General features: G+C 59.4%; 59 protein-coding genes (1 of these 59 running past the window's edge). 36 read left to right on the top strand and 23 right to left on the bottom strand.

Going from position 1 to position 54,829, the window contains the following annotated elements:
• Positions 1–37: 37 nt before the first annotated feature.
• Together ACA041_RS00545 and ACA041_RS00540 are read right to left on the bottom strand one after the other, a co-directional pair.
• On the bottom strand, positions 38–1,258 hold the full coding sequence (locus tag ACA041_RS00545; RefSeq protein ID WP_497439423.1) for a CaiB/BaiF CoA transferase family protein: 1,221 nt from the start codon (positions 1,256–1,258) through the stop codon (positions 38–40).
• A 13-nt stretch (positions 1,259–1,271) separates the two neighbouring features.
• Positions 1,272–2,453 carry an acyl-CoA dehydrogenase gene (locus ACA041_RS00540; protein WP_010465741.1) on the bottom strand — a complete coding sequence of 394 codons (1,182 nt, stop codon included), beginning with the start codon at positions 2,451–2,453 and terminating at the stop codon, positions 1,272–1,274.
• Positions 2,454–2,610: 157 nt separating this feature from the next.
• Between ACA041_RS00540 and ACA041_RS00535 the strand changes: the two genes are divergently transcribed.
• The 10 genes from ACA041_RS00535 (at position 2,611) to ACA041_RS00490 (ending at position 12,421) form a co-directional block, all read left to right on the top strand.
• Positions 2,611–3,510: a LysR family transcriptional regulator gene (locus ACA041_RS00535; protein ID WP_497439422.1), complete on the top strand. Its 900-nt coding sequence runs from the start codon at positions 2,611–2,613 to the stop codon at positions 3,508–3,510.
• 435 nt (positions 3,511–3,945) lie between these two features.
• The gene (locus ACA041_RS00530; protein ID WP_046044834.1) at positions 3,946–5,067 is read left to right on the top strand and encodes a Re/Si-specific NAD(P)(+) transhydrogenase subunit alpha; all 1,122 of its coding nucleotides are present in this window, start codon (positions 3,946–3,948) and stop codon (positions 5,065–5,067) included.
• A gap of 15 nt (positions 5,068–5,082) precedes the next feature.
• The gene (locus ACA041_RS00525; protein WP_017335806.1) at positions 5,083–5,406 is read left to right on the top strand and encodes an NAD(P) transhydrogenase subunit alpha part 2; all 324 of its coding nucleotides are present in this window, start codon (positions 5,083–5,085) and stop codon (positions 5,404–5,406) included.
• Positions 5,406–6,842: an NAD(P)(+) transhydrogenase (Re/Si-specific) subunit beta gene (locus tag ACA041_RS00520; protein WP_497439421.1), complete on the top strand. Its 1,437-nt coding sequence runs from the start codon at positions 5,406–5,408 to the stop codon at positions 6,840–6,842. Before ACA041_RS00525 ends, ACA041_RS00520 begins: the two co-directional genes overlap by 1 nt.
• Before the next feature lie 180 nt (positions 6,843–7,022).
• Positions 7,023–8,516, top strand: a complete 1,494-nt coding sequence (gene scpC / locus ACA041_RS00515) for a succinyl-CoA:acetate CoA-transferase ScpC (RefSeq protein ID WP_497439420.1) — start codon at positions 7,023–7,025, stop codon at positions 8,514–8,516.
• A gap of 320 nt (positions 8,517–8,836) precedes the next feature.
• Positions 8,837–9,052 carry a DUF1127 domain-containing protein gene (locus ACA041_RS00510; protein ID WP_064675290.1) on the top strand — a complete coding sequence of 72 codons (216 nt, stop codon included), beginning with the start codon at positions 8,837–8,839 and terminating at the stop codon, positions 9,050–9,052.
• 321 nt (positions 9,053–9,373) lie between these two features.
• Positions 9,374–9,691 (top strand): DUF2388 domain-containing protein, encoded by a 318-nt coding sequence (locus tag ACA041_RS00505; protein WP_497439419.1) that lies wholly within the window; start codon positions 9,374–9,376, stop codon positions 9,689–9,691.
• 108 nt (positions 9,692–9,799) lie between these two features.
• A complete protein-coding gene (locus tag ACA041_RS00500; protein WP_497439418.1) occupies positions 9,800–10,117 on the top strand; it encodes a DUF2388 domain-containing protein in 318 nt (105 codons plus the stop codon).
• A gap of 25 nt (positions 10,118–10,142) precedes the next feature.
• Complete coding sequence (locus ACA041_RS00495) at positions 10,143–10,463, top strand: DUF2388 domain-containing protein (RefSeq protein WP_497439417.1); 321 nt, start codon at positions 10,143–10,145, stop codon at positions 10,461–10,463.
• Positions 10,463–12,421, top strand: a complete 1,959-nt coding sequence (locus ACA041_RS00490) for a DUF7844 domain-containing protein (protein WP_497439416.1) — start codon at positions 10,463–10,465, stop codon at positions 12,419–12,421. Before ACA041_RS00495 ends, ACA041_RS00490 begins: the two co-directional genes overlap by 1 nt.
• 98 nt (positions 12,422–12,519) lie before the next feature.
• On the opposite strand, the gene trpA is transcribed toward ACA041_RS00490, so the two are convergent.
• The gene (gene trpA, locus ACA041_RS00485; protein WP_497439415.1) at positions 12,520–13,332 is read right to left on the bottom strand and encodes a tryptophan synthase subunit alpha; all 813 of its coding nucleotides are present in this window, start codon (positions 13,330–13,332) and stop codon (positions 12,520–12,522) included.
• Positions 13,332–14,567, bottom strand: coding sequence for a tryptophan synthase subunit beta (gene trpB / locus ACA041_RS00480; RefSeq protein ID WP_497439414.1), 1,236 nt, complete (start codon positions 14,565–14,567; stop codon positions 13,332–13,334). The genes trpA and trpB overlap by 1 nt, the downstream gene beginning before the upstream one ends.
• A 112-nt stretch (positions 14,568–14,679) precedes the next feature.
• Between trpB and ACA041_RS00475 the strand changes: the two genes are divergently transcribed.
• The gene (locus ACA041_RS00475) at positions 14,680–15,597 is read left to right on the top strand and encodes a LysR family transcriptional regulator (RefSeq protein ID WP_497439413.1); all 918 of its coding nucleotides are present in this window, start codon (positions 14,680–14,682) and stop codon (positions 15,595–15,597) included.
• Here the strand turns inward: ACA041_RS00475 and ACA041_RS00470 are convergent.
• Positions 15,570–15,896, bottom strand: coding sequence for an ElaB/YgaM/YqjD family protein (locus ACA041_RS00470; protein ID WP_497439412.1), 327 nt, complete (start codon positions 15,894–15,896; stop codon positions 15,570–15,572). The genes ACA041_RS00475 and ACA041_RS00470 overlap by 28 nt on opposite strands.
• A 154-nt stretch (positions 15,897–16,050) precedes the next feature.
• Between ACA041_RS00470 and ACA041_RS00465 the strand changes: the two genes are divergently transcribed.
• Together ACA041_RS00465 and ACA041_RS00460 are read left to right on the top strand one after the other, a co-directional pair.
• Positions 16,051–16,266, top strand: a complete 216-nt coding sequence (locus ACA041_RS00465; protein WP_064675281.1) for a dodecin — start codon at positions 16,051–16,053, stop codon at positions 16,264–16,266.
• Between the two features lie 123 nt (positions 16,267–16,389).
• The gene (locus ACA041_RS00460; RefSeq protein WP_497439411.1) at positions 16,390–16,611 is read left to right on the top strand and encodes a DUF1161 domain-containing protein; all 222 of its coding nucleotides are present in this window, start codon (positions 16,390–16,392) and stop codon (positions 16,609–16,611) included.
• A 69-nt stretch (positions 16,612–16,680) separates the two neighbouring features.
• On the opposite strand, the gene ACA041_RS00455 is transcribed toward ACA041_RS00460, so the two are convergent.
• On the bottom strand, positions 16,681–17,682 hold the full coding sequence (locus tag ACA041_RS00455) for an LLM class flavin-dependent oxidoreductase (RefSeq protein ID WP_497439410.1): 1,002 nt from the start codon (positions 17,680–17,682) through the stop codon (positions 16,681–16,683).
• A gap of 241 nt (positions 17,683–17,923) precedes the next feature.
• Here ACA041_RS00455 and ACA041_RS00450 point away from each other — a divergent pair, with 241 nt between their 5' ends.
• Entirely contained in the window at positions 17,924–18,355 is a 432-nt protein-coding gene (locus ACA041_RS00450; RefSeq protein WP_497439409.1) for an OsmC family protein, read from the top strand.
• Positions 18,356–18,543: 188 nt separating this feature from the next.
• Positions 18,544–18,777, top strand: coding sequence for a DUF1161 domain-containing protein (locus ACA041_RS00445; RefSeq protein ID WP_497439408.1), 234 nt, complete (start codon positions 18,544–18,546; stop codon positions 18,775–18,777).
• A 6-nt stretch (positions 18,778–18,783) separates the two neighbouring features.
• On the opposite strand, the gene ACA041_RS00440 is transcribed toward ACA041_RS00445, so the two are convergent.
• Both ACA041_RS00440 and ACA041_RS00435 read right to left on the bottom strand, forming a co-directional pair.
• Positions 18,784–19,209 carry a PA0061/PA0062 family lipoprotein gene (locus ACA041_RS00440; protein ID WP_497439407.1) on the bottom strand — a complete coding sequence of 142 codons (426 nt, stop codon included), beginning with the start codon at positions 19,207–19,209 and terminating at the stop codon, positions 18,784–18,786.
• 41 nt (positions 19,210–19,250) lie between these two features.
• Positions 19,251–19,673 (bottom strand): PA0061/PA0062 family lipoprotein, encoded by a 423-nt coding sequence (locus ACA041_RS00435; protein WP_497439406.1) that lies wholly within the window; start codon positions 19,671–19,673, stop codon positions 19,251–19,253.
• Between the two features lie 59 nt (positions 19,674–19,732).
• Here ACA041_RS00435 and ACA041_RS00430 point away from each other — a divergent pair, with 59 nt between their 5' ends.
• A complete protein-coding gene (locus ACA041_RS00430) occupies positions 19,733–20,809 on the top strand; it encodes an aminopeptidase (RefSeq protein ID WP_497439405.1) in 1,077 nt (358 codons plus the stop codon).
• Between the two features lie 106 nt (positions 20,810–20,915).
• Here the strand turns inward: ACA041_RS00430 and ACA041_RS00425 are convergent, their stop codons facing one another.
• Both ACA041_RS00425 and ACA041_RS00420 read right to left on the bottom strand, forming a co-directional pair.
• Entirely contained in the window at positions 20,916–21,566 is a 651-nt protein-coding gene (locus tag ACA041_RS00425) for an HAD family hydrolase (RefSeq protein WP_497439404.1), read from the bottom strand.
• A gap of 44 nt (positions 21,567–21,610) precedes the next feature.
• Positions 21,611–22,156 (bottom strand): gamma carbonic anhydrase family protein, encoded by a 546-nt coding sequence (locus ACA041_RS00420; RefSeq protein WP_497439403.1) that lies wholly within the window; start codon positions 22,154–22,156, stop codon positions 21,611–21,613.
• A gap of 89 nt (positions 22,157–22,245) precedes the next feature.
• Between ACA041_RS00420 and prlC the strand changes: the two genes are divergently transcribed.
• Positions 22,246–24,294 (top strand): oligopeptidase A, encoded by a 2,049-nt coding sequence (prlC, locus tag ACA041_RS00415; RefSeq protein WP_497439402.1) that lies wholly within the window; start codon positions 22,246–22,248, stop codon positions 24,292–24,294.
• On the top strand, positions 24,291–24,578 hold the full coding sequence (locus ACA041_RS00410; protein WP_497439401.1) for a YheV family putative zinc ribbon protein: 288 nt from the start codon (positions 24,291–24,293) through the stop codon (positions 24,576–24,578). The genes prlC and ACA041_RS00410 overlap by 4 nt, the downstream gene beginning before the upstream one ends.
• Before the next feature lie 175 nt (positions 24,579–24,753).
• Here the strand turns inward: ACA041_RS00410 and ACA041_RS00405 are convergent, their stop codons facing one another.
• Positions 24,754–25,056 (bottom strand): hypothetical protein, encoded by a 303-nt coding sequence (locus ACA041_RS00405; RefSeq protein ID WP_497439400.1) that lies wholly within the window; start codon positions 25,054–25,056, stop codon positions 24,754–24,756.
• Positions 25,057–25,288: 232 nt separating this feature from the next.
• Between ACA041_RS00405 and ACA041_RS00400 the strand changes: the two genes are divergently transcribed.
• The 3 genes from ACA041_RS00400 to ACA041_RS00390 all read left to right on the top strand — a co-directional run bounded on the left by ACA041_RS00400 (position 25,289) and on the right by ACA041_RS00390 (position 28,938).
• Positions 25,289–26,347: a PA0069 family radical SAM protein gene (locus ACA041_RS00400; RefSeq protein WP_497439399.1), complete on the top strand. Its 1,059-nt coding sequence runs from the start codon at positions 25,289–25,291 to the stop codon at positions 26,345–26,347.
• A 242-nt stretch (positions 26,348–26,589) separates the two neighbouring features.
• Complete coding sequence (locus tag ACA041_RS00395) at positions 26,590–27,321, top strand: carbonic anhydrase (RefSeq protein ID WP_497439398.1); 732 nt, start codon at positions 26,590–26,592, stop codon at positions 27,319–27,321.
• Between the two features lie 90 nt (positions 27,322–27,411).
• A complete protein-coding gene (locus ACA041_RS00390) occupies positions 27,412–28,938 on the top strand; it encodes a SulP family inorganic anion transporter (RefSeq protein ID WP_497439397.1) in 1,527 nt (508 codons plus the stop codon).
• 121 nt (positions 28,939–29,059) lie between these two features.
• On the opposite strand, the gene ACA041_RS00385 is transcribed toward ACA041_RS00390, so the two are convergent.
• A complete protein-coding gene (locus ACA041_RS00385) occupies positions 29,060–29,710 on the bottom strand; it encodes a hypothetical protein (RefSeq protein WP_497439396.1) in 651 nt (216 codons plus the stop codon).
• Positions 29,711–30,082: 372 nt separating this feature from the next.
• Between ACA041_RS00385 and coxB the strand changes: the two genes are divergently transcribed.
• The 4 genes from coxB to ACA041_RS00365 all read left to right on the top strand — a co-directional run bounded on the left by coxB (position 30,083) and on the right by ACA041_RS00365 (position 34,476).
• A complete protein-coding gene (gene coxB, locus ACA041_RS00380; protein WP_497439395.1) occupies positions 30,083–31,210 on the top strand; it encodes a cytochrome c oxidase subunit II in 1,128 nt (375 codons plus the stop codon).
• An 82-nt stretch (positions 31,211–31,292) separates the two neighbouring features.
• A complete protein-coding gene (gene ctaD, locus ACA041_RS00375; protein ID WP_497439394.1) occupies positions 31,293–32,882 on the top strand; it encodes a cytochrome c oxidase subunit I in 1,590 nt (529 codons plus the stop codon).
• A gap of 129 nt (positions 32,883–33,011) precedes the next feature.
• On the top strand, positions 33,012–33,563 hold the full coding sequence (locus ACA041_RS00370) for a cytochrome c oxidase assembly protein (RefSeq protein WP_497439393.1): 552 nt from the start codon (positions 33,012–33,014) through the stop codon (positions 33,561–33,563).
• Positions 33,564–33,588: 25 nt separating this feature from the next.
• The gene (locus tag ACA041_RS00365) at positions 33,589–34,476 is read left to right on the top strand and encodes a cytochrome c oxidase subunit 3 (RefSeq protein WP_497439392.1); all 888 of its coding nucleotides are present in this window, start codon (positions 33,589–33,591) and stop codon (positions 34,474–34,476) included.
• 17 nt (positions 34,477–34,493) lie between these two features.
• On the opposite strand, the gene ACA041_RS00360 is transcribed toward ACA041_RS00365, so the two are convergent.
• Positions 34,494–34,697: a twin transmembrane helix small protein gene (locus ACA041_RS00360; RefSeq protein WP_008152470.1), complete on the bottom strand. Its 204-nt coding sequence runs from the start codon at positions 34,695–34,697 to the stop codon at positions 34,494–34,496.
• A gap of 70 nt (positions 34,698–34,767) precedes the next feature.
• Between ACA041_RS00360 and ACA041_RS00355 the strand changes: the two genes are divergently transcribed.
• From ACA041_RS00355 to ACA041_RS00335, 5 genes are read left to right on the top strand one after another with little or no spacing between them, the layout of a single operon-like run.
• On the top strand, positions 34,768–35,508 hold the full coding sequence (locus tag ACA041_RS00355; protein ID WP_497439391.1) for an SURF1 family protein: 741 nt from the start codon (positions 34,768–34,770) through the stop codon (positions 35,506–35,508).
• Positions 35,474–36,067, top strand: coding sequence for a PA_0111/PP_0108 family redox-active disulfide protein (locus ACA041_RS00350; protein WP_497439390.1), 594 nt, complete (start codon positions 35,474–35,476; stop codon positions 36,065–36,067). The genes ACA041_RS00355 and ACA041_RS00350 overlap by 35 nt, the downstream gene beginning before the upstream one ends.
• Positions 36,068–36,077: 10 nt before the next feature.
• A complete protein-coding gene (locus ACA041_RS00345) occupies positions 36,078–37,157 on the top strand; it encodes a COX15/CtaA family protein (RefSeq protein ID WP_497439389.1) in 1,080 nt (359 codons plus the stop codon).
• A complete protein-coding gene (gene cyoE / locus ACA041_RS00340; RefSeq protein WP_497439388.1) occupies positions 37,145–38,044 on the top strand; it encodes a heme o synthase in 900 nt (299 codons plus the stop codon). The genes ACA041_RS00345 and cyoE overlap by 13 nt, the downstream gene beginning before the upstream one ends.
• The gene (locus ACA041_RS00335) at positions 38,041–38,676 is read left to right on the top strand and encodes an SCO family protein (protein ID WP_497439387.1); all 636 of its coding nucleotides are present in this window, start codon (positions 38,041–38,043) and stop codon (positions 38,674–38,676) included. Before cyoE ends, ACA041_RS00335 begins: the two co-directional genes overlap by 4 nt.
• 198 nt (positions 38,677–38,874) lie before the next feature.
• Here the strand turns inward: ACA041_RS00335 and ACA041_RS00330 are convergent, their stop codons facing one another.
• The 3 genes from ACA041_RS00330 to ACA041_RS00320 all read right to left on the bottom strand — a co-directional run bounded on the left by ACA041_RS00330 (position 38,875) and on the right by ACA041_RS00320 (position 41,401).
• Positions 38,875–39,648, bottom strand: a complete 774-nt coding sequence (locus ACA041_RS00330; protein ID WP_497439386.1) for a MetQ/NlpA family ABC transporter substrate-binding protein — start codon at positions 39,646–39,648, stop codon at positions 38,875–38,877.
• Between the two features lie 71 nt (positions 39,649–39,719).
• Positions 39,720–40,394 carry a methionine ABC transporter permease gene (locus ACA041_RS00325; protein ID WP_497439385.1) on the bottom strand — a complete coding sequence of 225 codons (675 nt, stop codon included), beginning with the start codon at positions 40,392–40,394 and terminating at the stop codon, positions 39,720–39,722.
• Complete coding sequence (locus ACA041_RS00320; RefSeq protein ID WP_497439384.1) at positions 40,394–41,401, bottom strand: methionine ABC transporter ATP-binding protein; 1,008 nt, start codon at positions 41,399–41,401, stop codon at positions 40,394–40,396. The genes ACA041_RS00325 and ACA041_RS00320 overlap by 1 nt, the downstream gene beginning before the upstream one ends.
• A 266-nt stretch (positions 41,402–41,667) precedes the next feature.
• On the opposite strand from ACA041_RS00320, the gene katE reads away from it, so the two are divergent.
• Positions 41,668–43,806 carry a catalase HPII gene (gene katE, locus ACA041_RS00315; protein WP_497439383.1) on the top strand — a complete coding sequence of 713 codons (2,139 nt, stop codon included), beginning with the start codon at positions 41,668–41,670 and terminating at the stop codon, positions 43,804–43,806.
• Between the two features lie 130 nt (positions 43,807–43,936).
• On the opposite strand, the gene ACA041_RS00310 is transcribed toward katE, so the two are convergent.
• Genes ACA041_RS00310 through ACA041_RS00295 form a run of 4 tightly spaced genes read right to left on the bottom strand, consistent with a single transcriptional unit; the run spans position 43,937 to position 46,739 of the window.
• Entirely contained in the window at positions 43,937–44,653 is a 717-nt protein-coding gene (locus tag ACA041_RS00310; protein ID WP_497439382.1) for a PA5502 family lipoprotein, read from the bottom strand.
• A gap of 37 nt (positions 44,654–44,690) precedes the next feature.
• Positions 44,691–45,479: a zinc ABC transporter permease subunit ZnuB gene (gene znuB, locus ACA041_RS00305; protein ID WP_497439381.1), complete on the bottom strand. Its 789-nt coding sequence runs from the start codon at positions 45,477–45,479 to the stop codon at positions 44,691–44,693.
• Positions 45,472–46,257: a zinc ABC transporter ATP-binding protein ZnuC gene (znuC, locus tag ACA041_RS00300; protein WP_461956473.1), complete on the bottom strand. Its 786-nt coding sequence runs from the start codon at positions 46,255–46,257 to the stop codon at positions 45,472–45,474. Before znuC ends, znuB begins: the two co-directional genes overlap by 8 nt.
• Positions 46,257–46,739 carry a Fur family transcriptional regulator gene (locus tag ACA041_RS00295; protein ID WP_497439380.1) on the bottom strand — a complete coding sequence of 161 codons (483 nt, stop codon included), beginning with the start codon at positions 46,737–46,739 and terminating at the stop codon, positions 46,257–46,259. Before ACA041_RS00295 ends, znuC begins: the two co-directional genes overlap by 1 nt.
• Before the next feature lie 66 nt (positions 46,740–46,805).
• Between ACA041_RS00295 and ACA041_RS00290 the strand changes: the two genes are divergently transcribed.
• Positions 46,806–47,726 (top strand): zinc ABC transporter substrate-binding protein, encoded by a 921-nt coding sequence (locus tag ACA041_RS00290; RefSeq protein ID WP_497439379.1) that lies wholly within the window; start codon positions 46,806–46,808, stop codon positions 47,724–47,726.
• 108 nt (positions 47,727–47,834) lie between these two features.
• Here ACA041_RS00290 and ACA041_RS00285 read toward each other — a convergent pair whose 3' ends face one another.
• Together ACA041_RS00285 and ACA041_RS00280 are read right to left on the bottom strand one after the other, a co-directional pair.
• Positions 47,835–48,785, bottom strand: a complete 951-nt coding sequence (locus ACA041_RS00285; protein WP_497439378.1) for a homoserine kinase — start codon at positions 48,783–48,785, stop codon at positions 47,835–47,837.
• Between the two features lie 59 nt (positions 48,786–48,844).
• Positions 48,845–49,135 (bottom strand): DUF2782 domain-containing protein, encoded by a 291-nt coding sequence (locus tag ACA041_RS00280; protein WP_150765438.1) that lies wholly within the window; start codon positions 49,133–49,135, stop codon positions 48,845–48,847.
• 74 nt (positions 49,136–49,209) lie between these two features.
• Between ACA041_RS00280 and polA the strand changes: the two genes are divergently transcribed.
• Positions 49,210–51,978 (top strand): DNA polymerase I, encoded by a 2,769-nt coding sequence (gene polA, locus ACA041_RS00275; RefSeq protein WP_497439377.1) that lies wholly within the window; start codon positions 49,210–49,212, stop codon positions 51,976–51,978.
• A 399-nt stretch (positions 51,979–52,377) separates the two neighbouring features.
• Here the strand turns inward: polA and yihA are convergent, their stop codons facing one another.
• The gene (yihA, locus tag ACA041_RS00270; protein WP_497439376.1) at positions 52,378–53,019 is read right to left on the bottom strand and encodes a ribosome biogenesis GTP-binding protein YihA/YsxC; all 642 of its coding nucleotides are present in this window, start codon (positions 53,017–53,019) and stop codon (positions 52,378–52,380) included.
• A gap of 191 nt (positions 53,020–53,210) precedes the next feature.
• On the opposite strand from yihA, the gene ACA041_RS00265 reads away from it, so the two are divergent.
• The 3 genes from ACA041_RS00265 to ACA041_RS00255 all read left to right on the top strand — a co-directional run.
• On the top strand, positions 53,211–53,501 hold the full coding sequence (locus ACA041_RS00265; protein ID WP_154849577.1) for a c-type cytochrome: 291 nt from the start codon (positions 53,211–53,213) through the stop codon (positions 53,499–53,501).
• Positions 53,502–53,547: 46 nt separating this feature from the next.
• A complete protein-coding gene (locus tag ACA041_RS00260) occupies positions 53,548–54,159 on the top strand; it encodes a c-type cytochrome (RefSeq protein WP_497439375.1) in 612 nt (203 codons plus the stop codon).
• A gap of 199 nt (positions 54,160–54,358) precedes the next feature.
• Positions 54,359–54,829 carry the 5' portion of a thiol:disulfide interchange protein DsbA/DsbL gene (locus ACA041_RS00255; protein WP_497439374.1) on the top strand. 171 nt of this gene lie beyond the right edge of the window, so the window shows 471 of its 642 coding nt (coding positions 1–471); its start codon is at positions 54,359–54,361; its stop codon lies off the right edge, out of view.

Below are 54,829 nucleotides of genomic sequence, written 5' to 3'. Positions count from 1 at the left end.
CGGGGGGAAAACCGCGCCTTCTATATAGAAGGCATCTTCAGAGCACCCCAGCCTCTTTAAAAGCAGCTACCACACCAGCCTCCAGACCCAACACCCGCTGCAGTACCTCCAGCGTGTGTTCGCCCAACAAAGGAGGCGCATTGCGATACTCCACGGGCGTCTCGGACAGACGAATCGGACTCGCCACCTGCGGCACCATCCCTGCCAGCGCATGAGGCAGCTCAATCGCCAAGCCACGCGCCTTGACCTGAGGATCGGCAAACATCTGCGCCAGGTCATTGATCGGCCCGCACGGCACACCCGCCTGCTCCAGTTCCAGCACCCACTCCGCAGTAGTCTTGAATACCGTTGCCTGGCGGATAAGCGGAATCAACTCCGCACGATTCGCCACCCGCATTTTGTTTGTCGCAAAGCGTGGATCATCCGCCCACTGCGGCTGACCCGCCACTTCGGCAAACTTGCGGAACTGCCCGTCATTACCCACGGTGAGGATGAAGTCGCCATCCGCCGTAGGAAAGTCCTGATAAGGCACGATGTTCGGATGAGCATTACCCAGGCGCTTCGGAGCATTACCTGTCGTCAGGTAATTCATCGCCTGGTTAGCCAGGCAAGCCACTTGAACATCCAACAGCGCCATATCGATATGCTGACCGCCACCGTCATGATCCCGGTGCGCCAGTGCCGCAAGGATCGCCACGGTCGAGTAGAGCCCGGTCAGGATGTCGGTCAACGCCACGCCGACTTTCACCGGGCCCGCGCCTTCGTCGCCTTCGGGCCGCCCGGTCAGACTCATCAGCCCGCCGAGGCCCTGGATCATGAAGTCATAACCCGCTCGCTTGGCGTAAGGCCCCGTCTGACCAAAGCCGGTAATGGAGCAATAGATCAGGTTCGGATTGATCGCTTTGAGCGATTCATAGTCCAGGCCATAAGCCGCCAGACCTCCCACCTTGAAATTCTCGATCAGGATGTCCGACTTGGCCGCCAACTCACGCACCAGCTTTTGCCCCTCCGGGCGCGTGAAGTCGATGGTGACCGACTGCTTGTTGCGATTGGCCGACAGGTAATAGGCAGCCTCGCTGGTGTTCTCGCCATAGGCGTCTTTCAGAAAGGGAGGGCCCCAGGCGCGCGTGTCATCACCATTGCCCGGCCGCTCGACCTTGATCACTTCGGCGCCAAGGTCAGCAAGGATCTGCCCGGCCCACGGCCCGGCCAGCACCCGCGATAAATCCAGTACCCGTAGATGCGAAAGCGCGCCCATGGACGTTCTCCTATTAATAGAACGCCTGAATGCCGGTCTGCGCCCGACCGAGGATCAGCGCGTGGACGTCATGCGTACCTTCATAGGTATTCACCACTTCCAGGTTGACCAGGTGGCGAGCAACACCGAACTCATCGGAGATGCCGTTGCCGCCCAGCATGTCGCGCGCCATGCGTGCAATATCAAGGGACTTGCCGCAGGAGTTACGCTTCATCATCGAGGTGATCTCGACCGCAGCCGTGCCTTCATCTTTCATGCGGCCCAGACGCAGGCAGCCTTGCAGCGCCAAGGTGATTTCGGTCTGCATGTCGGCCAGTTTTTTCTGGATCAGCTGAGTGGCAGCCAATGGACGACCGAACTGTTGGCGATCCAGCGTGTATTGGCGAGCGGTGTGCCAGCAGAACTCGGCGGCGCCCAGCGCACCCCAGGAAATGCCGTAACGTGCCGAGTTGAGACAGGTAAAAGGACCTTTCAAGCCACGGACATCCGGGAAGATGTTCTCTTCAGGGACAAACACGTTGTCCATGACGATCTCACCGGTGATGGATGCCCGCAGGCCGACCTTGCCGTGAATCGCCGGAGCGCTCAGGCCTTTCCAGCCCTTCTCCAGCACGAAGCCACGGATGTCGCCCGCATCGTCCTTGCCCCAGACCACGAACACATCGGCAATCGGGCTGTTGGTGATCCACATCTTGCTGCCGGTGAGGCTGTAACCGCCTTCCACCTTGCGTGCACGGGTAATCATCGCACCCGGGTCGGAACCATGATTCGGCTCGGTCAGACCAAAGCAACCGATCCATTCGCCGGAAGCCAGTTTCGGAAGGTACTTCTGTTTCTGGGCTTCGGTACCGAATTCATTGATCGGCACCATCACCAGGGAGGACTGCACACTCATCATCGAACGATAGCCGGAGTCGACACGCTCGACTTCACGGGCGATCAGGCCGTAGCTGACGTAGTTCAGGCCGCTGCCACCGTACTGCTCAGGGATGGTCGCACCCAAAAGGCCCACTTCGCCCATCTCGCGGAAGATCGCCGGATCGGTCTTTTCGTGGCGGAAAGCTTCGAGCACGCGCGGCGCGAGTTTCTGCTGAGCGAATTGCTCGGCGGTATCGCGGATCATGCGTTCTTCTTCGGTGAGCTGTTGATCCAGCAGCAGGGGATCGATCCAGTTGAAGCTAGCTTTACCGCCCATGAGTGTGTCCTCTCGAATCGGGTCAAATAACGTGGATTGATCCTAGGCCGGGTTCGACGCCACGGCAAACGAGGATTTTGCATACTGTTGTGCTAATTTCTCACTCCGAAAGGTCGCAAAAGAGCTTTTACGCGATCTATTAGTGAGGTTGATGTACATGCGAAGAAAGATACCGAGCACTACGGCCCTGATCAGCTTCGAGGCGGCGGCGCGCCACGAAAGCTTTACCAAGGCCGCCCTGGAGCTTTCGCTGACTCAGGGCGCGATTTGCCGGCAGATCGCTAGCCTGGAAGAGTTCTTGAGTGTCGAACTGTTTCGTCGCTCGCGCCGCGGGGTGAAACTGACGGAAGCCGGACTGTCCTATAGCCGACGGGTAGCCACCCAACTCGATGCGGTTGAGCGGGACACCTTGTCCGTGATGGGCCAACAGGGCGCCAATGTGATCGAACTGGCCGTGGTCCCGACCTTCGGCACTCAATGGCTGCTGCCAAGGCTCAAGGACTTCCAGCAACAGCACCCGGAAGTGACGGTCAACCTCACCAATCGAACGCGCCCATTCCTGTTCGCCGACACCGACTTCGATGCCGCGATCTATTTTGGCGATGCTGACTGGTCGGGTACCGAATCCCACAGGCTGATGGGCGAAAATCCGATGCCCGTGTGCAGCCCGGGCCTCCTGGGTAAAAAGCCCAGCCTGACCCCCGGTGAAATTGCCGACCTGCCCCTGCTGCAACAGACCACCCGCCCCTATGCCTGGCGCCAATGGTTCAACTCGCAGAACCTGAATATCCCGCGAGACATGACAGGACCGCGTTACGAGCTATTCTCCATGCTTGCCCAAGCGGCCATGCACGATATGGGAATTGCGCTGATTCCGCCGTTCCTGATTCAGCGCGAGCTGGCGGAGAAGCGCCTGGTGGTCGCCAACCCTCAGGCCTTGTCGAGCATCAAGGCTTATTACCTGATGATTCCCGAGCGAAAGGTCGAATCGGCCTCTTTAAGGGCTTTTCGAGACTGGCTGGTTAATCAGGCACACAGCTACAGCCTAGAGGGATAAAGGCCAGAGACGATAAACTGACCTCGTAGTCAGAAAACTGAAAGCCCTACAGATATAAGTATTTGTCGCATATTCGCAGACTGTATCGCGAAGGGGTACAAACGTCCCATAAGTGCCTGAAAACCTGGCCTTGAGCCTCCATTGCCGAGCAATGACGTCTCATTCACCTCACAGATGTGGAAATTGCTCATTTTTCGCCAGAATCCTTGCAAGGCACGGCCTGCAAGGGATTGACCCGCTCGGTTGCGACATTCGGTCACGGGGTGACTTGTAGTTAATTTTCCGTCACCCGTCATAATCCCTTGATGGGCACAAAGTTCGCCTGCAAAATGCCGCGCCCCGCCCTTGTTTGGCGGGATCGTGCTGATCGGCCGCCCCAGCCGCACCATCCGAAGTGCCTGGGTTTACTCAATAAGATCACGCAGGAGATTTGACGTGCACATTGGTGTTCCTCTCGAAACCCAGACGGGTGAAACACGGGTTGCTGCAACCCCGGAAACCATCAAGAAGCTGATCGGCCAGGGTCATAAGGTCACTGTGCAGAGCGGCGCCGGCATTAATGCCAGCGTTGTCGACAGTGCCTATGAAGCGGCAGGCGCAATTATTGGCAGCGCCAACGATGCGTTTGGTGCCGAGCTGATTCTCAAGGTGGTCGCCCCCAGCGACAGCGAGCTGACGCTGATAAAGAGCGGCACCGTTGTGGTGGGCATGCTCAACCCGTTCAGCAATGAAACCATTGCCAAACTGGCCGAGTGCGGCATTACCGCGTTTGCGCTGGAAGCCGCGCCACGCACCTCCCGCGCGCAGAGCCTGGATGTGCTGTCGTCCCAGGCCAACATCGCCGGCTATAAAGCCGTGCTGCTGGCTGCTCACCATTATCCGCGTTTCATGCCGATGCTGATGACTGCCGCTGGCACCGTTAAAGCGGCGCGCGTGCTGATTCTGGGCGCTGGCGTCGCCGGTTTGCAGGCGATCGCCACGGCGAAACGTCTGGGTGCGGTGATCGAAGCGTCTGACGTGCGTCCTGCGGTAAAAGAGCAGATCGAATCCCTCGGTGCAAAATTCGTCGACGTGCCTTACGAGACGGATGAAGAGCGCGAATGCGCCGTCGGTGTCGGCGGTTACGCGCGACCCATGCCCGCCAGCTGGATGCAGCGTCAGGCGCTGGCCGTGCACGAGCGCGCCAAGCAGGCCGATATCGTCATTACCACCGCACTGATCCCGGGCCGCAAGGCGCCGACCCTGTTGAGCGCGGAAACCGTGGCACAGATGAAGCCAGGCTCGGTGGTCATCGACCTCGCGGCAGCCCAGGGCGGCAACTGCCCGCTGACCGTGGCCGATCAGGTCGTGGTCGAAAATGGCGTGACCATTTGCGGCCCGACCAACCTGGCCGGCGCCGTCGCGGCAGACGCTTCGGCACTGTACGCGCGCAACCTGCTGGACTTCCTGAAGCTGGTCTTCAACAAGGAAGGCCAGTTCGAGATCAACCTCGAAGACGACATCGTCGCCGCGTGCCTGATGTGCCGCGACGGCCAAGTCATCCGCAAAAACGCCTAAGCAGGGATTCAGACGATGGAAGAGCTTATCTCCCCCGGTATCTACAACCTGATCATCTTCGTGCTGGCGATTTATGTCGGTTATCACGTGGTCTGGAACGTTACACCTGCACTGCACACGCCATTGATGGCGGTGACCAACGCCATTTCGGCGATCGTGATCGTCGGCGCCATGCTGGCGGCGGCGTTGACCGTGACGCCACTGGGCAAGACCATGGGCACCCTGGCGGTGGCACTGGCGGCGGTGAACGTGTTTGGTGGCTTCCTGGTGACCCGCAGGATGCTTGAGATGTTCAAGAAAAAAGCCCCGAAAGCAGTGAAAGAAGAGGCGTCCAAGTAATGAGCATGAATCTCGTCACGACGCTCTACTTGATCGCGTCGATCTGCTTCATCCAGGCCCTCAAGGGCCTGTCGCACCCGACCACGTCGCGGCGCGGCAATGTGTACGGCATGCTCGGCATGGCGCTGGCGATCCTCACCACCGTGGGCCTCATCTATAAGCTGGGGGCTGAGCTCGCCACCGCTGGCATCGGTTACGTCATCGTCGGCCTGTTGGTCGGCGGCACCGCCGGCTCGATCATGGCCAAACGCGTCGAGATGACCAAGATGCCGGAGCTGGTCGCCTTCATGCACAGCATGATCGGTATGGCCGCCGTGTTCATCGCCATTGCGGCGGTGGTCGAGCCGCAGTCCCTGGGCATTGTTAAACAGCTGGGTGATGCGATTCCGGCGGGCAACCGTCTGGAGCTGTTCCTCGGCGCGGCCATCGGTGCCATCACCTTCTCCGGTTCGGTGATCGCCTTCGGCAAGCTCTCGGGCAAATACAAGTTCCGCCTGTTCCAGGGCGCACCCGTACAGTTCGGCGGCCAGCACAAGCTCAACCTGCTGCTGGGCCTGGCCACACTGGCGCTGGGCATCACCTTCATGCTGACCGGCAATCTCGGCGCGTTCGCCCTGATGCTGGCCCTGGCGTTCGTGCTGGGCGTGTTGATCATCATCCCGATCGGCGGCGCGGACATGCCGGTGGTGGTGTCGATGCTCAACAGCTACTCCGGCTGGGCGGCGGCGGGGATCGGTTTCTCGCTGAACAACTCGATGCTGATCATCGCCGGCTCGCTGGTGGGTTCGTCCGGTGCGATCCTTTCGTACATCATGTGCAAGGCGATGAACCGTTCGTTCTTCAACGTACTGCTCGGTGGTTTCGGCAACACGGTAGATGCAACTGGCCCGGCAGGCTCGAAAGAGGCCCGTCCGGTGAAATCCGGTTCGGCTGACGATGCGACCTTCCTGCTGACCAACGCCGATACCGTGATCATCGTTCCGGGTTATGGCCTGGCGGTGGCACGCGCCCAACACTCACTGATGGAGCTGGCGGAGAAGCTGACTCACCGGGGAGTCACCGTGAAGTTTGCGATCCACCCGGTCGCCGGTCGGATGCCAGGGCACATGAACGTCCTGCTGGCCGAAGCCGAAGTACCTTACGAGCAAGTGTTCGAGATGGATGACATCAACTCCGAGTTCGGCCAGGCCGACGTGGTGCTGGTGCTCGGCGCCAACGACGTGGTCAACCCGGCGGCGAAGAACGATCCGAAATCGCCGATTGCCGGCATGCCGATCCTCGAGGCTTATAAAGCCAAGACCGTGATCGTCAACAAGCGCTCGATGGCCAGCGGCTATGCCGGTCTGGACAACGAACTGTTCTACCTGGACAAAACCATGATGGTCTTCGGCGACGCCAAGAAAGTTATCGAAGACATGGTCAAAGCCATCGAGTAAAACCTGCTTTAGCGCAATACCCAAAACCTCAGCCTTTAGTAGGCTGGGGTTTTTTATTACCTGCAGAAACCCGACCAAAGGCTCTAAATCAAGGGTCTGCATTCGACCATGGTAGCGGGACGGATTTTTTTCAAATCACTAGACTGCACACCTTGCTTTCGTTGCCCGAGATATCAATCCATGTACCGTGATCGTATTCGCTTGCCTTCGTTGTTGGATAAGGTGATGAGCGCCGCTGACGCTGCCGCTCTGATTGAGGACGGCATGACCGTCGGCATGAGTGGTTTCACTCGCGCCGGCGAAGCCAAGGCCGTGCCCCACGCATTGGCCGAACGCGCCAAAGTCACCCCGCTGAAAATCACCCTGATGACCGGCGCGAGCCTGGGCAACGACCTCGACAAACAGCTGACTGAAGCCGGCGTCCTGTCGCGACGCATGCCATTCCAGGTCGATAGCACGTTGCGCAAGGCGATCAATGCCGGCGAAGTGATGTTCATCGACCAGCATCTTTCGGAAACCGTGGAGCAGCTTCGCAACCAGCAGCTCAAGCTGCCGGACATCGCGGTGATCGAGGCCGTGGCGATCACCGAGCAAGGCCATATCGTACCGACCACTTCAGTCGGCAATTCGGCCAGCTTTGCGATTTTCGCGAAACAGGTGATCGTCGAAATCAATCTGGCGCACAACCCGAACCTGGAAGGCCTGCACGACATCTATATCCCGACTTACCGCCCGACCCGCACGCCGATCCCGCTGGTGAAGGTCGATGATCGCATTGGCAGTACGGCCATCCCGATCCCGGCGGAAAAGATCGTCGCCATCGTGATCACCAACCAGTCCGACTCGCCTTCTACGGTATTGCCACCGGACGTGGATACCCAGGCTATCGCCGACCATCTGATCGACTTCTTCAAGCAGGAAGTGGCGGCCGGACGCATGACCAACAAGCTTGGCCCGTTGCAGGCCGGGATCGGCACCATCGCCAACTCGGTGATGTGCGGCCTGATCGATTCGCCCTTCGAAGACCTGACCATGTACTCCGAAGTGCTGCAGGACTCGACCTTCGACCTGATCGATGCCGGCAAGCTGAGTTTTGCGTCGGGCAGTTCGATCACTTTGTCGGCTCGTCGCAATACCGACGTCTTCGGCAACCTGGAGCGCTACAAGGACAAACTGGTCCTGCGCCCGCAGGAAATCTCCAACCACCCGGAAGTAGTGCGCCGGCTGGGCATCATCGGCATTAATACCGCGCTGGAATTCGACCTGTACGGCAACGTCAATTCCACCCATGTCTGCGGCACGCGGATGATGAACGGGATCGGCGGCTCGGGCGACTTCGCGCGCAACGCGCACCTGGCGATCTTTGTCACCAAGTCGATCGCCAAGGGCGGCGCGATCTCCAGCGTCGTACCTATGGTCAGCCACGTCGACCACACCGAGCATGACGTCGACATCCTCGTCACCGAGATAGGCCTGGCCGACCTGCGCGGCCTCGCACCACGGGAGCGGGCTCGCGTCGTCATCGATAATTGCGTGCACCCGGACTATCGCCAGGCGCTGGATGACTACTTTACAGCCGCATGCGCAATTGGCGGTCATACCCCGCATATTCTGCGCGAAGCACTGAGCTGGCACATGAACCTCGAAGAAACCGGGCGCATGCTAGCCGTGTAATGAGATACAGATAGCGGCTGACGCAAACACAGTTTCGTCAGCCTGCCATTGCCATGCAGAAATGTGTTGAAAACTGTACTGCTGTACTGGTCTTTTCCTACAGTAATTTCCTACCTATCCGAGCCAAATGGGCAAAAACGCACCTTTCTGGTGCGCATAGGTACAGTTGCCTAAATTTCGACCAGTACACTGCCTATTAACAGTTAACTGGTCCCTCACAATACAGGTGAACTGTATCTACAGGGACTAGCCAAACAAGAGGATCATTGGCATCAGTTAAACCACTACCTAATCCCGCCACAAGCGGAAGGATGCTTACCATGGAACGTACACTCAGTTCCGAACTGTTCTTCGAAGACACCGCTGCAAAAACCCAGGCTTCCATGCCTCTGCGCGTTCTCGCCAACCTGATGTTGTGGCAGCGCCGCATCTCCAGCCGCCATCAACTGGCTCGTCTGGATTCGCGTCTGCTGGCTGACGCCGGGATTAGCGAAGCACAACGCTACGAAGAGCTGAGCAAGCCGTTCTGGCGCTAAGTAGCGTCGCTGGCTCAGACCTGTAGGGTCCACCGCCAGCAACCCGAATTGAACACACAAAACCCGTCGCGGGAAATCGCGACGGGTTTTGTCGTTTCAGGGCTAGAAAAAGCCATACCAGTACAGATTCACAGTTACGCTATATTTAGCGGTACAATTATATTTCTACAGCGTTTCTTCTTTATATGGCGATGTATGGGCTGTTCGAACCCACCGCTGCCAGCCTAATATCCAACCAGAACGTGGCGAACGCTGTCCGACAGGCGTCTGATCTCCAGACACTGCGCCATCTCTCTATCGGTTCACCAAAGGAGTTTCATCATGTCCCGTCTTCGTCTGCTCAGCGCTGCGGCCCTGCTTGCCGTGGCAGCCAATGCCCACGCCACCAGCTTCATCGTGACCACCGATGCCGTCGTCGGTGCACTCAAGGCCACATCCGATGCGACTTCCGATGTCACGTCCTCCTTCCGCGATGACAAGATCGTGCGCGCCGCCCGCGACGACGCTGCCAGCTTCGTCGCCAGTGAAGGCGTGATCCGTGGGGTGAAACTGGAAAGTGCCCTCGACCACATTCGCCAACAGGCTCCTCAGCTGAACGCAACGGACTCGCAGCTGGCCCAAGCCATCCTGACGATCTAAGCGACGCCGTTCGCCCGGGACACGTGTGTCGTGTCCCAAATGTTTCGACACTGGCTCTAGACCGGGCGTTGCGCTAGCCTTGTGACTCTTTTGCAGCTATCGAGTCTCATGCGTTTTTTTTCAAATCTGTTGATCACTCCGCTTTTCGCCACAGCCTGCTGGGTGGGCTCGGCCCATGCCTACGACGCTTTCAACCTGTCGACACAAGGCATCGTCGCCACCATCTACGCCTCAACGATGGTGACCGCCGCCCCCTTCGACCGTAAGCTGCTCATTGCGGCACAGGATGACGCTGCGGCGTTCGTCGCCAGTGACGGCGAACTGCGGGGCGCGCAACTGGAAGCTGCCCTGGATTATCTGCGCAGCACCCAACCAAAACTTCATGCAAGCGACCTTGAACTGGCGCAGGCAATTCTCGTCCAATAGTTATCCTTATCTGCGGAGTCGTTCCATGCGTAGCCCCCTGATTGCTGCTGCCCTTGGCCTGTTGTTGCTGGCCGATGTGACCCAGGCGCACACCCTGGTCGCCACCAGTAACATCATCATCAATGCCTCCCAGCGCACAATTGATTTCACATCCGACACCACCACGTCCATTCGCGATTCGAAAATCATCCGCGAAGCCCACGACGATGCCGCCAGCTTCGTCGCCAGCGAAGGTGAAATTCGCGGCGCACACCTGGAAGCTGCCTTCGACACATTGCGCACCCGCGTGCCGGAAGCGCGGGACGCCAGTGATCAGGTTCTCGCCGAAGCCATCCTCGCACTGTGATGTCGCCTGTCGCCTGGCTGCTGGCCGGGGTCTTGTTGCTGCTTGGCAACACGGCCCAGGCTGGCCTGCAATTACAGCTCAAGACCCAGGGGCTGACCCCCGCACAGCAGCAGGCCAGCCAGGCGCTGCTCGATGAGGCCATGCAGGCATTGCCGCCGCGCTTCATCGAGCAACTCGACCGCAAAATCGACGTCGGCTGGACCGATGACATGCCGGGCGATGCCTACGGGCAGGCTTCGCTGGTCTCCGAACTCGACTTGAACCGCAACCTGCTCGCCAGCCTCACCGACGGCAGCGCTGCGACCAAAAAAACCTATCGCCCCCACGGCACTGTGCGCCGGGAAATGCTGGCCACGGTGCTGCATGAACTCACCCACATCTACGACCGCTCGCGCCTGTGGCCAGACGCGGAGCGCACGCTGATTCAGCGCTGCACCCGGCGTAACAGCAGCTCGGGGCTGATCGGTATCCCCGATCAATGTCGCGGCCAGGCTGGCCGACGCTTTACCCTCAGCGACGACCCGCGCCTGCTCGACCTCGCCGGCTGGCCGCAGTACGTCGGCCGCCGTGGCGAGCGCGAACAGCACAATCGACAAATTGCCCGCAGCCCGGATATCTACGAGACGAGCAGCCCCAAGGAGTTCGTCGCGGTCAACATGGAGTATTTCCTCCTTGATCCGAGCTACGCCTGTCGCCGTCCTGCGCTGTACCGCTACTATCAGGAACATTTCGGTTGGGCGCCCGCCGCCAAAAACACCTGCGGCAAATCCTTTGCGTTTCTCAATGCCGGCAACGACTTCGCCAAACAACCTCTGGGCCAGGTCGACCCTGAACGGGTGTACGCCGTCGACTATCTGCTGGCCGAAGCCAATCAGAACTGGGTCAGCCGCTGGGGCCACAGCATGTTGCGCCTGGTGATCTGCGCACCCGGTCGGCCACGCGGACCGGATTGCCGACTGGATCTGGATCAGCATCTGGTGCTGTCCTACCGCGCTTTCGTCGGTGATGTTCAGCTGTCGAGCTGGGACGGCCTGGTAGGTAAATACCCCTCACGCCTGTTTGTCCTGCCGCTGGCTCAGGTGATCGACGAATACACCAAGACCGAACTGCGCAGCCTGGCCTCGGTGCCGCTGAACCTGTCGCGCAACGAAATCGAAGACGTGGTGGAACATGCCGCCGAGATGCACTGGAGTTATGACGGCAACTACTTCTTCCTGTCCAATAACTGCGCGGTAGAAGGCCTGAAATTGCTGCGCAGCGGGACCAATAATGCGCAACTGGTCGGACTCGACAGCATTATGCCCAACGGCTTGCTGGAAGTGCTCAAAGGTCGCGGACTGGCGGACACCAGCGTGCTGGACGATCCTCGGGAAGCGCTGCGCCTGGGCTACCGCTTCGACTCCTTCCGCGATCGCTATCAAGCAATGTTCGATGTGCTGAAGAAGCAATTGCCGATCAAGCAGGAAAAGGTCGAAGACTGGCTGGCCTTGAAAGCCGACGAACGCCGGCAATGGATTGACCGAGCCGACCTGCGCACCAGTGCGGCATTGCTGTTGTTGGAGCAGGCTGCCTTCCGTCAGCAATTGGTGCTGGCCCAGGACGAAGTCAAACAGCGCTACCTGGGCGCTCGGGAACTGAAAAACGGCGGCATGGACAAGGCCAACGCGACCTTGCAGCAGATTCTCGCCAACAGTGGCTTCCTCAGTCGTCCCGCAGAGTTGCTAGGCACCGGGGGGTACGGGTTGCCGCAGCCGAATGAATGGCAGCGTCTGGAATCGGAAAGCAGCCTGCGGCAGAAACAGCTTCAGGCATTGACCGGGGATCTGGACAAGGAAGTAAGGGCATTGCTGGAGCCGAGCCGGGCGGCCGAGATGGCCGCCAATGAAGCCAACCTGAAGCAGGTTGGCGAGCATTTGCGCAGGTTGCACAAAGCGTCGGGTGGATTGGAGCTGCCTTGAAGCAGGTATTTCGTCACGGCATAGTCAGCAAAAAGGGCTTCAGAACATAGTCCTGAAGCCCTCGGTCTTGCTTTTAGTCTGTATCAGGCACTTTACCTTTAGCTGACGCGAGCTTGGCGCACGCCGTCCGCCAGCGCCGCGCAAAGACTCAACACGCCATCAATCGCCTGATCAGGTGTCGACGCATTGGCGATGTGATCGATCAACGCCGAACCCACCACCACACCGTCCGCCAGACGCGCGATGGACGCCGCTTGCTCCGGTGTACGGATGCCGAAGCCGATGCTGATCGGCAGATCGGTATGGCGACGCAGACGGGCAACCGCTTCTTCCACGTGTTCCAGCGTTGCAGCGCCCGCCCCCGTCACACCGGCAACCGACACGTAGTAAACGAAGCCGGAACTGCCGTTCAGAACGGTTGGCAAGCGCACGTCATCGGTCGTCGGCGTGGTCAGACGGATGAAGTCCAGACCGGCAGCCTGGGCCGGTTCGCACAGTTCACCGTTATGCTCGGGTGGCAGGTCGACCACGATCAGCCCATCCACGCCGGCTTCTTTGGCATCGGCAATGAAGCGCGGTACGCCGTACATGTGAATCGGGTTGAAGTAACCCATCAGCACCAGCGGTGTTTCGGCATTGCTTTGGCGGAACTCGCGAACCATTTGCAGGGTTTTCGCCAGGTTCTGCTTGGCGCCCAGGGCACGGATGTTGGCCAACTGGATCGCTGGGCCGTCAGCCATCGGATCGGTGAAGGGCATGCCCAACTCGATCACGTCGGCGCCAGCGCCTGGCAAGCCTTTGAGGATCGCCAGGGACGTGTCATAGCTCGGGTCGCCCGCGGTCACGAAAGTCACCAGGGCGGCGCGGTTTTGTTCCTTGAGTTCGGCAAAACGCGTTTGCAGGCGGCTCATCAGTGTTTCTCCTGCTGGGAGTGCTCTTGTTGAGAGTGTTCCATGTGGTGCATCACGGTTTGCATGTCTTTGTCGCCACGACCGGACAGGTTGACCACCATCAGGTGATCTTTCGGCAGGTTCGGTGCGCGTTTGAACACCTCGGCCAGGGCGTGGGCACTCTCCAAGGCAGGAATAATCCCTTCCAGGCGGCAGCATTTGTGGAACGCATCCAGGGCTTCGTCGTCGGTCACCGAGGTGTACTGGACACGGCCGATATCGTGCAACCAGGCGTGTTCCGGGCCGATGCCAGGGTAGTCGAGGCCGGCGGAGATCGAGTGGGCGTCGATGATCTGGCCATCGTCGTCCTGCAGCAGGAACGTCCGGTTACCGTGCAGCACACCCGGTACGCCGCCGTTCAGGCTGGCGGCGTGCTTGCCGGTTTCGATGCCGTGGCCGGCGGCTTCGACGCCGATGATCTCGACACTTTCGTCGTCAAGGAACGGGTGGAACAGGCCCATGGCGTTGGAACCGCCACCGATGCACGCCACCAGACTGTCCGGCAGACGGCCTTCCTGGGCTTGCAGCTGGTCACGGGTTTCCTTGCCGATAACGGCCTGGAAATCACGAACCATGGCTGGGTAAGGATGCGGACCAGCCACGGTGCCAATCAGGTAGAACGTGCTGTCGACGTTGGTCACCCAATCACGCAGGGCCTCGTTCATCGCATCTTTCAGGGTGCCGGTGCCGGCCACGACCGGGATGACCTCGGCGCCCAACAGCTTCATGCGGAACACGTTGGCCTGCTGGCGTTCGATGTCGGTGGTGCCCATGTAGATCACGCAGTCGAGGCCGAAGCGTGCCGCCACCGTGGCCGTTGCCACACCGTGCATGCCGGCGCCGGTCTCGGCGATGATGCGTTTCTTGCCCATGCGCCGAGCCAGCAGAATCTGGCCGATGCAGTTGTTGATCTTGTGCGCGCCGGTGTGGTTCAGCTCTTCGCGCTTGAGATAAATCTTCGCGCCACCGCAGAACTCGGTCAGACGCTCGGCGAAATACAGAGGGCTTGGACGACCGACGTAGTCGCGCTGGAAGTAGGCCAGCTCTTCCTTGAATGCCGGATCTTCCTTGGCCAATTCATATTCACGGGCCAGGTCGAGGATCAACGGCATCAAGGTCTCGGCGACGTAGCGGCCGCCAAACGCGCCAAACAGGCCGTTGGCGTCGGGGCCGTTGCGCAGATTAGTCTGGGTCATGGGTCGCTCCAGTTGAATGCGTGAGATGACAATGGGGTTCACTCTACCCCTGACGCTGCAGGCTGAAAACCGATAAGATCGCCACAACCTGTCAGGAAAACTCACAGTTCCCATGAGCCATGATCTTCCTCCGCTGAACGCCCTGCGCGCCTTCGAAGCCACTGCCCGCCTTAATAGCGTCAGTAAAGCCGCCGAACAGCTGCATGTTACCCATGGCGCAGTCAGTCGGCAGCTAAAGGTGCTCGAAGAACACCTTGGCGTGAGCCTGTTCATCAAAGAGGGTCGTGGCCTTAAACTCACAGATGCCGGCGTCCGTCTACGCGATGCCAGCGGTGAAGCCTTCGAGCGCTTGCGCACCGTATGTGCCGAGTTGACCCAAAGCACGGCTGACGCTCCATTCGTGCTCGGTTGCTCGGGTAGTCTGCTGGCGCGCTGGTTTATTCCGCGCCTGGGACGGCTGAATGCGGATCTGCCGGATCTGCGCCTGCACCTGTCGGCCGGAGAAGGCGATCTCGATCCGCGCCGTCCGGGGTTGGACGCTCTGCTGGTGTTTGCCGAGCCACCATGGCCGGCGGACATGCAGGTCTACACACTTGCCAGCGAACGAATCGGCCCGGTCATGAGCCCACGCTTCGCCGGCTTCGAACGGTTGCTGGATGCACCGGCAAGCACGCTGTTGAGCGAGCCATTGCTGCACACCACCTCGCGCCCACAGGCCTGGCCGAGCTGGGCGCAGCAAAGCGGCCTCGACGCCAGGGCGCTGAAGTACGGTCAGGGTTTCGAGCATTTGTATTATTTGCTGGAAGCAGCGGTGGCCGGTCTCGGCGTGGCGATTGCGCCTGAGCCACTGGTGACCGAGGACTTGAAGGCCGGTCGCCTGGTTGCGCCTTGGGGCTTCAGTGAAACCCCGGCGCAACTGGCGTTGTGGCTACCCAAGCGCGCCGCAGACGGGCGCGCTCGGCAGTTGGCGCAGTGGCTCAAGAACGAACTGCGCCAAACAGATCAGTTACCGCGCTTGAACAACAGATAAGCAGCGAGCAAACCAAGCGCCCCCACAGCTACACCCGCTGTAGTCCAAGGGTGTTCCTGGGCGTAGTCCCGTGTGGCAATCCCGGTTTCGCGGGTTTTGACTTTGACTTCTTCGTACGCATCGCTGAGCAGATGACGCGAATGCTTCAGCGCGTTCTCGGCGTTGCTTTTCAACACTTTAAGGGTTTTACGCGACTCGTCCGAGGCGTCGTCCTTAAGGCTCTCCAGAGATTTAAGCAAACTCTCGATCTCGGCTTCCATGCTTTGCAATGAGGCTTTACGTAAAGAAGTGGTGGCCATGGTGGCTCTCCTGCATTGGTTGAGTTGCGTGTGTTGCTTGGGACTTCAGCGGTTCGAGAAAGTGCAGTAAATCTGAACTTCCTTGTCGGATTGGGCGACAGAAGTAATAAGAAAATCACTGCTAGTCTGTATTTCACACCCTAAGGAGAACGCCATGACAGATCACCACACCTACAAGAAAGTCGAGCTGGTCGGCTCATCCGCCAGCAGCATTGAAGACGCCATCAACAACGCCCTGGCCGAGGCCAATAAAAGTCTCAAGTACATGGAGTGGTTTGAGGTGACCGAGACCCGCGGGCATATCAAGGACGGCAAGGCCGCCCATTTCCAGGTGACGCTCAAGGTCGGTTTCCGGATTGCGAGCAGCTGAGTTTGAGCTAGTCTTCAAAACTGGCTCGCTGGCCGAGTGCCATAGGGATTGGCAATGCGCGACACAAGCACATCCGGCTGATAGCCGGGTGCCCCCTATTGATCCGACCAGAGAATGCAACAGATGAAGAAATTTATTTTGGCGGTAGGTTTGTTGAGCCTTGCGAGTGCTGCCTTTGCTCAGGGCAAGTCGTGCGAAGAGTTGAAAGCCGAGATCGCGGCGAAACTGGATGCCAAGGGCGTTTCCGGGTATTCACTGGAAATCGTCGACAAAGGCACAGCTGCTGGTGGAAACGTCGTCGGCACTTGTGAAAAGGGCACCAAGGTAATCGTTTACAAGAGGTAGGCTGATGCCTGTTAAAAATAGAAAAGCCGACGCAATGACGTCGGCTTTTTTGTGCGCGCAACTCGGCTATCAGCCCTTCATCACCTGCGCCAGCAACTCGTAGGAACGCACCCGATCGGCATGTTCGTAGAGGTCGCAGGTGAAAATCAGCTCATCCGCCTGGGTCTGCGCGATCAGCACTTCCAGTTTGGCCCGGATCTTCTGCGGGCTACCGACCATGGCCAGGCCAAGGAAATCTCCGACCGCTTCCTTCTCATGCGGCAGCCACAAGCCGTCCATGGTTTTCACTGGAGGGCGTTGCACCAGGCTCTGGCCGCGCATCAACGCGAGAATCCGCTGGTAGACCGAAGTCGCCAGATACTCGGCCTGCTCGTCGGTGTCGGCGGCTACCAGCGGTACGCCGAGCATCACGTAGGGCTTGTCCAGTACCGCGGAAGGCTTGAAGTGATTGCGGTAGACGCGAATCGCTTCATGCATGAAGCGCGGTGCGAAATGGGATGCAAAGGCGTAGGGCAAACCGCGTTCGCCGGCGAGTTGTGCACTGAACAGGCTCGAGCCCAGCAACCAGACCGGTACGTTGGTACCGGTGCCCGGCATGGCGATAATCCGCTGATCGGGAGTGCGTGGGCCGAGGTAGCGCATCAGTTCGGTCAGGTCTTCCGGAAATTCGTCGGCGCTGCCGGAGCGTTCCCGACGCAACGCGCGGGCGGTCATTTGATCGGAACCGGGCGCACGGCCCAGGCCCAGATCGATCCGGCCCGGGTACAGGCTTTCCAGCGTGCCGAACTGCTCGGCAATGACCAGCGGCGCGTGGTTGGGCAACATCACGCCGCCCGAACCGACACGGATGGTCGAAGTGCCACCGGCCAGGTAGCCCAGCAGCACCGAGGTCGCCGAACTGGCAATGCCGTCCATATTGTGGTGCTCGGCAACCCAGAAGCGGTTGTAGCCGAATTTTTCGACATACTGCGCCAGGTCCAGGGAATTGCGCAGCGATTGGGCCGCGCTGCCGTTTTCCCGCACGGGGACCAGATCGAGGGTCGAGAATTTGATATCGGACAGTGGTTTCATAAGCCTGCTTCTCCAATTGAGGGCGCAGGTTTTTTCTTGAAAACGAAAACCTGCCGAATCCATAAGCGTGTTTCATGCAATGAGGGCATATACCCGAGTTTCAATAGCCCGGACAAAATTCCTGCAAAATGAGGCATCAATTAGAATGCGGTGAACTTTGCACCACCGTCTATCCTCAGAACCCTAGTAACCGAATACCACGAAGGCGCGACGGTTCGCGCCGGATCTTGAGGAGGCAGACATGGCTATCACGAAGAAAGCATCGGCTCATTGGGAAGGTGACCTGAAAACCGGCATCGGCTCGATTTCCACCGAGACCGGCGTACTCAACCAGGCGCCCTACGGCTTCAAGGCGCGCTTCGAAGGCGGCAAGGGCACCAACCCGGAAGAGCTGATCGGTGCGGCACACGCGGGCTGTTTTTCCATGGCCTTTTCCATGATTCTCGGCGATGCCGGCCTCAAGGCTGACAGCATCGATACCAACGCCGAAGTGACTCTGGACCAAGTGGAAGGAGGCTTTGCGATCACGGCGGTGAAACTGATCCTCAAGGCGAAAATCCCAGGGGCGACTCAGGCGCAGTTTGAGGAACTGAGCAACAAGGCCAAAGAAGGCTGCCCGGTTTCCAAGGTGCTGAACGCGAAGATCAGCCTGGATGCGACGCTGGTCGGTTAGATTTGGGTCGGCGCGATAAAAGATCGCAGCCTTCGGCAACTCCTGCGTGGATCAAATGACCCCGTAGAATTGTCGAAGGCTGCGATCTTTTTTGCGCTGGAACAAAACCAGGCTGGCGAAACTGTGGTCGAATAAATGACAGCAGCTGAAACGCACCGACGTGCGCGCTGCCTCAACGGAGCTTCAACATGAAACGCATTGCCTTGGCGATTATCTGTAGCGCGCTGGCCACATCGGCCTTCGCCGCGCCGAAATCGTGTGAAGAACTCAAGGCCGAGATCGAGGCCAAGATCCAGGCCAACAACGTCTCGTCCTACACCCTGGAAATTGTCACCAATGATGAGGTGCACGATCAAAACATGGTCGTTGGCACTTGCGAAGGCGGCACCAAGAAAATCATCTACCAGAGGAACGACCGCTGATTCGTCTCACATGAGGCAATAGGACTCTCGGTCTTCAGCGACGATTTCACGCTTGGCGTTATACAGACGGGCGCCGGGAGTGAAGGCGATCGAACGGGCTTCCAGTACGTAACGCTGACCGGCTTCGAAATGATCGTAGTTGATGGTCAGGTAGCACAACCGCTCTGCGGGACCGCTCATCATACTCAAGCCCCCGCCCCCTCCAGGCACTTCAAAGTCGAAGCGCACGATCAGCTCATGGCTGCCGGGGGTGACCTGAAAGAAACGCCCGTCGCGTAATCGCTGCTCGTCCAGCCGTTCGGCCATCAGCAATTTATCGTTGGGGAATGGCGTCGAAAACTCGACCCATGCCATCTGCGGATTAACCGCCGGCAACGGACTCTGGCAGCCGGCAACGATGCTCACCGCCAGTAATAGCATTGACCTGCGCATGAATGTATTCCCGAGGATGGGGTCCTTCAGGATAACGCCGATCAGGTGCGTTGGCAGCCAGCTGGTGTGCCTTGGCCAATGACTTTTCGCTGTTGATCATAGAGCTTTGCCCATGGCCGGAAACCGATATTCCCTGCTTGCAACTGGTACCGCTCACCGGCGTTGAAGTCCTTGAATTTCACGTTCAACTGACAGTCACGCCATAGTGGCTCGGCGTCGGGACCGATGTTAGTTGGCTGGACCGGAAACTGGTAACGCACCGTCAGCTCATGGCTGCCAGGATGAACCTCGAAATAGCGCTTGTCGGGGGAGGCCTTGTCATCGACTTCCAGCGCTTGCAGCGCGGTGTCTTCTTGCTGCGAGGCCAGGTCGATCCACGCTTGCGCCGGATCATGGCGGGGTAATCCGAATCCGGCACAACCTGTCAGCATCGACAGGCTTGCTGTCAGCATCAACATGCGCATAGCGGAGCTCCAGTCAGGCGGGATAGTCTTGCGGGCAGACTTTCCAGGGATGATTCATTTTGATCAGGCCGCTTCCAAGCCTTGGGTTACTTGATCGCGTTTTACGCGTTTTGTTTCCAGGCGTGTTGTTTTTGTTGCTCAACGGTTGCGCCAGCGTCAGCTATTACGGCCAATTGGCCAGTGGTCAGCTGCAATTGCTGAGGGCACGGGAGCCGGTTTCCAGCGTGATTGCCGATCCCGGTCGCGATCAGCAACTGCGTGCGCACCTGATTGAATCACAAAAGGCCCGGGTGTTTGCCAGCCAACAGTTGCACTTGCCGGACAATCAGAGCTACCGGCTTTACGCCGACATTGGTCGACCGTTCGTCGTCTGGAATGTGTTTGCAACGCCGGAGTTTTCTCTGACGCCGCAAAACCATTGTTTCCCCATCGCCGGTTGCGTCGCCTATCGCGGTTATTACAGCCAGAGCGCGGCCCGCGGTGAGGCTGCCTTGCAGCGATTGCAAGGTATGGATGTGTCGATCGGCGGTGTCGAGGCCTATTCGACGCTCGGCTGGTTCAACGATCCGATCATCAACTCGATGATGGGGTGGGGCGACGAACGGCTGGCGACGCTGATTTTTCACGAACTGGCTCATCAGCGCTTTTATGTGAAGGACGACACCGAGTTCAACGAGTCTTTCGCCTCCTTCGTTGAAAAGGAAGGCACGCGCCAATGGCGCACATTCCGCGGCCTGGCTCCGGACGACGGGACCCAGGTACAGCGACGCGAGCAATTCATGCAGCTGGTTCTGGATACCCGGACTCGCCTGGAGTGGCTATACGCCCTGCCGCTGCCCGCCGAACAGATGCGCCAACGCAAGGCGGCAACGTTCGAGCGCTTGCGCAGTGAATATCGACTGCTGCGTGACAGCCAATGGGCCGGGGATAAACGCTACGACGCCTGGATCAATGCACCGATGAACAATGCCCGGTTATTACCATTCGGGTTGTACGGCCAATGGGTGCCGGCGTTTGAGGCGTTGTTCCGGCAGGAGGGTGGGGATTGGATGAAGTTTTATGCGGCAGTCGAGAAGCTTGGTGCTCTACCGGTTGAAAAGCGTCAGGCGGCGTTGCAGGTTTTGGCGGGATCATGAAACGTCGGTATCTGAACGGGCCTCTTCGCGAGCAGGCTCGCTCCCACAATGAACCTGCGTTCACAAATTCAATGTGGGAGCGAGCCTGCTCGCGAAGGCGATTCAATTAACGCTGCAAAAACGCCTGATGCAATTCATCCAGCGTTTCGAAGTGATAGACCGGCGCTTCTGCGATCAGCTCTTCCCGGCTGCCAAAACCATAGCCCACGGCTGCCGCATCCAGTCCGTTACTGCGCGCGCCGATCAGGTCGTGTTTGCGGTCGCCGATCATCAGGGTGGTGGCCGGGTCCAGACCTTCTTCGGCCACCAGGTGAGCGAGCAGCTCGACTTTATTGGTACGGGTCCCGTCCAGTTCGCTGCCGTAGATCACCTTGAAGTGCTTGGCGAAATCGAAATGACGGGCGATTTCCCTGGCGAAGATCCAGGGTTTGGAAGTCGCAATGTACAACTGTCGCCCTTGTCCACCGAGTGTTTCCAGCAGCGGCGTGACGCCGTCGAATACGCGATTCTCGTACAGGCCGGTGACCTTGAAGCGTTCGCGATAAAAGTTGACCGCTTCCCAGGCCTTGGGCTCGTCGAAGTCGTAGAACTGCATGAACGCCTGCAACAACGGCGGGCCGATGAAGTGTTCGAGTTTGGTCAGGTCGGGCTCATCGATCCCCAATTTGCCCAGGGCAAACTGAATCGAACGGGTAATGCCCTCGCGCGGATCGGTCAGGGTGCCATCGAGGTCGAATAAAACGGTTTGGTAATGCATGAAATTTCCTGGGCAATAGCGGGACGCTTTCCGTTAACAGGAGCCTAGATCTGGTCGTAGCCTTCGGCCAGATGCAGGTCCTTGAGCTTCACGTAATTCGCCGCACTGTAGGTGAAAAAGGCTTTTTCTTTGTCCGTCAGCGTACGGACCTGTTTCACCGGGCTGCCCACATAGAGGAAACCGCTTTCCAGGCGCTTGCCAGGCGGCACCAGGCTGCCGGCTCCGATAATCACGTCATCTTCCACCACGGCACCATCCATTACGATGCTGCCCATGCCAATCAAGACCCGACTGCCGACCGTGCAACCGTGAAGCATGACTTTATGCGCGATGGTTACTTCATCGCCGATCAGCAACGGGAAGCCATCGGGATTGAACGGCCCGGCATGGGTGATGTGCAGCACGCAGCCGTCCTGAACACTGGTGCGCGCGCCCACACGGATGCGATGCATGTCGCCACGGATCACCGTCAGAGGCCAGACAGAGCTGTCTTCGCCAATTTCAACGTCGCCGATCACGACCGCCGAATGGTCGACAAAAGCGCCTTTGCCCAGCAGCGGCGTGTGGTTCTGATACTTGCGAAGGGTCACGATAGGCTCTCTCTCTATTGCTGATAGCTGCGGTGAACGTCGATTGTAATTAAGATGGCCTCATGTTTCTTCCAGCCAAGGTGCCAACCGTGAGCGTGAACCCTCTTTTGCAGTCCTATGACCTGCCGCCGTTCTCGGCGATTCGTGCCGAACACGTGCAACCGGCCATTGAACAAATCCTGGCTGACAACCGCGCCGCCATTATCGAGATCCTCGAAACCCAGGGCAAACAACCGACCTGGGCCGGCCTGGTGCTGGCGATGGACGAGCTCAACGATCGCCTGGGCGCGGCCTGGAGCCCGGTCAGCCATCTGAATGCCGTGTGCAACAGCGCCCAGTTGCGTGAAGCCTATGAGTCCTGCCTGCCAGCCTTGAGCGCCTACTCCACCGAGCTGGGCCAGAACCGCGAGCTGTTCGAGGCCTTCGAAGCCCTGGCCAACAGCCCTGAAGCTGCAGGCTTCGATGTAGCGCAGAAAACAATCCTGGAACACTCCCTGCGTGACTTCCGTCTGTCGGGGATCGACCTGCCGGAAGCCGAACAGAAGCGTTACGCCGAAGTGCAAAGCAAATTGTCGGAGCTGGGCAGTCGCTTCTCCAACCAGTTGCTCGATGCGACCCAGGCCTGGACCAAGCACATTACCGAGGAAGCAGCCCTCGCCGGCCTGACCGATTCGGCCAAGGCGCAAATGGCCGCCGCGGCGCAGGCCAAAGGCCTGGACGGCTGGCTGATCACCCTGGAATTCCCGAGCTACTACGCGGTGATGACCTATGCCCAGGACCGTGCGCTGCGCGAAGAAGTCTACGCCGCCTACTGCACCCGTGCTTCGGACCAAGGCCCGAATGCCGGTCAGAATGATAACGGCCCGGTGATGGAAGAAATCCTCGACCTGCGCCAGGAACTGGCCAGGCTCCTGGGTTTCGCCAGCTTCTCGGAGCTGAGCCTGGCCACTAAAATGGCCGAATCCAGCGACCAGGTCATCAGTTTCCTGCGCGATCTGGCCAAGCGCAGCAAGCCGTTCGCCGCCCAGGATCTGGAACAGCTCAAAGCCTATGCCGCCGAACAAGGCTGCCCCGACCTGCAAAGCTGGGACAGCGGTTTCTACGGTGAGAAACTCCGCGAGCAGCGCTACAGCGTTGCCCAGGAAGCCCTTCGCGCCTACTTCCCGATCGACAAGGTGCTGGGCGGCCTGTTCGCGATCGTCCAGCGTCTGTACGGCATTGAAATCGCCGAACAGAAAGGCTTCGACACCTGGCACCCGGATGTTCGCCTGTTCGAAATCAAGGAAAACGGTCAGCATGTCGGTCGCTTCTTCTTTGACCTCTATGCCCGCGCCAACAAGCGCGGTGGTGCCTGGATGGACGGCGCCCGTGATCGTCGCCGCACCGCCGAAGGCGTACTGCAGAGCCCGGTGGCCAACCTGGTGTGCAACTTCACCCCGGCCGACAGCGGCAAGCCAGCGCTGTTGACGCACGATGAAGTGACCACGCTGTTCCACGAATTCGGTCACGGCCTGCATCACCTGCTGACCCGCGTCGAGCACGCCGGCGTATCCGGTATCAACGGTGTGGCCTGGGATGCGGTCGAGCTGCCAAGCCAGTTCATGGAAAACTGGTGCTGGGAGCCGGAAGGCCTGGCGCTGATCTCCGGTCACTACGAAACCGGCGAGCCGCTGCCCCAGGATCTGCTGGAAAAAATGCTCGCAGCGAAAAATTTCCAGTCCGGCCTGATGATGGTTCGCCAACTGGAGTTCTCGTTGTTCGACTTTGAACTGCATGCCACCCACGGCGACGGCCGCAGTGTGCTGCAAGTGCTCGAAGGCGTACGCGACGAGGTTTCGGTCATGCGGCCACCGGCTTACAACCGTTTCCCCAATAGTTTTGCGCACATCTTCGCCGGCGGTTACGCGGCGGGTTATTACAGCTACAAATGGGCGGAAGTGCTGTCGGCGGATGCCTTTTCGAAATTCGAAGAAGACGGTGTTCTCAATGCCGACACCGGTCGTGCGTTCCGTGAGGCTATCCTGGCGCGCGGCGGTTCCCAGGAGCCGATGGTGCTGTTCGTCGACTTCCGGGGACGGCCGCCGTCGATTGACGCACTCTTGCGCCATAGCGGCCTGAGTGAGGTCGCGGCAGCATGAGTGAGGGCCCTGTGATTACCAAAAGACGCTTTATCGCCGGGGCGGTCTGCCCGGCGTGCAGCGAGCCGGACAAGTTGATGATGTGGAATGAAGACGAAGTCCCGCATCGCGAGTGCGTGGCCTGCGGTTATTCGGACACACTGAATGAACAGGGGCTGTCGGTACCCAAGGAGCTGGGCACCCGGGTCAACACCTCGGCGCTGAAGGTGCCGGACACCAAGGTTCAGGCCGTGCAGTTCTTCCCCAACCCCAAGCTGAAGAAAAAGCCGGACGAACAGCATTGAGTCAAAACCACCTTCCAATCCTGAATGGAGTGGAAGGTGGTATCCGAGTCAATTGCAATAGGCTAGCGCTGGCTGCTGAAGAGTGCGCTGTTCAATATTGAATTGCATCTTAGGCAGGCGATGGGTGCACTGTTATAGATATACAGGGTTCCACACCGGGAGTGTTAGATCGTATTCAGGGATTAATGATCTTCGAATAAGCTTTCGCCAGCCCCACCAACACGGCCTTGTCTTGCGCATCGATGTCACCGTCACCGTCCACATCAGGCGTCGTTTTCATAGTGAAGGTCACGCCGCCATCATTCGATACGGCCTCGCGAACGCTGGAGTCGAGCAAAGAATAGGTAATCTCCCGATTGACGGGGTCGTAACCTTCTTCCTTTAAAGCGAACTGCATGGAAACCCTGACTTCTTTTGGACTAACGATAGAGGGTCGTAAAAGCTGAAGAAATACGCCACGCTGATTGTAGTTCGACATTAATTAAATCCTTTTTAATAATGAGTTTACGGCCACGCCGCGGGGATGATGGTACTGATGAATTTCCAAATAACGCCACGGACAAAATGTTTCTCGCGGTTACTTAAAAACTTTTAGAATCAACTTAACAAGAACAACTCATCCGATATAAATAGATCCAGGCGCCGAACGGCACTGGCGATTCGCGACGAGCCTTTGTACTGTATGCACATACAGCTAAAGGATCACGTCGATGGCTACTCCTCTACCTCCTCGCGGTCGCGGCACCGCCAGCAATCCGCACAACCGCTTCGCACCCAACCGTTCGGTGGCCGAGGATGACGGCTGGTATCAGGAAGTGCCGATTACCCAAGGCACCGAGGTACGCATTGAAACGGCGAAAACAATCATCACCCGCAACAACTCGCCGGATTTGCCCTTCGATCGCTCGATCAACCCTTATCGCGGGTGCGAGCACGGTTGCATTTATTGTTACGCCCGGCCCAGCCATGCCTATTGGGACATGTCGCCAGGGCTGGATTTCGAAACCAGGCTGATCGCCAAGACTAACGCTGCTGATGTGCTGGAAGAACAGCTGTCCAGGCGCGGCTATCAATGCGCACCGATCAATCTGGGCTCCAACACGGACCCTTACCAGCCGATCGAGCGCGAACACCGAATCACCCGCAAAACCCTCGAAGTGCTGCTGCGCTATCGCCATCCCGTGACCATCATTACCAAGGGCTCACTGATTCTTCGGGATCTGGATCTGCTGGCCGAACTCGCCGGGCAAAGGCTGGTGGCCGTCATGATCAGCCTGACCACCCTGGATGATGAGCTCAAACGCATCCTCGAACCTCGCGCGGCAGCGCCCAAGGCCCGGTTGCGCGCGATCAGGGTGATGCGTGAAGCGGGAATTCCGGTGGGCGTCCTGTGCTCGCCGATGATTCCAATGATCAACGACAGCGAACTCGAAAGCCTGCTCACCGAAGCCCATGGGGCCGGCGCACAAAGTGCGGCCTACATGATGCTGCGCCTGCCTCTGGAAGTGGCGCCGCTGTTCGAAGAATGGCTGGCAGCCCACTATCCTCAGCGTGCGGCTCATGTGTTGAGCCTGATCCGCCAGAGCCGTGGCGGCGAACTCTACGACAGTCGATTCGGCACCCGGATGCGCGGCGAAGGTCCATTTGCCGAGCTGCTGGCGCAACGCTTTGCCAAGGCTATCAAACGCCTGGGGCTCAATCGTCGGGAAGGTTTCAATCTCGACTGCACCGCCTTCTGTCCGCCGGGGCGTCAGATGTCGTTGATTTAAGGGCAATTGATCTAAGGTTGATTAGAGAGATACAGACACCCGATCCAGCCCGGTCACGTTTTTTGTGACCTGGAACGCAGGTGCTAGAGCGTTTCATTCAGTTTCAATTAAGTTTCGACGGCTACCTTGTTCATCGAGTGACTGACGGGTCGAGATCTTCGGCCTGGATGTTTTTTAAACAGCCACTGGCTTCACATCGGAAAAAACGGGAAAATTCCCTGACTCCGCCAAGAGGATGAATCATGAGTGACAAGGATAAACAGCCGTTGGCTGCGTCGGCTTCAGCCCAACCAGAGGCGGAAACCGCCGATGCAGCGCTGCAGCATATCGTTGACGGCTTTTTGCATTTTCATCACGAGGTTTTTCCACAGCAGGAAGAACTGTTCAAGAAACTCGCCACGGCCCAGAGCCCCAGAGCGATGTTCATCGCCTGCGCCGATTCGCGCATCGTTCCTGAGCTGATCACCCAAAGCTCCCCTGGCGATCTGTTCGTAACCCGTAACGTCGGCAATGTGGTTCCGCCGTACGGGCAAATGAACGGTGGTGTTTCCACGGCCATCGAATACGCAGTACTGGCCCTCGGCGTGCAACACATCATCATTTGCGGGCACTCCGACTGCGGCGCCATGCGTGCGGTGCTCAACCCGCAAAGCCTGGAAAAAATGCCGACGGTCAAGGCCTGGTTGCGGCATGCCGAAGTGGCCAAAACCATGGTCCAGGAAAACTGCCATTGCGCTGACGAAAACGAAAGCATGCACATCCTCACCGAAGAGAATGTGATCGCGCAGTTGCAACATTTGCGCACTCATCCGTCGGTGGCCTCGCGCATGGCCAGCGGCCAGCTGTTTATCCATGGCTGGGTCTACAGCATCGAAACCAGCGAAATCAGGGCTTACGACGCCGATCAGGGATGTTTCCTGCCGCTCGATGGCAGCCATCCGATTCCGGTGGCGACGCCCAAAGCGCGCTTCTAAATCCTCCTAAATCCTCGTGTGGTTTAGCCGAGGCTGCCGATCAGGCAGCCTGGCTTTGCCACGCCTGAAAAAAACTTCAGGAGAATCCTCATGCGTGCTGCGCAACTGAAAGCTGTTCTGCCACGGGAGCTGTTGGCTTCGGTGGTCGTGTTTCTTGTCGCTTTACCCTTGTGTATGGGTATCGCCATTGCTTCTGGGCTACCGCCCGCCAAAGGGCTGATTACCGGCATCATCGGTGGTCTGGTGGTGGGTTGGCTCGCCGGATCACCACTTCAAGTCAGCGGTCCCGCGGCCGGATTGGCCGTTCTGGTGTTCGAACTGGTGCGTCAGCATGGCATCGCCATGCTCGGACCAATCCTGCTGTTAGCCGGATTTCTGCAACTGGTGGCCGGGCGTTTGAAACTCGGCTGCTGGTTTCGGGTGACGGCGCCAGCGGTGGTCTACGGCATGCTTGCCGGGATTGGCGTGCTGATCGTGCTGTCACAAGTGCACGTGATGCTCGACGCCGTGCCTAAACCTTCCGGGCTGGACAACCTGGCGGCCTTTCCGGCTGCTGTATCCCAGGCTTTGCCATCGTTTGGCTGGCAGGCAGGTGTGCTCGGCCTGTCGACCATTGCCGTGATGTACCTGTGGGAAAAATTTCGCCCGCACTCTCTGCGCTTTGTCCCCGGCGCCCTCCTCGGTGTCGGTCTGGCAACGCTTGCCAGCCTGGCACTCGCGTTGCAGGTCAAACGCGTGGAGGTGCCGGCCAACCTGGCAGAAGCCATCGACTGGTTGAAACCTTCGGACCTGCTCAATCTGGCGGACCCCACCCTGCTGATCGCCGCCTTTGCCGTGGCCTTCATTGCCAGCGCCGAAACCCTGCTCTCGGCCGCCGCAGTAGACCGCATGCACAGTGGCCAGCGTTCGGACTTCGACCGGGAATTGTCAGCCCAAGGTGTCGGCAACATGCTCTGCGGTCTGCTCGGGGCGCTGCCGATGACTGGTGTGATTGTGCGCAGTTCCGCCAACGTCCAGGCTGGCGCCACCACACGACTGTCGGCGATATTCCATGGCCTGTGGTTGCTGGCCTTCGTGCTGCTGCTGTCGAGCGTGCTGCAAAGCATTCCGGTAGCGAGCCTGGCCGGGGTATTGGTCTACACCGGCTTCAAATTAGTCGATCTCAAGGCTTTTCGAGGACTGGGCCGATATGGCCGGATGCCGATGTTCACCTACGCAGCGACGGCGCTGGCGATCATCTTCACCGACTTGTTGACCGGCGTGCTGATCGGTTTCGGCCTGACCCTGGCCAAGCTTGCCTGGAAGGCATCGCGGTTGAAGATCAGCCTGATCGATCTGCCCAAGGACGGCGAAATGGAGCTGCGATTGATCGGCGCGGCGACCTTTCTCAAGGTGCCGGCGTTGACCCAGGTGCTGGGGACCATACCCGCCGGCGCGACGGTGCATGTACCACTCAATAACCTGAGCTACATCGATCACTCGTGTCTGGAATTGCTTGAGGAATGGGGACGAGCCAATGCGGCCAAGGGTTCGAAGCTGCTGATTGAAGCGCGGGGGTTGAAGCGCAGGTTGGAAGGAAGGTTGAGAACCACGTCCGGAGTGGGTTCAGCCGTGTAGATAACACTGTGGGAGCGAGCCTGCTCGCGAAAGCGTTGTATCAGTCGACATCAATGTTGAATGATCAATTGCCTTCGCGAGCAGGCTCGCTCCCACAGGGGGTGATGTTGATTCTGAAGGATCAGGCTGCGGGTTGATCCAACTCCAGACCTACACCCAGCTGGCGCGACAGGCATGGCCAGCGCTTCCACGCAGCGCCAGTGTCCGGGCTGTTGAGTTTCTCGCGGTAGGCTTCCACCGATTCCAACGCGAAACTTTCTTCGTTGAGCATCTCGTCAACAGCGTGATGCACCGCCTCATCCAGTTGGTTGGCGAACTCCTCACCGATCAGGTGGTGAGCAATCAGGTTGGCCACAGTCATGTCCAGTGGGATCAGTGGCTGGCCAAAATGCTTGATGTACAGGTCATTGACCTCTTCGACCAGGCGATGCGCCAGATAGGCTTCGTCCAGCAGGCTGTCCAGACCGACATGACCGGCCATGATCGCCGGCGGCTGGAGAAAGAACTGCTCGGCGATTTTCAGCACCGGCTTGATCTGTGATTCGATGCCCGCTTCCCTGGCGACTTCATTGGCTGCATCCAGCAGGTCCGGCACTTGCTCAATATACGCGGCCACAAAACGCGTCATCACGCCGTTGGCGTCGACATCCGGCAATTGGATGGCGGAGTGAAGGTGTGGCAGTTGGGTTTCCAGCTGACGAGTCAGCAGGCCGGTGTCGGCCTCGTGTTGTCGGGCTTTTTGGATCTGCTCGCGCAATGCGGCGGTGTTCATGAAATCTCCAGGAAACAAAGGCAATGAAATAGGGAAGACATAACTTAGCTGCCGTATGAGAAATGCTAAGACGCATTTGTCATAAATGTTTCATCCTTGAGACGCCTCCGTTATATCGGTTTTGCCGCCAATCATCCGCATCCTTCTCCATTCGTGCCCTGCAACGCAAGTCCCAGCTGTTTCGCATGATTTACGCCGTCACGTTGCGAGGTGGCAGTCGCTGTCTATACTCGGGTGGGAATGGAGTTAGCTGATGACGCCCGACTGCACACGCAGCAAGGCTCGGCGATTCAAGTTCGTAGTCTGAAAAAGCCGCTCCCTTGCCGCAGGTGAAAGCCGGCGGGATAACAAGAACGATAAGGGGAACCCGCAATGATGCGACATCCACACGTCTGGATGGGCCTCCTGTTGTGGTCGATTTTCAGTCCGGCACACGCCGCATGGACTGTAAATATGGCGCCTGGAGCGACTGAAATCAGTCACGCAGTATTTGACCTGCACATGACCATTTTCTGGATCTGTGTAGTGATCGGCATCATCGTCTTCGGCGCCATGTTCTGGTCGATGATGGTTCACCGTCGCTCTACCGGGCAGGTGGCCGCAAAATTTCACGAAAGCACCACCGTCGAAATCCTCTGGACCATCGTGCCCTTCCTGATCCTGGTGGCGATGGCGATTCCCGCGACCGCAACCTTGATCAAGATGTACGACGCCAGTGAGCCGGATATTGATATCCAGGTCACGGGCTATCAGTGGAAGTGGCACTACAAATACCTGGGTCAGGACGTCGAGTTCTTCAGCAACCTGGCCACGCCTGCCGACCAGATCCACAACAAGGAAACCAAGGGCGAACACTACCTGCTCGAGGTCGACAAGCCGCTGGTGCTGCCGATCGGTGCCAAGGTGCGCTTCCTGGTGACCTCTGCCGACGTGATTCACTCCTGGTGGGTGCCGGCCTTCGCGGTCAAGCGCGATGCGATCCCGGGGTTCGTCAACGAAGCCTGGACCCGGATCGAGAAACCCGGCCTCTACCGCGGCCAGTGCGCCGAGTTGTGCGGCAAGGACCACGGGTTCATGCCGATCGTGGTCGAGGTCAAGGAAAAGGCCGATTACGAAAAATGGCTGGGCGAGCGCAAGGCTGAAGCCGCACAGCTCAAAGAACTGACCAGCAAGGAATGGACGCTGGAGGAGCTCAAGGAGCGCGGCGACAAGGTCTATCACACCACGTGCGTGGCCTGTCACCAGGCCGAAGGCCAGGGCCTGCCGCCGATGTTCCCGGCGCTCAAGGGCTCGAAAATCGCTACCGGACCGATCAAGGATCACCTGAGCATTGTCTTCCATGGCAAGCCCGGCACCTCCATGGCGGCATTCGGCAAGCAGCTTTCGGAAGTCGACATCGCGGCGGTCGTGACCTACGAACGAAACGCCTGGGGCAACAACAAGGGCGACATGGTCACTCCAAAAGAAGTACTGGAGCTGAAACAGGCGGAAAGCAAATGACCCGGTCTATTGCGCACCCAAGGAACCGGTCGGGGCATAGCGCCCCGGCCTGCCCAGCCCATCTGTTTGCAGGAGACAGGCCATGAGCGCCGTAATCGATGACCACGGTCACGCCACCGACCACGCCCATGGCCCCGCCAAAGGCCTGATGCGCTGGGTGCTGACCACCAACCACAAGGATATCGGCACGCTGTACCTGTGGTTTGCGTTCTCCATGTTCCTCTTGGGCGGTTCGTTTGCGATGGTCATTCGCGCCGAACTGTTCCAGCCGGGCTTGCAAATCGTCCAGCCGGAATTTTTCAACCAGATGACCACCATGCACGGTCTGGTCATGGTGTTCGGTGCGGTGATGCCGGCCTTCGTCGGCCTCGCCAACTGGATGATCCCGTTGATGATCGGCGCGCCGGACATGGCCCTGCCACGGATGAACAACTTCAGCTTCTGGCTATTGCCGGCGGCATTCATCCTGCTGGTGTCGACCCTGTTCACCCCCGGTGGCGGGCCGAACTTCGGCTGGACGTTCTATGCTCCGCTGTCGACAACCTATGCGCCGGAAAGCGTGACGTTCTTCATCTTCGCCATCCACTTGATGGGGATCAGTTCGATCATGGGCGCGATCAACGTGATCGCCACCATCCTCAACCTGCGCGCCCCCGGCATGACGTTGATGAAAATGCCGCTGTTTGTCTGGACCTGGCTGATCACCGCGTTCCTGCTGATTGCGGTGATGCCGGTACTGGCCGGGTGCGTGACGATGATGCTGATGGATATCCACTTCGGCACCAGCTTCTTCAGTGCCGCCGGTGGCGGTGACCCCGTGTTGTTCCAGCATGTGTTCTGGTTCTTCGGTCACCCCGAGGTGTACATCATGATCCTGCCGGCCTTCGGGGCGGTCAGCTCGATCATTCCGACCTTCTCGCGCAAGCCGCTGTTTGGCTACACCTCGATGGTCTATGCCACGGCGAGCATCGCGTTCCTGTCGTTCATCGTCTGGGCGCACCACATGTTCGTGGTCGGTATCCCGCTGGTGGGCGAACTGTTCTTCATGTACGCCACGCTGCTGATCGCGGTGCCCACGGGAGTGAAGGTGTTCAACTGGGCGAGCACCATGTGGCAGGGTTCGCTGACCTTCGAGACACCCATGCTGTTCGCGGTGGCGTTCGTGATCCTGTTCTCCATTGGCGGCTTCTCCGGGCTGATGCTGGCCATTGCCCCGGCGGACTTCCAGTACCAGGACACCTACTTCGTGGTTGCGCACTTCCACTACGTATTGGTGCCAGGGGCGATCTTCGGGATCTTCGCTTCGGCCTACTACTGGATGCCGAAATGGACCGGCCACATGTACGACGAAACCCTCGGCAAGCTGCATTTCTGGCTGTCGTTCATCGGCATGAACATGGCCTTCTTCCCGATGCACTTCGTGGGGCTGGCGGGTATGCCGCGGCGGATTCCGGACTACAACCTGCAATTCGCCGATTTCAACATGGTGTCGTCGATCGGCGCGTTCATGTTCGGTGCCACGCAGATTTTCTTCCTGTTCATCGTGATCAAGACCATTCGTGGTGGCGAGCCGGCACCCGCCAAACCGTGGGATGGAGCAGAAGGCCTGGAGTGGAGCATTCCGTCACCGGCGCCGTACCACACCTTCACCACACCGCCGGAAGTGAAATGAACGCACTGACACCTGTGGGAGCGAGCCTGCTCGCGAAGAACGATGACGCGGTCTGTCTGATGATGAACCGTGGCGTCTGCTTCGCGAGCAGGCTCGCTCCCACAGGGTTCGGTGTGGAGGGCAGAAATCATGGCTGATTCGATTTCGATGAAAAAGCTGGTCACCCGCCTGCTGCTGGTGGTGGTGGCGATGTTTGTCTTCGGTTTTGCCCTGGTGCCGATCTACGACGTGATGTGCAAGGCGTTCGGTATCAATGGCAAGACCTCCGGCCAGTACGAGGGCGAACAGACGGTCGACACTTCGCGGCAAGTGCGCGTGCAGTTCCTGTCGACCAACTCCGCCGACATGTCCTGGGATTTCTATCCCAAGAGCGATGAGCTGACCGCCAACCCGGGAGCGGTGAACGAGATGATCTTCATCGCCCATAACCCGACCGATCGCCCGATGAGCGCCCAGGCAGTGCCGAGCATCGCACCGAGCAGTGCGGCGGCGTATTTTCACAAGACCGAATGTTTCTGCTTTACCCAGCAAGTGCTGCAGCCCGGTCAACGGATCGAGATGCCGGTACGTTTTATCGTTGACCGTGACATGCCCAAGGATGTGAAGCACCTGACGCTGTCCTACACGCTGTTCGACATCACCGCCCGACATCCACCGGTGGCCGTAAATACTGGCGGTTGAGCGTGCCCGATAAGGAGAACAATAAATGGCAACTCATGAGCATTATTACGTTCCGACCCAGAGCAAATGGCCGATCATTGCCACGGTTGGCATGTTCGTCACCGTGTTAGGCCTGGCCACCTGGTTCAACGACCTGAAAGCTGCGCGGCCGGAATCCCACGGCCCGCTGATCTTCTTCGTTGGCAGCCTGCTGCTGGCCTACATGCTGTTCGGCTGGTTTGGCACGGTGATCAAGGAAAGCCGCCAGGGCTTGTACAGCGCCCAAATGGATCGCTCCTTCCGCTGGGGCATGAGCTGGTTCATTTTCTCGGAGGTGATGTTCTTCATCGCCTTCTTCGGCGCATTGTTTTATGTGCGCAACGTCACTGGCCCGGCGCTGGGCGGTGAAGGGGTCAAAGGCCTCGCCCACATGCTGTGGCCGACGTTCGAGTTCACCTGGCCGTTGCTGAATAACCCTGACCCCAAACTCTTCCCGGCACCCAAGGACGTTATCAGCCCCTGGGGCCTGCCTCTGCTCAACACCGTGCTGCTGGTGAGTTCCAGCGTCACCGTGACCATCGCCCACCACGCTTTGAAAAAGGGCCACCGCGGCGCGCTGAAAATCTGGCTGGCGATCACTGTATTGCTCGGTTGCGCATTCCTCGGTTTCCAGGCCGAAGAATACATCCACGCCTACCAAGAACTGGGCCTGACCCTGGGCTCTGGCATCTACGGCGCGACCTTCTTCATGCTCACCGGGTTCCACGGCGCCCACGTGACCATCGGCACCATCATCCTGTTCGTGATGCTGATGCGGGTCATGCGTGGACATTTCGACAACGAGCATCAGTTCGGCTTCGAGGCGGCGAGTTGGTATTGGCACTTTGTGGATGTGGTGTGGATCGGGCTGTTCGTTTTCGTCTACGTGCTTTGACGCGCTGATTCAAAGAGCTACCAAGGTACGTGGGACACCAACTGGCCGCTGAAGAAACCCCAGGCAATCAAGCCGACGGTGATCGCGGCCAGGGCCACACGAACACTCAAGGCAATGACGAGGCGGTTCGAGCTGCTGTCGTCCTTGACCAGAAAAAACAGGCCGCTGAACAGGCTGACAACCGTGGCAATCAGCATCAGGACGATGGCTGCTTTGAGCATGGTGAGACTCCGGGGGAAAGGCGATGCACTTGAGTATAGCTATCGCGACTGACGACTTTCTGGCGATGCCATGAAGCGCTTCCGGCCGGGCATCGTGCCGACCCTGGTGGTCGCGCTGTTGCTGCCCATGCTGGTTTCACTCGGGTTCTGGCAGTTGAGCCGGGGCGCGGAGAAAAGCGCGCTGCTGCAAAGCTATGCCGAACGCCGGGTTGCCGAACCGATGGCCAGCACCGAGTTGCAACACACCGAGGATCCGGCGTTTCGCCGCGTGCGCTTGCACGGCCAATTCGATGCCGCGCACAGCCTGCTGCTGGATAACCGCCAGCGCGACGGCAAGGTTGGCGTCGAACTGTTGCAACCCTTCCAGGATCAGGCGACCGGGCTCTGGCTGCTGGTCAATCGCGGTTGGCTGCCATGGCCGGACCGGCGCACCCCGCCGCAATTCACCACACCCAAACAGGCATTGAGTCTCGACGCCTCGGTCTACGTCTCCCCCGGCGCCACGTTCCAGCTACACGCCGACCCGAACGCCACGACCTGGCCTCAGCTGGTCACCGCCGTCGAACCGGCCAGGCTCTGGACCGCGCTGGACCGTGACGGCTTCGCCTACGAATTACGCGCAGAAAGCGGCCCCGCAACTTACCAGGCCGATTGGCCGGTGGTGGCCATGGGTCCGGAAAAACACCTGGCTTATGCCGTGCAGTGGTTCGCGATGTCGATCGCCCTGTTCGGCCTTTATCTCTATCTCGGCTGGCACAACGCAAAGGAGAAACACCATGGGAGCGGCCATGAATCCACCCAACATGTCTGAGGCGAAGACCCCGGCGAGTCGGCGCAAGGGTCGCTTGCAGTTATTGCTGATCCTGCTGGGGGTGATCGGTCCGATGATCCTTGCCACCGGCATGTACAAATTGCAGTTCTGGGTGCCGGAGGGCCGCAGTTATCACGGCGAGTTGATCGGCAATGGCCAGACCCGCGCGGACATCGGAGTGCAAGCGCAGGAGGACCGCTGGCAGTTGCTGGTCACCGCCCCCAAGGAGTGTTCGGTCGATTGCCAGCAGCTGGTGTACCTGGCGCGGCAAGTCCAGATCGGTCTTGGCCGTGATGCCGGGCGCGCCAGCCACGCGCTGGCAGCGGCGCAACCGCTGAGCAGTGATTACGACGCCAAGCTGACGCGCGAGTACCCACAACTGCAACGTTACCCGATGGACCTGACGACCTTCAGCAAGACGACCGGGGACACAACCGTGCCGCAGCTGTGGATCATCGACCCTCACGGCAATCTGGTGCTGCGCTACGACCCGACGGTCAAAGGCAAGGACCTGCTCATCGACCTGCGCCATCTGCTGAAACTGTCGAACATCGGATAAGGGCATCGTCATGGCCAAACCTGGATTTCGCCTCGCGCTGTTTGCCACCTTGCTGGCACTGGTAGTGGTGCTGCTGGGCGCCTACACCCGCCTGACCCACGCCGGCCTCGGCTGCCCGGATTGGCCGGGTTGCTATGGCTTTATCAGCGTGCCGAACAGTGAAGCCCAGTTGGCCCATGCCGAGCTGCACTTTCCCGATGCGCCTGTAGAAGCCCACAAAGGCTGGAACGAGATGGTCCATCGCTACTTCGCCGGCACCCTCGGGCTGTTGATTTCGGTATTGGCCGGCCGCGCTTGGGTGCATCGGCGGCAACCAGGGCAACCGGTGAAGTTGCCTCTATTCCTGTTGGCCGTGGTGATCGCACAGGCGGCGTTCGGTATGTGGACGGTGACGCTCAAGCTCTGGCCGCAAGTGGTGACGGGGCATTTGCTCGGCGGTTTTGCGACCCTGAGCCTGTTGTTTCTGCTGACCTTGCGCCTGTCCGGCGTATTGCCCGCATTGACCGTGCCGCGCCGGCTGCAGTACTGGGCGACCGCTGGGTTGCTGCTGGTCATCGGGCAGATAGCCCTTGGCGGCTGGGTCAGTTCCAACTACGCGGCAGTGGCCTGCATCGATTTTCCGACGTGCCACGGGCAATGGCTGCCACCTGCCGACTTCGCCAACGGCTTTCACCTGACCCAGCACATCGGGCCAAACTACCTCGGCGGACAATTGGACAGCGATGCCCGCACGGCGATTCATCTGACTCACCGTATCGGCGCCCTGCTGGTGACCCTGGTACTGCTCGGCCTCGCCTGGCAACTGAAGGTGGTCGGCATGACGCGCCTGGCGGGGCTGGTGCTGATTGCCCTCGCCGCACAAATTACCCTCGGCATCAGCAACGTGCTGTTTCACCTGCCACTGCCGGTGGCCGTCGCTCACAATGCCGGCGGCGCCGCACTCCTGCTAACGCTGGTCCTGGTCAATTATCACGCGCGAACCAGCCTGGTTCGGGTCAAGCAACACACCCCTGCGCGATGGCGCTTCAGCCCGCGTAAACATTCGGCCGGGCCCATAACAATAAAAGGAGAGATGCCATGGCGACTCTGATCGGCGAACGTCACAGCCAGGCGATCTGGCGTGACTATCTGGAGCTGACCAAACCGAAAGTGGTAGTGCTGATGCTCATCACCTCGCTGGTCGGCATGTTCCTCGCGACCCGCGCCGGGGTGCCGTGGACGGTGCTGGTGTTCGGCAACCTCGGAATCGCCTTGTGTGCCGGAGGTGCGGCGGCGGTCAATCATGTGGTGGACCGGCGGATCGACGCGGTGATGGCGCGTACGCATAAACGACCGCTGGCCGAAGGTCGGGTGTCACCGGCCGCCGCGCTGACCTTCGCCCTGGTGCTGGCATTGCTTGGCCAAGCCATGCTGCTGGCCTTCACCAACCCGCTGACCGCATGGCTGACCCTGGCCTCGCTGCTCGGCTACGCGGTGGTCTACACCGGCTTCCTGAAACGCGCGACGCCGCAGAACATCGTCATCGGCGGCCTGGCCGGCGCTGCCCCGCCACTGCTCGGCTGGACCGCGGCCACCGGCCATGTCAGCGCCGAACCCCTGTTGCTGGTGCTGATCATCTTCGCCTGGACCCCGCCGCACTTCTGGGCCCTGGCCATTCACCGCAAGGAGGAATACGCCAAGGCCGACATCCCGATGCTGCCGGTGACCCATGGCGAGCACTACACCAAGGTGCACATCCTGCTTTACACCTTTGCGCTGCTGGCCGTCAGCCTGATGCCCTACGTGATCCACATGAGCGGCATCCTCTACCTGATTTGCGCCCTGGGACTTGGCGCAAGGTTTCTGCAATGGGCCGTGGTGCTGTACCGTGGCACTCGGCCGCACGCGGCGATCAACACCTTCAAGTACTCTATCTACTACTTGTTCCTGCTGTTCATCGCGCTGCTCGTAGACCACTACTTACTGTTGAACCTATGACTCGAACCCAAAAAACCGTCTTCATTCTCGTCGCCCTGATCGCGCTGGTCCTGGGCCTGACCATCAACAAAGTGCTGTCCGGCAAGGGCCAGGGTGATCCGACCGCGTTGATCGACGCCGGAATCATCCTGCTGCCGCAAAGCCGCAACCTGCCGGATGTGACGATGACCGATCAGGACGGCAAGCCGGTAATGGTCAATGAGTTGAAAGACAAATGGTCGCTGCTGTTCTTCGGCTACACCTTCTGCCCGGACATCTGCCCGACCACCCTCGCCCAGCTGCGCCAGATCAAGAGCGAACTGCCGCCCGAGGCTGTGGATAAACTGCAGATCGTGCTGGTCAGCGTCGACCCGAATCGCGACACACCCAAGCAGCTCAAGCAATACCTGGGCTATTTCGACCCGCAGTTCATAGGGCTGACGGCGTCTTCGGTCGAAGACATCCAGAAGCTGGCCAATGCGGTGAGCATTCCGTTCATTCCAGCGGACACCAGCAAGCCGAATTACACGGTCGATCACAGCGGCAACCTGGCGGTGATCGGACCGGATGGGACCCAGCGCGGGTTTATTCGGGCGCCGTTGAATAATGTGAAGCTGGTAGCGCAGTTGCCGGTAATGCTTAACCGCAAATAAAACCACCACAAAACCCTGTAGGAGCGAGCTTGCTCCGGGCGGCGTTCCGACGAAAAACCTGAGAGCGCCGCGGGGTGTCAGGCTTCCAGCGTTATCGTTGACGACCATCGCGGGCAAGCCCGCTCCTACAGGGGGGCGGTGTTCCAAGCATAAAAAAGGGGCGCAGTGATTGCGCCCCTTTTTCGTTACATCAACAGATCAGAACGCCGGCACTACCGCGCCTTTGTACTTCTCGAGAATGAAGGCTTTCACTTCCGGGCTGTGCAATGCAGCAACCAGCTTCTTCATCGCCTCGCTGTCCTTGTCGTCCGGACGAGATACGAGGATGTTGACGTACGGCGAATCGCTGCCTTCGATGACCAACGCATCCTTGGCCGGATCGAGCTTGGCTTCCAGAGCGTAGTTGGTGTTGATCAGCGCCAGGTCGACCTGGGTCAGCACGCGGGGGATGGTCGCGGCTTCCAGTTCGCGGAACTTCAGGTCCTTGGTGTTTTCGGTGATGTCCTTCACAGTCGACAGGATGTTGTTCGAATCCTTCAACTTGATCAGGCCGGCCTTCGCCAGCAGCAACAGCGCACGGCCGCCGTTGGTGGCATCGTTCGGGATCACTACGTTGGCGCCGCCTGGCAGCTCGGTCAGCGCCTTGAACTTGCTGGAGTAAGCGCCCAGCGGTTCCAGGTGTACGCCGGTCACGGCCACCAGATTGGTGGTCTTGGCCTTGTTGAACTCGTCGAGGTACGGCTGGTGCTGGAAGAAGTTGGCGTCCAGACGCTTCTCGGCAACCTGCACGTTCGGCTGGATGTAGTCGGTGAAGACCTTGACCCGCAGGTCCACGCCTTCTTTGGCCAGGGCCGGTTTGACGAATTCGAGGATTTCCGCGTGCGGGACCGGGGTGGCAGCGACGGTCAGGGTGTCGGCAGCGTGGGCGGAAAAGGCTGCAACGGCAGCGAATGCGACGAGTAGTTTTTTCATTCAGCTAACTCCATGTGAGGCGCCTGTCTTCGGCGCCTGCCAGCGAATGGCCGGCTCATGCATTAAAAAGCTCATTTACGAGAAAAGTGGACAACCAATTTGTCGCCAACGGTCTGCAGCACTTGTACCAGCACCAGCAGCAACACCACGGTGACCACCATCACATCGGTCTGGAAACGCTGGTATCCGAAACGGATCGCCAGGTCACCCAGGCCGCCAGCGCCGACCACACCGGCCATTGCCGTGTAGGACACCAGTGTAATGGCTGTCACCGTGATCGCCGCGAAGATGCCCGGGCGCGCTTCCGGCAGCAAGGCATTGGTGATGATCTGTCGCGTCGTCGCGCCCATGGCCTGGGTCGCCTCGATGATGCCTCGATCCACTTCACGCAGGGCGGTCTCCACCAGGCGCGCGAAGAATGGCGTGGCGCCCACCACCAGCGGTGGAATCGCCCCGGCGACACCCAGCGAAGTGCCGGTGATCAATACCGTGAACGGAATCATCACGATCAACAGAATGATGAATGGCAGCGATCGCAGGATGTTCACCACCAGCGACAACATCGCATAGACGCCCTTGGCTTCAAACAATTGTCGCGGGCTGCAGAGGAACAACAGAACGCCCAGCGGCAAGCCCAGCAGCACGGTGAACAACAGCGAACCGAAGAGCATCAGCAAGGTATCGCCGGTGGCCAGCCAGATTTCGAACCAGTCGATATTGGCAAAGAAACTTGTCAGGACTTCCATCAGCGCAGGACCTCCATGTGGACGTCAGCTGCGGTGAAGTGGGCGAACGCCGCCTCCATGTCGCCACCGGTGACGGCCAGGGTCAACTGACCGTAAGGAACATCCTTGATGCGGTCGATGCGACCGGCCAGGATGCTGTAGTCGACACCGGTTTCCCGAGCGACGGTACCCAGCAACGGTGCGTAGGTCGCCTCGCCCTGGAAGGTCAGGCGCACGATGCGGCCAGGCACGTGAGCAAAATCATCGCGCTGTTCGCTTTCGTCGATCTGCTCGTCTTCCTGGACGAAGCGCTTGGTCGTCGGGTGCTTGGGATGCAGGAACACCTCGGCCACCGAACCTTGCTCGACGATCACGCCAGCGTCCATCACGGCCACCTGGTCGCAGACCCGGCGGATCACGTCCATCTCGTGGGTGATCAGGACAATGGTCAACTTCAGTTCGCGATTGATCTCGGCCAGCAATTGCAGGACCGACGCGGTGGTCTGCGGGTCCAGGGCGCTGGTGGCTTCGTCGCACAACAGGATTTTTGGCTTGGTCGCCAGGGCGCGGGCAATACCGACGCGCTGCTTCTGGCCACCGGACAACTGCGCCGGGTACTTTTTAGCGTGGTCGGAAAGCCCGACCCGCGCCAGCAATTCGGCCACGCGCCGATCGATCTCGGCGCGAGACAGTTCGCCGGCCAGCGTCAGCGGCAGGGCGACGTTGTCGGCCACGGTCTTGGAGGCCAGCAGGTTGAAGTGCTGGAAAATCATCCCGACCTGCTGACGGAAGCGCCGCAGGCTGTTGGCATCCAGCGCGGTGACCTCTTCGCCATCAACGAAGATCTTGCCGCCGGTGGAGTTTTCCAGGCGATTGATTAGACGCAGCAGGGTACTTTTTCCCGCTCCGGAATGGCCGATCAGGCCGAATACCTGACCATTCTCAATCGTCAGACTGGTCGGGTGCAGGGCGGGAATATCCTTACCGGCAACGCGGTAGGTTTTGTGGACGTTTTGAAACTCGATCACGTAGCGAACCTTGTGGGGCGCGTTAGAAAAGGATCAGCGGATAGCCGGGCGCGCATTTTAGCCTGTCTGTATAGAGGTTCTTAGCATTTATTTCGCATTCATCCTGCCATTTGGCAATAACGCGATCAAAGGTCAGAAAAAAGGAACGGCTGATAACGCCATCAGTCACTAATTAAGCAACTCGAAAACGCCCCTGGTGCCGTGCCTGGGGATATTGCCCAAGAGTCCTGGCTACGGCGGGAATTGCAACGAGGAGTTTACGACTGATGAGTACAAAAAAGCCTGCCGCACCCAAAAGCGCACTGGCCGGGACCGACACCCTGGACCGCGGCAACACCAACGCCAAGCTCGACAGCCTGGAAAAATTTCGTTCCGACGCCACTGAACAAGCCCTGCGCACCAATCAGGGGGTAAAGGTTGCGGACAACCAGAACACGTTGAAGGTCGGCTCCCGCGGGCCGTCATTGCTGGAAGACTTCATCATGCGTGAAAAGATCACGCATTTTGACCATGAGCGCATTCCCGAACGCATCGTGCATGCCCGCGGGACCGGCGCCCACGGTTACTTTCAGTCATACGAAAACCATTCCGTGCTGACCAAGGCAGGCTTCCTGCAGGACCCGGCCAAACAAACCCCGGTCTTTGTGCGCTTTTCCACAGTGCAGGGCCCGCGTGGGTCGGGCGATACCGTGCGCGACGTACGAGGTTTCGCCGTGAAGTTTTTCACCGACGAAGGCAACTTCGACCTGGTGGGCAACAACATGCCGGTGTTCTTCATCCAGGACGCCATCAAGTTTCCGGACTTCGTGCACGCGGTAAAACCCGAGCCCCACAACGAGATTCCCACCGGCGGCTCGGCTCATGACACCTTCTGGGACTTCGTCTCCCTGGTACCGGAATCGGCGCACATGGTGATGTGGGCCATGTCCGATCGGGCGATCCCGAAGAGCCTGCGCAGCATGCAGGGTTTTGGCGTGCACACCTTCCGCCTGATCAACGCCGAAGGTAAATCACGCTTCGTCAAATTCCATTGGCGCCCTTCTGCCGGGACTTGCTCGCTGGTCTGGGATGAAGCGCAGAAGCTCGCCGGTAAAGACACCGACTATCACCGTCGCGATCTGTGGGAGTCGATCGAGATGGGGGACTACCCGGAATGGGAACTGGGCGTACAGGTGGTCGAGGAGGAAAACGAACACTCCTTCGATTTCGACCTGCTTGACCCGACCAAAATCATTCCAGAAGAAACCGTGCCGATTACCCCGCTGGGCAAGATGGTGCTCAATCGCAATCCGGACAACTTCTTTGCCGAGACCGAGCAGGTCGCGTTCTGCCCTGGGCATATCGTGCCGGGGATCGACTTCTCCAACGATCCACTGCTGCAAGGACGACTTTTTTCCTACACCGATACGCAGATCAGCCGACTTGGCGGACCGAACTTTCACGAAATTCCGATCAACCGTCCGGTCGCGCCCTTCCACAACGGTCAGCGGGACGCGCTCCATCGCACCACGATCGACAAGGGCCGTGCCTCCTACGAGCCGAACTCGATTGACGGCGGCTGGCCCAAAGAAACCCCGCCTGCTGCACAAAATGGTGGTTTCGAAACCCATCCGGAGCGCATCGATGCCAACAAGATTCGCCAGCGCAGCGAGTCCTTCGGCGATCACTTCTCCCAGGCCCGGCTGTTCTTCCACAGCATGAGCAAGCACGAGCAGGAGCACATCATCGCCGCTTACAGCTTTGAGCTGGGCAAGGTCGAGCGTGAGCACATCCGCGCGCGCGAAGTGAATGAGATCCTCGCCAACATCGATCTGGAACTGGCCAAGCGCGTCGCGCAGAACCTCGGCCTGCCAGCGCCGAAAGCCGGCACGGTCGATGTACCGAAAATCTCCCTGGATCGCTCGCCGGCCTTAAGCCAGGCCAACTTGCTACCGGGCGATATCAAGACGCGAAAAGTCGCTATTCTGGCGGCCAATGGGGTCGACGGTGCGGCGATTGATGCGATGAAAGCCGCGCTGAAGGCTGAAGGTGCGCACGCAAAACTGCTCGGCCCTACCTCGGCACCCGTGACAACGGCCGATGGTAAAGCGCTGCCGGTGGATGCATCGATGGAAGGGATGCCATCCATCGCGTTCGACGCGGTATTCGTGCCCGGCGGCGCAGCGTCGATCAAGGCGTTGAGCGGTGACGGTGTGGCATTGCATTACCTGCTTGAAGCGTACAAACACTTGAAGGCAATCGCACTGCATGGCGAGGCCAAGCAGTTGCTGGATGTGTTGAAGCTGGAGGTTGATGCGGGGTTGATCGTGGGAACGGATGACAAGTTGATCAAGCCGTTTTTTGCTGCGGTCGGGCAGCATCGGGTTTGGGATCGGGAGCCTAAGGCCAAGGCGATTCCGGCTTAAGGCAGTCTGAACATAATTTATCGATTGGGAGGACGCCTTCGCGAGCAGGCTCGCTCCCACAATGATTGGGTCAACCACATAACTGTGGTCAGCTCATAACCTGTGGGAGCGAGCCTGCTCGCGAAGCTTTTTAAGGCTTACGCGGACTTAGAACCATCTGCGCCGGAATATTGCGCAAAATCTGCTTTTCCAGATTCAGATCAAACCCCGAATCCAGCTTCTTCACCCGCTTGGTCAACAAGGTGGCCAACCACGGGTAGTCCTGGGTACGTGGCGCCTGAATGCTGACGTCGCACTGATAATTCACCACATCGGCCGCGATGGCATCCAGTTGCCGGCGAAGCTTTGTCATGTCCGTGAGGTTCAGCGCCACCGTGGTGCTTTCGGCCGTCGGGTCGATGACCTTGGCTTGCGGCTTGGCTTCGGCAGCCATGAGCGCCGCTTCAGCTCTGTCCAGCTCGGCTTTACGCGCATTGACGATCGCGTTGTTGACCCCGCCGGTCAGCGCCGGAGCCTTGGGCATCAGCGCCCGGGCCCGACTCAGCGCAGTGGCGGCAGCATTCACATCGCCTTTTTGCAGCACGATCTGGCTACGGCGCAGATAGGCTTCGGCCAGTTGCCGCTGATATTGCTCAAGGGATTGATCGTTGGGCGACTCGGCCTGCAAGGTGGCCAGTTGACCTTCAGCGGTAGCCAGCTCGCTGCTGGCGAGGCTTTGTTCCAGCTGTGCAATAGCCGTGGCCCGTGCATCGGTAGGCTCGGTGGCCGCCGGTGGCGTGCTTTGGCAAGCGCCCAGCAGCAGAGAAAATGCGACAAGGAGCAGATAACGGGAGGCGAACGGCTTCATTCCTGCGACTCTCTAGTTGCGCAAAAAACGAGCAAGTCTACACCCCTCGACGGGGCAGGACAAAACTCAGCAGAAACAGCGCGGCGGCCGCCACCACAATAGACGGGCCCGCCGGAGTGTCCTTGAACCACGACAGTGCCAACCCGCCACAGACCGCGAGCATGCCCAGCACGCTCGCGCCCAGTGCCATCTGCTCCGGTGACCGGGCGTGACGCTGTGCCGCAGCCGCCGGGATAATCAGCAGTGAAGTAATCAGCAATACACCGACGATCTTCATCGCCACCGCAATCACTACCGCGATCAACAGCATCAGGGCCAGGCGCAATGCCGCGACCGGCAAACCTTCCACCTTGGCCAGCTCTTCATGGACCGTAATCGCCAGCATTGGCCGCCACAACGCCACCAGCAAAGCCAGTACCCCCGCACTGCCCCCGAGTATCCAGGCCAGGTCGGTTGGACTGATCGCCAGCAGGTCGCCGAACAGATAGGCCATCAGGTCGATCCGCACTTCATGCATGAAGCTTAGTACCACCAGGCCCAGAGAGAGGGTGCTGGGAGCGAGAATTCCCAAAAGCGTGTCGGACGCCAGCGGCTGGCGCTGTTGCAAGGTCACCAGCAACACTGCCAACAGGAGACAGCCTACGGTGACCGCCACAGTCGGGCTGACATCCAGCAAAAAGCCCAGCGCCACGCCGAGCAGTGCGGCATGGGACAGGGTGTCGCCGAAATAGGCCATGCGCCGCCAGACCACGAATGAACCCAGCGGCCCTGCGACCAGTGCCAGGGCCAGACCTGCAAGCAGGGCGTAGAGCAGAAAGTCAGCCATGCTTGCAGCTATCTCCGTGAACGTGGGTATGGGCCGCCGGGGCCGCGCTGACCACCGATCCATGCAGGTCATGGGCGTGGTCGTGATGGTGGTGGTAAATCGCCAGGCTTTGCGCGTTCTTGCCGAACAGCTCGACGAAAGCCGGGTCGCCACTGACCTGCTCGGGATGCCCGGAGCAGCAGACGTGACGATTCAGGCAGACCACCTGGTCGGTGGTGCTCATCACCAGATGCAAGTCATGGGACACCATCAACACCCCGCAACCGTGACGGTCGCGCAATCGAGTGATCAGGCTGTAAAGCTCGGCCTGACCGGCCACATCCACGCCTTGTACCGGCTCATCGAGTACTAGCAACTCCGGCTCGCGCAGCAATGCCCGAGCCAGCAACACGCGCTGCATTTCACCCCCGGAAACGCTTTGCACCGGGCTGTCGATCACCTGCTCGGCGCCGACTTCCTTGAGCGCGGCCAAGGCCCGGGCGCGATCCACACCCGGCACCAGACGCAAGAAGCGCAGCACCGAAAGCGGCAACGTCGGATCGACATGCAGTTTCTGCGGCATGTAGCCGACCCGCAATTTCGGCTTGCGCCAGACGCTGCCGCTGTCCGGCTTCAGCAGGCCAAGCACGGCGCGCACCAGAGTGGTCTTGCCGGCGCCATTGGGGCCGATCAGGGTCACGATCTGCCCCGGCTCGACGCTCAGTTCGATGTTATCCAGCACGTTTTGCCCGGCGAATGTGACGGCAACCTGCTCGAGGCGGATCAGCGCATTGCTCATCAAGCCTCCTGGCAACCCGAGCAGAGACCGACCACTTCAACGGTCTGGCCTTCGACGACGAATCCGACCTCTTTGGCGCTGCCGATGATCGCGTCGCTGATGGATTCCTGTTCCAGCTCGATGGCGGCATGGCATGCGCGGCAGATCAGGAACTGACCCTGGTGAGCATGTCCCGGGTGGTTGCAGCCGACGAACGAGTTCAACGAGGAAATACGGTGGACGAGGCCGTTTTCCAGCAGGAAATCCAGCGCGCGGTACACCGTCGGTGGTGCGGCGCGGCGACCGTCCTGCTCGCTGAGCACCGCCAGAATGTCGTAGGCACCCAATGGCTTGTGGCTTTGCCATACCAGTTCCAGCACCCGCCGACGCAGGGCGGTCAGGCGCAGGCCCTGACGAGCGCACAGGGCATCGGCCTCAGACAGTGCGCTATGAACGCAGTGAGAGTGGTCGTGGGGACGGCTGGCTATCGGTGTTTTAGGCATGAGCGGCGACGAGGTTTGTGAGAGACGTTATTATGTTACCCGTTCTCGCCTCTTCGAGTGGTCATCGTGTCCCGACTTTTTTCTATCTTTGTCGCATTTATCGCAACTTTTCTGCTGATCGGTTCGGCGCAAGCCGACGTCAAAGTCCTCACCAGCATCAAGCCCCTGCAGTTGATCGCCGCTGCGGTGCAGGACGGCGTGGCCATTCCCGAAGTGCTGCTGCCCCCCGGCGCCTCGCCGCATAACTACGCCTTGCGTCCATCCGACGTACGGAAGGTGCAGGCGGTGGATCTGCTGTACTGGATCGGTCCGGACATGGAAGGTTTCCTGCCTCGGGTACTCAATGGCCGTACGCTGCCGAGCGTTGCCGTGCAGGATCTGCCCGGCCTGAAACTGCGCCATTTCGCCGAAGACAACCACTCACATGCCGAAGAAGCCGACGAACATGACCATGATCACCGCCCCGGCAGCCTGGATGCGCATCTTTGGTTGTCGCCGGTCAATGCTCGTGTGATCGCGACGAAAATGGCCGCCGACCTGACTGCGGCCGATCCGGCCAATGGGGCCCGCTACCAGAGCAATCTCAAGGCCTTCGATGAGCGTCTGGATGCGCTGGACCTGCGCTTGAAGAAACGACTGGCCGGTATTGAAGGCAAACCTTACTTCGTGTTCCACGAAGCCTTTGACTACTTCGAAGACGCTTATGGCCTCAAGCATGCCGGCGTATTCAGCGTCGCGGCCGAAGTCCAGCCTGGCGCCCAGCACGTGGCGGCCATGCGTACCCGATTGCAGGAAGTCGGCAAGACCTGCGTATTCAGCGAACCGCCGCTGCGGCCGCGGCTGGCGGAAACCCTGGTGGCAGGCTTGCCGGTGAAACTGGCGGAGCTGGATGCGTTGGGCGGGTACACGCCGGCGACCGCTCAAGGGTATGAGCAGGTGCTGGAGAAGTTGGGGAATGATTTGGCGGGGTGTCTGGAGTCGTTGTAAATACTGCGATAACCCTGTGGCGAGGGAGCTTGCTCCCGCTGGCCTGCGCAGCAGGCCCATCTTGGGGCCGCTTCGCGTCCCAGCGGGAGCAAGCTCCCTCGCCACAATTCAGAGGGCGAACGGTAGCGGCGTGCTGACCTTCTGCCGCTGCGCCAGCCGTTGCTGAAACTCCATCGGATCGTGGATCAACACATCCTGCCCGGCAAACGATTCCGCAGCGATCAACCTCGACAGCCAGAACCGCACACAGGCCACTCGCAACATCGTCGGCCACAACTCGGCCTCCGCCGCGGTAAAGGGGCGTAGTGCCGCATAAGCCCCCAGCAATGCGCGCGCCCGCGGCCCGTCGATCTTCCCGTCCTCGTCCGAACACCAGTCATTCAAGGCGATCGCCACGTCGTAGAGCATCGGTCCCGAGCAGGCGTTGTAGAAGTCGATCAGCCCGGTCAGGTGCGTGCCTTCGAACATCGCATTGTCGCGGAACAGGTCGGCGTGGATGTTGGCGCGCGGCAGGGCCAGAATTTTCGTCTTCTGCCGGGTGATTTCCTCCAGCGCCCGCTGCAACAGATCGCTCTGCTCGGCATTCAGGTGGGAAAGCAGTTGCGTGCCCTCCTCCTGCATCCAGTCAAGGCCGCGATCGGTCTTGCGCTTGATCATATTGGCCTGGGTGGCCAGATGCAGATGAGCCAGCAGCTCGCCGACCTGAGCGCAATGCTGGGCGTTCGCCTGCTTGATGTGTTTGCCGGCCAGGCGCGGTTGCAACAGCGCCGGTTTGCCGGCCAGTTCGCGCAACGCCACGCCATCGGTGGTACGCAGGGCGTAGGGCACCGGCAGATCGGCGTTGTGCAGCACGTCCAGCAGTTCGATGAAGAACGGCATTTCCTGGACCGGGCCACGCTCCACCAGGGTCAGGACATATTCGCCCTGCTCCAGGCTGATAAAGAAATTGGTGTTTTCGCTACCGGCGGCAATCCCCTGGAAATCAAGCAGGCGGCCGAGCCCGTATGGGGCGAGAAAGGTTTCCAGCTCGGGCCGAGCCAGCGGGGTAAACACAGACATGGTTAAAACTGCCAGTACGGGCGCTGCCACATGAGCCAGCGCCGATTGAAATTAGGAAACTATTTCCACTCAAAGATCTTCCACGACGGAATCAGCATATCGGGCTGATCCGAGCGGATGAAGTTACCGTCCGAGCCATCGGCACGCACCAGAAAGTAAGGTTTGCCGACACTCGGCGTCACCTGGATGGCATACAGGAAACCGTTCTGGCGGTACTCCTTGATCGTGTTGTCGCCCTCGGTACGGATGGTTACATCCGGTTCCGGCGACGGTGCATCGTCCGCCGCCATGACGGCCAATGGGGTGACTGCAAACAAGCCAGCCAACAGCAAGCGATTTAGTGTGCGCATGATAACCTTGTCCCTTTGTCGTCAACGGTCCCGCTATTCTAGCGCCGGACCCGCCGAAAAGGTTGATCCTGCTCATGAGCCAAGCCCCCCTCGTCCTGGTGGACGGTTCTTCTTACCTGTACCGCGCCTTTCACGCCCTGCCACCGCTCACCACGTCCAAAGGCCTGCCGACCGGGGCGGTCAAAGGCGTGTTGAACATGCTCAAGAGTCTGCGCAAGCAGTACCCGGACAGTCCGTTCGCCGTGGTGTTCGACGCAAAGGGCGGGACCTTCCGCGACGAAATGTTCGCCGAGTACAAGGCCAATCGCCCGAGCATGCCCGACGACATGCGAGTCCAGATCGAGCCACTGCATGCCAGCGTCAAGGCCCTGGGCTTCCCGTTGCTGTGCGTGGACAACGTCGAAGCGGACGACGTGATCGGCACCCTGGCCCGCAGCAGTGCCGCCGCCGACCGCCCGGTGGTCATCTCCACGGGCGACAAGGACATGGCGCAACTGGTCGACGGGCACATTACCTTGGTCAATACCATGACCGGTAGCGCGCTGGACGTGGAGGGCGTGAAGGAGAAATTCGGTGTCGCTCCCGAGCAGATCATCGATTATCTGGCACTGATGGGCGATTCGTCCGACAACATTCCGGGCGTTCCAGGTATCGGCCCGAAGACCGCTTCCGGTCTGCTGGTCGGCGTGAATGGCGGCCTGACCGAGCTCTACGCGCAGCTCGATATCGTTCCGACCCTGCCGATTCGTGGGGCCAAGACCCTGCCGGCCAAGCTCGAAGAGCACAAGGAGATGGCATTTCTCTCCTATCGACTGGCGACGATCAAGATCGATGTGCCGCTGGATATCGGCCTGGACGACTTGCAAATGGGCAAGCCGGACCACGACAAGCTCGCCGAGTTGTACACCCTGCTGGAATTCAAGAGCTGGTTCGAAGAGAACCAGCGCGATGCCAAGCGCTCGGGACAGGACATAGTCGAAGTCGTCCAGGAACAGCCAGGCGCCGCAGAAGCCAAGTACGAAACCATCCTCGACCAGAAGCGCTTCGAGGCCTGGCTGGCCAAGCTCGACAAGGCACCGCTGATCGCCTTCGTCACCGAGACCAATGGCAGCGACGCCCAACACTCGCAGCTGGTGGGCCTGTCGTTTTCCGTCGCGGCCAACGAAGCCGCCTACATCCCGCTGACCCATTCCTACATGGGCGTGCCGGAGCAACTGGATCGCGACAGCGTGCTGCTGGCGTTGAAACCGCTGCTGGAAAACCCGAACAAAATGAAAGTCGGCCAGCACGCCAAGTTCGAAACCAACATCCTCGCCAATTGCGCTATCGGTGGCGATCAGAACAACGGGATCGTGGTCCGAGGCATTGCCTACGACACCATGCTCGAGTCCTACGTACTCGACTCGACAGCCACCCGCCACGACATGGACAGCCTGGCGCTCAAGTACCTGGGCCAAAGCAAGACCGACATTCAGGGGATCGCGGGTAAAGGCGTCAAACAGCTGACCTTCGACCAGATCTCTCTTGAGTTGGCGGGCCCCTATGCCGCCGAAGACGCCGATGTCACCTTCCGTCTGCACCTGGCATTGCAGGAAAAACTGGCCGCCACGCCAAGCCTGGGCAAAGTGCTGAACGAGATTGAAATGCCGCTGATGCCCGTGCTGGCCCGTATCGAACGCCAGGGCGCACTCGTGGACGCCAACCTGCTGGGTATCCAGAGCGTCGAGTTGGGCGAGAAGCTGGTCGCCCTTGAGCGGGAAGCCTTCGCCATCGCCGGTGAAGAATTCAACCTTGGCTCGCCGAAACAACTGGGCGTGATCCTTTACGAGAAGCTCGGCTTGCCGGTTCTCAGCAAAACCGCCAAGGGCCAGGCCTCGACGGCCGAAGCGGTGTTGGCCGAGTTGGCCGAACAGGACTACCCGCTGCCCAAGGTGCTGATGCAGTACCGCTCGCTGAGCAAACTAAAAAGCACCTATACCGACCGTTTACCAGAGCAGATAAACGCTCGCACCGGCCGCATCCATACGTCTTACCAGCAAGCCGTTGCCGCCACCGGACGCTTGTCGTCCATCGATCCCAACCTGCAAAACATTCCGATCCGTACCGCCGAAGGCCGGCGGATCCGCCAGGCGTTCGTCGCGCCGAAAGGCTACAAGCTGTTGGCCGCGGACTATTCGCAAATCGAACTGCGGATCATGGCTCACCTGGCCAAGGACGAAGGCTTGCTGTACGCCTTCCGCAATGACCTGGACGTGCACAGAGCCACGGCGGCGGAAGTCTTCGGGGTCGAACTGGAAGCGGTCACCACCGACCAGCGACGTAGTGCCAAGGCGATCAACTTCGGTTTGATCTACGGCATGAGCGCCTTTGGCCTGGCCAAGCAGATCGGCGTCGATCGCAAGCAATCCCAGGCTTATATCGACCGTTACTTCACCCGCTATCCCGGTGTGCTGGAGTACATGGAGCGCACCCGCGCCCAGGCCGCAGAACAGGGTTACGTCGAAACCATCTTCGGTCGTCGCCTGTACCTGCCGGAAATCAATGCGAAAAACCCGGCCCTGCGCAAAGGCGCCGAACGCACGGCGATCAACGCCCCGATGCAAGGCACCGCGGCAGACATCATCAAGAAAGCCATGGTCGCCGTGGATAACTGGCTGACCTCCTCAGGCCTCGACGCCAAAGTCATCCTGCAGGTGCACGATGAATTGGTGCTTGAGGTGCGTGAAGACCTGATCGACCAGGTTCGTGAGGAAATTCGCGTGCATATGAGCGAAGCAGCGAAGCTGGATGTTCCGCTGTTGGTCGAGGTGGGTGTGGGAAATAATTGGGATGAGGCTCACTAGAGCCTATCCATGTAGGAGCGAAGCTTGCTCGCGAAGAACTCAAGAGCGCCGCGTTTAGCCATTGAACACGCGTTATCGTTAACGACCTTCGCGAGCAAGCTCGCTCCTACAGGGGTCCCTGCTGCGACATAGTGCCGCGGCAGAGAAGACAAAAGACGCTTATCGCGGAAAATGAACTGGCTTATTTCGAATGGTTTTCCAGACCTTCAGGAACTAAACCCGTGAAACGCGACTCAGAATAACTGAATGGCTGGTGAAGCCCTTCGATGCTCCTATGTTGTGTTAAGTGTTGGCAGATATCTGGACCCCGCCCTAGCGGTCCGGAGCTTGAACCCCGGAACTTCCCCCTCCCCATAGAAGTCCGGGGTTTTTTTTGCCCGCGATTTAATCCGCCAGCCTTTACTCGGCAGCCTCGGCGCCCTTGTCCGCCAGCTCCATCCAGCCTGCCAGTACAGTGTAGGCGTCTTCCAGACCCAGGCGTTTGGGTGCGGAAAACAGCTGAATCGTCACGGCATCGCCCCAGCCTTTACGAATCTCGGCCTGAACCTTGAGCAAGGTGTTTTTCGCCGCGCCGTAGGTCAACTTGTCCGCTTTGGTCAGCAGAATGTGCATCGGCATGCCTGCGGCGACGGCCCAGTCGAGCATCAGCAGGTCGAAGTCGGTCATTGGATGACGGATATCCATCATCAGAATCAACCCTTTCAAACTCTCGCGGCCGCCCAGATAGGCTTCCAGGTGACGTTGCCAGTGCATCTTCAACGGGATCGGTACTTTTGCGTAACCGTAACCCGGCAGGTCGACCAGACGACGTTCATCGTCTAGCTTGAAGAAGTTCAGCAGCTGCGTACGCCCCGGAGTTTTCGAGGTTCGCGCCAGGCTGGCATGCGTCAGGGTGTTCAGCGCACTGGACTTGCCGGCGTTGGAACGCCCGGCGAAGGCCACTTCAAAGCCTTCGTCGTCAGGACATTGGTCGACTTTGGCGGCGCTGAGCATGAAGGTGGACTGTTGGCACAGGCCGAGGATGGGGTTCTTGAATTGCATGGGATTTCCGATGTGGGCGGCGCCGGGAATGGACGCGGCAAGCGGTGTCGTTTCCGTTTCAGTGACGCCAGTATATAATGCCGCAGATTTTGTGTGCGCTTTGTCCCAGCGTAGGATGAAGTTCACGAGAGCGATTGACCTTGATTGCGCATTAGAACGCAGAACGCTCTCAACCCTGAAAAGGTCGTTTTATGACGAAATGGCTGCTAGCTGCCGGTATCTTGATGCCGCTTTACAGCGCTCAGGCTACACAGGATCCGGAAGCTGTGTACAACCGTGTTTGTGGTGCCTGTCATTCCGGCCAACTACCCATGGCGCCCAGAAAGGGCGATCAGGAAGCTTGGACGCCGAGGTTGGCGAAAGGTATGGAGACGCTGGTGCAACACGTGACCCAGGGTTTCAAGGCGATGCCGCCGCGTGGTTTGTGCATGGACTGCAGTGCCGAGGATTACCGAGCCATCATCCAGTGGATGAGCGAGTGATTCCGGTCCATAACTCTTTAACCCTTAGCCGTAGTTGGATTAGCTGATGAACAAATTGATCGTGAGTCTGCTGTTGACCGTGGGGATCTCCGGCATAGCCCATGCTGCAGGTGATGCAACTGCTGGTCAGGCGAAAGCCGCAGTATGTGGCGCCTGTCATGGCCCGGATGGCAACAGCATGGCGCCTAACTTTCCGAAACTGGCGGGCCAGGGCGAACGTTATCTGAACAAGCAGTTGCACGACATCAAGTCCGGCAAGCGTGTCGTACTGGAAATGACCGGCCTGCTCACCAACCTGAGCGATCAGGACCTGGCTGATATGTCTGCCTTCTTCGCCAGCCAGAAAGGCAGTGTTGGTGCCGCCGATCCGAAAGTCGTCGCTCGCGGTGAAGCCTTGTTCCGTGGTGGAGACCTGGCCAAGGGCCTGCCATCCTGCACCGGCTGCCACGCTCCAGACGGCAAGGGCAACGCGGCGGCCGGCTTCCCCCATCTGGGTGGTCAACATGCTCAATATATCGCCAAGCAACTGACCGACTTCCGCAAGGAAGAAGGCGGTCGGGCCAACGATGGTGACACCAAACCGATGCAAAGCATTGCCAAAAAGCTGAGCGACGAAGATATCGCTGCAGTCTCCAGCTATATTCAAGGCCTGCACTGAGACCAGCGGGCGGACATTGCGAGGGATGCACATCTCTTGCAATGTTAACGCTCGATTAATCTGTCGATGCAAGCATAAAAAGGGTGGCTTTGGCCGCCCTTTTTTGTGGCCGCTGCCGTTACACTACAGAACTCAAGCCCGCCATGACCTGTCTGAAAACAGGTCGCGCGAGGCGACCCAATTTGTCCAGGAGTAAAGCATGCGTAATCTGATCATCAGCGCCGCACTCGTCGCTGCCAGCCTGTTCGGCATGACTGCCCAAGCCGCCGAAGCACCTGCCGCACCTTATGTGGAACTGAGCAATCCAGTTCCGGTTGCCGTGCCTGGCAAGATCGAAGTGGTGGAGCTGTTCTGGTATGGCTGCCCGCATTGCTACAAATTCGAGCCGGTGATCAATCCCTGGGTTGAAAAACTTCCATCCGACGTGAATTTCAAGCGCATCCCGGCCATGTTCGGCGGCCCTTGGGATGCCCACGGCCAAATGTTCCTGACCCTGGAATCCATGGGTGTCGAGCACAAGGTTCACACCGCGGTGTTCAAGGCAATTCAGGAAGAGCACAAAAAGCTGGTGACCCCGGAAGAAATGGCGGAGTTCCTCGCCACTCAAGGTGTAGACAAGGATAAATTCCTCGCCACGTTCAACTCCTTCGCCATCAAGGGCCAGGTCGTT

The organism is Pseudomonas sp. LBUM1676, from assembly GCF_059695605.1.
The sequence above is the reverse complement of the archived record's forward strand: the minus strand, read 5'-3'. Positions and strand labels throughout refer to the sequence as shown.

What these genes read in the sequence shown, in the direction of transcription:
- ACA041_RS00475 (WP_497439413.1), top strand. Translation starts at nt 14,680, where the DNA reads ATGAGCCATGATCTTCCTCCGCTGAACGCCCTGCGCGCCTTCGAAGCC.
- znuB (WP_497439381.1), bottom strand. Translation starts at nt 45,479, where the DNA reads ATGGCTGACTTTCTGCTCTACGCCCTGCTTGCAGGTCTGGCCCTGGCA.
- ACA041_RS00350 (WP_497439390.1), top strand. Translation starts at nt 35,474, where the DNA reads ATGGGAGCGGCCATGAATCCACCCAACATGTCTGAGGCGAAGACCCCG.
- ACA041_RS00510 (WP_064675290.1), top strand. Translation starts at nt 8,837, where the DNA reads ATGGAACGTACACTCAGTTCCGAACTGTTCTTCGAAGACACCGCTGCA.
- ctaD (WP_497439394.1), top strand. Translation starts at nt 31,293, where the DNA reads ATGAGCGCCGTAATCGATGACCACGGTCACGCCACCGACCACGCCCAT.
- ACA041_RS00455 (WP_497439410.1), bottom strand. Translation starts at nt 17,682, where the DNA reads ATGAAACCACTGTCCGATATCAAATTCTCGACCCTCGATCTGGTCCCC.
- ACA041_RS00410 (WP_497439401.1), top strand. Translation starts at nt 24,291, where the DNA reads ATGAGTGAGGGCCCTGTGATTACCAAAAGACGCTTTATCGCCGGGGCG.
- ACA041_RS00295 (WP_497439380.1), bottom strand. Translation starts at nt 46,739, where the DNA reads ATGCCTAAAACACCGATAGCCAGCCGTCCCCACGACCACTCTCACTGC.
- scpC (WP_497439420.1), top strand. Translation starts at nt 7,023, where the DNA reads ATGTACCGTGATCGTATTCGCTTGCCTTCGTTGTTGGATAAGGTGATG.
- trpB (WP_497439414.1), bottom strand. Translation starts at nt 14,567, where the DNA reads ATGACCCAGACTAATCTGCGCAACGGCCCCGACGCCAACGGCCTGTTT.
- ACA041_RS00285 (WP_497439378.1), bottom strand. Translation starts at nt 48,785, where the DNA reads ATGTCTGTGTTTACCCCGCTGGCTCGGCCCGAGCTGGAAACCTTTCTC.
- ACA041_RS00265 (WP_154849577.1), top strand. Translation starts at nt 53,211, where the DNA reads ATGACGAAATGGCTGCTAGCTGCCGGTATCTTGATGCCGCTTTACAGC.
- ACA041_RS00355 (WP_497439391.1), top strand. Translation starts at nt 34,768, where the DNA reads ATGAAGCGCTTCCGGCCGGGCATCGTGCCGACCCTGGTGGTCGCGCTG.
- ACA041_RS00425 (WP_497439404.1), bottom strand. Translation starts at nt 21,566, where the DNA reads ATGCATTACCAAACCGTTTTATTCGACCTCGATGGCACCCTGACCGAT.
- ACA041_RS00370 (WP_497439393.1), top strand. Translation starts at nt 33,012, where the DNA reads ATGGCTGATTCGATTTCGATGAAAAAGCTGGTCACCCGCCTGCTGCTG.
- ACA041_RS00400 (WP_497439399.1), top strand. Translation starts at nt 25,289, where the DNA reads ATGGCTACTCCTCTACCTCCTCGCGGTCGCGGCACCGCCAGCAATCCG.
- ACA041_RS00490 (WP_497439416.1), top strand. Translation starts at nt 10,463, where the DNA reads ATGTCGCCTGTCGCCTGGCTGCTGGCCGGGGTCTTGTTGCTGCTTGGC.
- ACA041_RS00525 (WP_017335806.1), top strand. Translation starts at nt 5,083, where the DNA reads ATGGAAGAGCTTATCTCCCCCGGTATCTACAACCTGATCATCTTCGTG.
- coxB (WP_497439395.1), top strand. Translation starts at nt 30,083, where the DNA reads ATGATGCGACATCCACACGTCTGGATGGGCCTCCTGTTGTGGTCGATT.
- ACA041_RS00500 (WP_497439418.1), top strand. Translation starts at nt 9,800, where the DNA reads ATGCGTTTTTTTTCAAATCTGTTGATCACTCCGCTTTTCGCCACAGCC.
- ACA041_RS00505 (WP_497439419.1), top strand. Translation starts at nt 9,374, where the DNA reads ATGTCCCGTCTTCGTCTGCTCAGCGCTGCGGCCCTGCTTGCCGTGGCA.
- yihA (WP_497439376.1), bottom strand. Translation starts at nt 53,019, where the DNA reads ATGCAATTCAAGAACCCCATCCTCGGCCTGTGCCAACAGTCCACCTTC.
- ACA041_RS00360 (WP_008152470.1), bottom strand. Translation starts at nt 34,697, where the DNA reads ATGCTCAAAGCAGCCATCGTCCTGATGCTGATTGCCACGGTTGTCAGC.
- trpA (WP_497439415.1), bottom strand. Translation starts at nt 13,332, where the DNA reads ATGAGCCGCCTGCAAACGCGTTTTGCCGAACTCAAGGAACAAAACCGC.
- ACA041_RS00280 (WP_150765438.1), bottom strand. Translation starts at nt 49,135, where the DNA reads ATGCGCACACTAAATCGCTTGCTGTTGGCTGGCTTGTTTGCAGTCACC.
- ACA041_RS00545 (WP_497439423.1), bottom strand. Translation starts at nt 1,258, where the DNA reads ATGGGCGCGCTTTCGCATCTACGGGTACTGGATTTATCGCGGGTGCTG.
- ACA041_RS00470 (WP_497439412.1), bottom strand. Translation starts at nt 15,896, where the DNA reads ATGGCCACCACTTCTTTACGTAAAGCCTCATTGCAAAGCATGGAAGCC.
- polA (WP_497439377.1), top strand. Translation starts at nt 49,210, where the DNA reads ATGAGCCAAGCCCCCCTCGTCCTGGTGGACGGTTCTTCTTACCTGTAC.
- ACA041_RS00465 (WP_064675281.1), top strand. Translation starts at nt 16,051, where the DNA reads ATGACAGATCACCACACCTACAAGAAAGTCGAGCTGGTCGGCTCATCC.
- ACA041_RS00330 (WP_497439386.1), bottom strand. Translation starts at nt 39,648, where the DNA reads ATGAAAAAACTACTCGTCGCATTCGCTGCCGTTGCAGCCTTTTCCGCC.
- ACA041_RS00310 (WP_497439382.1), bottom strand. Translation starts at nt 44,653, where the DNA reads ATGAAGCCGTTCGCCTCCCGTTATCTGCTCCTTGTCGCATTTTCTCTG.
- ACA041_RS00405 (WP_497439400.1), bottom strand. Translation starts at nt 25,056, where the DNA reads ATGTCGAACTACAATCAGCGTGGCGTATTTCTTCAGCTTTTACGACCC.
- ACA041_RS00335 (WP_497439387.1), top strand. Translation starts at nt 38,041, where the DNA reads ATGACTCGAACCCAAAAAACCGTCTTCATTCTCGTCGCCCTGATCGCG.
- katE (WP_497439383.1), top strand. Translation starts at nt 41,668, where the DNA reads ATGAGTACAAAAAAGCCTGCCGCACCCAAAAGCGCACTGGCCGGGACC.
- ACA041_RS00440 (WP_497439407.1), bottom strand. Translation starts at nt 19,209, where the DNA reads ATGCGCAGGTCAATGCTATTACTGGCGGTGAGCATCGTTGCCGGCTGC.
- ACA041_RS00395 (WP_497439398.1), top strand. Translation starts at nt 26,590, where the DNA reads ATGAGTGACAAGGATAAACAGCCGTTGGCTGCGTCGGCTTCAGCCCAA.
- ACA041_RS00325 (WP_497439385.1), bottom strand. Translation starts at nt 40,394, where the DNA reads ATGGAAGTCCTGACAAGTTTCTTTGCCAATATCGACTGGTTCGAAATC.
- ACA041_RS00460 (WP_497439411.1), top strand. Translation starts at nt 16,390, where the DNA reads ATGAAGAAATTTATTTTGGCGGTAGGTTTGTTGAGCCTTGCGAGTGCT.
- ACA041_RS00445 (WP_497439408.1), top strand. Translation starts at nt 18,544, where the DNA reads ATGAAACGCATTGCCTTGGCGATTATCTGTAGCGCGCTGGCCACATCG.
- ACA041_RS00540 (WP_010465741.1), bottom strand. Translation starts at nt 2,453, where the DNA reads ATGGGCGGTAAAGCTAGCTTCAACTGGATCGATCCCCTGCTGCTGGAT.
- cyoE (WP_497439388.1), top strand. Translation starts at nt 37,145, where the DNA reads ATGGCGACTCTGATCGGCGAACGTCACAGCCAGGCGATCTGGCGTGAC.
- ACA041_RS00260 (WP_497439375.1), top strand. Translation starts at nt 53,548, where the DNA reads ATGAACAAATTGATCGTGAGTCTGCTGTTGACCGTGGGGATCTCCGGC.
- znuC (WP_461956473.1), bottom strand. Translation starts at nt 46,257, where the DNA reads ATGAGCAATGCGCTGATCCGCCTCGAGCAGGTTGCCGTCACATTCGCC.
- ACA041_RS00435 (WP_497439406.1), bottom strand. Translation starts at nt 19,673, where the DNA reads ATGCGCATGTTGATGCTGACAGCAAGCCTGTCGATGCTGACAGGTTGT.
- ACA041_RS00495 (WP_497439417.1), top strand. Translation starts at nt 10,143, where the DNA reads ATGCGTAGCCCCCTGATTGCTGCTGCCCTTGGCCTGTTGTTGCTGGCC.
- ACA041_RS00535 (WP_497439422.1), top strand. Translation starts at nt 2,611, where the DNA reads ATGCGAAGAAAGATACCGAGCACTACGGCCCTGATCAGCTTCGAGGCG.
- ACA041_RS00520 (WP_497439421.1), top strand. Translation starts at nt 5,406, where the DNA reads ATGAGCATGAATCTCGTCACGACGCTCTACTTGATCGCGTCGATCTGC.
- ACA041_RS00345 (WP_497439389.1), top strand. Translation starts at nt 36,078, where the DNA reads ATGGCCAAACCTGGATTTCGCCTCGCGCTGTTTGCCACCTTGCTGGCA.
- ACA041_RS00365 (WP_497439392.1), top strand. Translation starts at nt 33,589, where the DNA reads ATGGCAACTCATGAGCATTATTACGTTCCGACCCAGAGCAAATGGCCG.
- ACA041_RS00385 (WP_497439396.1), bottom strand. Translation starts at nt 29,710, where the DNA reads ATGAACACCGCCGCATTGCGCGAGCAGATCCAAAAAGCCCGACAACAC.
- ACA041_RS00450 (WP_497439409.1), top strand. Translation starts at nt 17,924, where the DNA reads ATGGCTATCACGAAGAAAGCATCGGCTCATTGGGAAGGTGACCTGAAA.
- ACA041_RS00390 (WP_497439397.1), top strand. Translation starts at nt 27,412, where the DNA reads ATGCGTGCTGCGCAACTGAAAGCTGTTCTGCCACGGGAGCTGTTGGCT.